Below are 54,755 nucleotides of genomic sequence, written 5' to 3'. Positions count from 1 at the left end.
GGCCGAGTTCGACGTTGCCGACGCAGTGGTCGACGGCCTGGAACGTCCGCCGCGCCGGCGGCGCGACCAGCGGCTCGGCGGCCACGTAGCCCGGCAGGTACGGGCCGTCGTAGCCGGTGCGCTCGACGAGGGTGTGGCGGGTCTGGCCGTAGGTCGCGATGGCGGCGAGCACCACGGTGCCGTACTCGTCCTTCAGCTCGTACGGCTCCTGAAGGCCGGTGGCGCCCTGGGCGACCGCGTGCGCGTAGGCGGCGCGCGCGTCGGGGACGGTCAGGGCGAGGTCGGTCACGCCGTCGCCGTGCTCGGCGACGTGCGCGTCGAGGAACCGGCCGTGTGCGGTGGCGGGCTTGACGACGGAGGTGAAGACGAAACGGGCGGAGCCGTTCTCCAGCACGTAACCGGCCGTCTCGCGGCTGCCGTTCTCCGGTCCGGAGTACGCGACCAGCTTCATGCCGAACGCCGTGGAGTAGTAGTGGGCGGCCTGTTTGGCGTTGCCGACCGCGAACACCACGGCGTCCATCCCCTGCACCGGGAAGGGGTCGTCCTGCCGGGTCTGCGGAGCGGGCTGATCAATGGTCTCGGTCATGCTCAAAAGGGTCTCTCCGCTTGGCAAGCTGTGCAATAGTTGCGAAAATCGCTGAACAGATTGCCCGGTGAAACGCGGTGTTGGCCGGGCTATCTGTGCAAGCTGACCAACGAGGGGGGCGGGAAATGATCGATCAGCTCGACGGCCGGCTGCTGGAGCTGCTCGCGAACGAGCCGCGCATAGGCGTGCTGGAGGCCAGCCGCCGCCTCGGCGTCGCCCGCGGCACCACCCAGGCCCGCCTCGACCGCCTCCGCTCCGGCGGCGTCATCCGCGGCTTCGGCCCCGACGTCGACCCGGCGGCCCTGGGCTACCCGGTCACGGCGTTCGCCACCCTGGAGATCAAGCAGGGCCAGGGCCCGGACGTACGCACCCACCTCACGCGGGTGCCGGAGGTGCTGGAACTGCACACGATCACGGGCCACGGCGACATGCTGTGCCGGCTCGTGGCCCGCTCGAACGCGGACCTGCAGCGGGTGATCGACCTCGTCGTGGGCTTCGACGGCATCGTACGGGCGTCGACGGCGATCGTGATGGAAAACCCGGTACCACTGCGGATCGTCCCACTGGTACGCCAGGCGGCGGGACTGCCCGGCGAGCCGGGCGGCGGGCCTACGGACCGGCCGGGGCGGTGACCTTCGTGACGTACCTGCCGTCCGGTTGTCGACCGATTGGGGGCTATCCCCGCGTCTGCGGGGAGCACACACCCTCGGGCAGGCTCGCCTCGAACACCCAGGGACCATCCCCGCGTCCGCGGGGAGCACGGACGGGAGGCCGACGTGAGGACCCCCCAGGAGGGACCATCCCCGCGTTCGCGGGGAGCACATGGCGTGTGCGCGGGACAGCTCGCACACGGAGGGACCATCCCCGCGTTCGCGGGGAGCACCCTCAGTGACCTGGTCATACTCCTTCCCGGGGTGGGCTTCTGAGCAACTACCGCCGACTCGGACATACACCCCATAGCGGTCGACTAGCCGAACTTGCGCCGCTTCGCTGCCTTGCTCCAGCCCGCGGGGCGACGCGAACCGTTTCCGTTCGCCGAGCGGCCAGAGGCAAGGGGCTGACGCTTTGGGCGAAGCAGAAGCTGCAGACCTTCCACATCGACGGGCTCCCAATGGTGCTCATGAGTGCGAAAGGCGTAACCCTGTTCGTTATTGGCGCTGTGGGCAAGCAAGGCGCGGCCTTTACCGGAGTATGTGCAGACTTCCTGCCACAGTTCGTCGCGTACGCGGGCCGAAGGGCTGCCGACGAAGACGCCCGCGGAGATTTCCAGCAGCCATCGAGTGAGATACCCACGGAGACCGACGGGACAGTTGGTGAGGACGATGACGGTCACCACATGTCTCCGCGGGCCACGTCGTAGTTGACGCCGGATGCGACTTGGCTGTTGCGGTCGGTGCGTAGGCGCACGACATCGGCTAGGCCGGACTCGTCGTAGTCGGTTAGCTGGGGCGCCAGCAACTGCTTGATGTCATCGACGATTCGGTCCATGAGCCGCGCCTCGGAGATCCGGTCGCGCAGTGCTCTGCGCGTACGCGTACCGACCTCCTCCGCCGACTGGGCGGCAACGTCGAAGGCCACAGGAATGCCGATCTCACTCTTGTACAGGTCGGCGATGTCCAGGACGAAGGACAGCTCGTGTCCGGAGTGGACGAAGCCGAGCGACGGCGAGCAGCCGAGGGCCATGGTGACGGCGTGGGCGATGCCGTACATGGCCTGGGCGGCAGCGGTAACAGCCTGATTCACCGGATCGGCCGAGGCGAAGTCGCCGGGTGTGTACCGACGCCCTTCCCAGAGCAGATCGACGCGCGCTGCGTGCTGTCTGTAGCAGTCCTTCATCCGCCGGCCTTCCCGGCCGAGGAGTTCTCGCCGGGACAGCCCTTCCGGGTCCTCGTCCGGGAAACGCATCCGGTACATGGCGCGGGCGACGTCCAGACGGGTGCGGGCATTGGCCCACGCGGTGGCTTGGGCCTCGGCAAGTGCGGAGGAACGGGACAGAGCCCGGCCCGCCGCGTAGTAGCGCACGCTCTGCTCACCGACCCAGACCACCGCGGCACCGCATTCCCCAAGGACGCTCATGGCCTGATGCGTGATGCGAGTCCCCGGGCCGAGCAGCAAGGTTCCGATGCTCGCCGACGGAATATGCCTGATTCCCTCGGCGTCCTCCGCGGTGATGGCGTTGCTGTCCCGGTGAATGGTGCACCGTTCCAGGTAGAGGAACGAGACTCGGTCACCGATACGGTTCAACTGGCGGGCACTGGAGGGGCGTTTCGCTGGACCCTCAGTCATGTTTGCGTCACCGGTGCCAGGGTCATCAGACCGCAGCCGTACGCCTTCGCTCTGCCGATGCCCTGGGTCAGGACGCGGCGGAGGGCGTCCGGGTCGGTGACTTCGAGGCGGCCCTCGTAGGTAACGGCGACGACCTTGACGCGGTTCGTCTTCTTGCCCTTGCTGAAGTCAAGGTTCCGCTGCTCGCGGATGACGGCGTGGAATTCGTCGCCGTACTCGGTGGTGCGCCGCTCAACGGGCTTCTCCAGGATCTGGAAGCCGCCGGACTCCTGCCGTTTGAGCAGCCAGGTGAGCTGGTGCTCGCGGGTGAGATGTGCGGTGCGCTTGGTCGGCGGCTTGGCAGTGCGGTGAGGCTCGCCGGCCTCCTCCGCCCGCACCCTCGCTTCTTCCTCCGCCTTTGCGGTGATGACGGAGTGCACCGGGTTGGCGGTGAGCCGGAACTGCCAGATGGATCCTCTGACCAGCTTGTCGAGGAAGCGCTGATAGTCGTAACTCTGCCAGCCGGGCTTGTCCGGGGCAGCCAGTGCGGGCCAGCCGGCCTGTTCGACGAGGTGAGTGAGGTCGGGGCGATCCGGGCTGGAGACGTATAACTGCACGTTGGCGGTGGCGGTCTGGTCCAGGCGCCACAGGACACGCGGTGTGTGAGGAGCGGGCGCACCGCCGGGGAGAAGGTCTGGGAATGCGCTCAGCACCGCGGCGTGCAGACGCTGGGGCGAGGACAGCAGACGGCGGGAGCCGGGGCGCGCGATGTTGAAGCGGAAGCGGGTCAGGTACATTACACAGGCTCCAGGGCACCGACTGGGTCGTGCGCGGCGGTGTCGTGCGCGACAGCGTAGGGGTTGGGCACGGTCACGGTGTGCTCGGCGACCGCACGGAGGCCGTACCGGCGATGTCGGGGATCGAAGCTGAGCGGCTGGTCGCGGAGGGTGTCCGCACCGGCTTCGGGGATGTCCTGGGTCTCGATAAGCATCGTCAGCCGTGCCTCGGATTCGTTGCGGTGGCTGAGCTGGAACCACTTCGAGGCTTGCCAGGGAGCGGAGCCCAGGACCTCTTCAAGAGAGGTGTCCTCCTCCAGCCCTTCGTTCAGGTCGACACGCTCCGACGGTGGGCAGGAGCGTCGTCCCAGGTACGGGAGGAAGGCCGGGGACCGCAGTGCCGTCTGAAGCTCGGCCAGCAGCCCGTGCGGGCCTTCCACCGCGGCGAGGAACGCCGCGTCGGCGATGTAGAAACGCTCGGAGACCGGCTGCGCCTCGCCGGTGACCTGGTGGTGCGCGGTCTGGAAGTCCCGGATGCGCACGCCTGGCTGATCGACCCGGACACCGAACCGCAGCGCCCCAAGCCGGGCAAGCCCTGCCCGATCATCGCGGGCCAGGCCCAGTGCAGAGCCCAGCAGGCCGAGGACCCCGCTCTTGGTGGGGGCGTTTTCCGTGGTGCGTCGGGCGAAGCGGGCCGAGGACCCCCAGGCTTGCAGGGGCCCGGTCAGCTTCAGCAGGAGCACACTGCTCATGCGCCCTGCCCCACTTTCTGTGCCACGGCCTGGGAGACGACGTCCGTGAGTTCGCCTAGCTTCTGGACCTCGGTGCCGAGGGATGCCAGCTTTTGCGTGCTGTGACCGACGCGGAGTACCCAGGTTTGCGTGGAGTCGTCGCCGTACGCGCGCTCAATCTCCGGAACGAACTCCACGAGTCGCTCGGCGGCTCCCCTCAGGTATCCGCTGCTGGTGTCGGCAACCACGGGACGCTCGAAGGCACTGACGAAGCTGATGGGTCGGGTGGTGCGGAGAGCGACGACGACGGCGTCAGGGAGGGTGTGATTGCCGAAAGCGTTGATCTTGCCGGTCGGCAGCGAAGCAACGAAGCCTTCGACGAAGGCCGCGACTGCCTTCCTTGTCGGCTCGGCAACCGCCTGCCCCTCGTCCAGGCCGACGCCGAGAGTCTTGCTCAGCTGCTGCACGTTGACGGCCGCGTAGCGGTACAGCGTGGCGGAGTTGAAGTCGATACTGCCGATCATTCCGGCGCCGGACTCATCCGCCCCGCTCTCGTCGTCAACGGCCGTGTAATAGTCGGACTCGGTGGCCGCTTCGTGTACGGACAGCGCATGGGCAACCTGGCAGGCCGCGTCCACGTTCACGTCGGCGGCGTCGGCGACCATCCGGCCGAAGAGTGCAATGTCGATGGAGTGTCGACTGTCCGCGAGCTGCTTGGCCTTCTTCTTGCCGGCCGGGTCCTTGAGGAAGCCCTTGATGTCGTCCACCGATTCGACGGCCAGTCCGGCGAGGGCGTCGAGCTGCTGCGCACTGAGGAACATCAGGTAGGAGGATTCCGGCGCCGGCGCTTCCTCCCCGGCCTTCTTCGCCTTGTCCGCCTTCCGCTTCGGTGTCTCGATCTTCGAGCCGGTGCCGGTGTACAGCACCTCCGCAGCGAGCTCCAAGGCCTGCTTCGTGTCGATGGACGGGGCCCGAGCCGTGATCCGCCTTGCCAGGACTTCAGCAACCTTCTTTGTTCGTACGCCCAGTTCGGAGGGGTCCAGGAGGCCGTCAAAGTACTTCCGCGTGGCGCGCTTCCACGCCTGGCTGGATACCCGGGCGCGAGTCACGCCACCGTAGATCGCGGTCTTCGGGGCGCCCGTGTCGTCGCGGTTGATGTTGCTCGGCGGGATGTTCTGCAGGGCGTGGATGTCCAGATAGAGACGAGTGGTCACGAGGCGTTTCCTCACTTCTCGGCGGGCGGGTCTGCGGAGTCGGCGGTTTCAGCGACCCGCCGGTGCTGGTGGTAGGAGCGACCCCATTGCTGGCGGACCCTGTCCCGCTGTCCTGGGAGCTGCCACTGGCAGAGCTGTTCGCCCAGCAGGGCGTAGTCAAGCGGGATGCCCTCGCGGCGCAGCAGCGTGGCGATCTCGCGGAGACGCACGGTGAGCTGCGCGAACGTCGTCGCGGAACCGAGTCGTCTGAAGCGGTCGAGAGTCGCTGTGTCTGCCTCGTTCGGCATCAGCCGGCGGACACCTTGGCCGAGTCCGTTGCCTCCGGGGACGTGCATGCCCTGGCTACGGGACTGCTGATGCACGGCGTAGAGAGCGAGAGCGGCAAAGACCGCGTTCTGCGCCTGCGACATGGCCTTCTCACCGTGGATGCCGTCCAGGTCGTAGAGGGCATCGATGTCGACCGCGCCCCACAGTTCCGGAGTGGCCAGCGGGTCTCGACCAGCGCCGCGCCGGAGCCGGGCCAGAGTCGCGGTCTCGGCCGACCAGGCTGCGAGGTGTCCGCGCTGGAGTCGTGCGGCTTCCCTTCCGACGAGGTCTCCGACGGAGCCGGGAGTCCAGCGTTGCCGGGTGGGTGCGGATGCACTCATGCAGCGGCCCCCTCGGCCTCTTCGGCCCCCTCGGCCTCTTCGGCCCCCTCGGCCCCCTCGGCCTCTTCGCCTGGTTCGAGGTCGTTCTCGGGAAGCGGCAGTTGCTTCCGCAGGGCCGTGAAGAACCAGCGCTCGGCAGAGGCGGCGTTGAGCCAGCGGTCGTCGACCACCCGGCCGTCCCATGCAGCCGGTCCGGCCGCCTTCACCAGCTCCCGGCCGATCCTGCGGACCACACCGACTGCCGTGCGGCGCCAGGCGATGCGCTGTTCTTCCGGGTCGGCTCCGGCCACCAGTCCTGCCAGCCAGGCGCGGTACGGTCCGTCGAGTTCGCCGTAGGCGCGGTCCCGGGCAGTGTCTCGCCGGGAGTCCGGTTCCGCGCCGACTGCTCGGGCGAGATCTCTGGCGAGACCGGCGAGGGCCAGGACGGCTCTGTCGGCTTCGGCCACCGCTCCCTCGGCTACCGGACGCAACTCGGAGGCCAGGACAACCAGCCGCATGGCAACGTCGTCGGAGACGACTTCGTCGATCACGGACTGCTGGGTGCCGTAGACGACCCCGTAGGTGCGCAGGCGGATCAAGGTGTCACGCGGCAGAACCTCGTTGTAGGTCAGATGGTTCATCCAGCCCACCACACCGGGCGATAAAGCCCCCAGCCCGTCTTTCGGGTCGGCTTCCCGGGGTGGTGTCGCGGCGATCAACGAGCCCAGGCCCCGCCAGGCCGCCCGCGCGGGCTGGTGCTCCCGTGGCATGTAGACCAGGGGTTGCTGCAGCTTCTTCTCTTGCGTCCCGCTCCGGCGCCAGGCGGTCATCGGCTCGACTCTCTGCCTGTTCTGCGGTGTCAACGGGTCTCCGTACGTCAGCACGACGCCCGTCACCGCGGTCTCGTCGTAGTGCAGACGTACGCGCCGGGACTGCCAGGTGTACAGGTCGCGCACACCGTACGGACGGGCGGCGACCTCCGGGTGCGAGCCGGGCCTGCTCACACCGATCCGCCACGCCGGGGCGTCTTCCTCGTCTGCTTCACCGGGTGTGCCGGCAGCGATGAGGTTCAGCAGCAGCGTCTCCCGCAGCGTCGTCCCTTCGACGCTGACCCCGCCGAGGTGACCGGCCCAGGCGACGCCCTGCGGATACGCCCTCCCGCCCTTGACCCGCGGATCGTCCACCACGCCGGTCTTGATGCCGGAGGTGTCGTACGCCTGCGCATGCACCAGCCATCGGGCGGCCTCGGCAAACCCCAGACTTTCGGTGCCCTGTGTCCGCATGCTGAAAAACGGTGCACCGTTCGGCACGTCCGCGACGATTCGGTCGAGCGAGGACACCTCGTTCTTCGCCGTGTGGAGCCCCGGCGTCTGGAAGAACGGGCGCTCCGGACTCAGCAGGTCGAACAGGGCACGGTGCTCGGCCAGATAATTCGGTACGGCGTCGAACGGCTCATGGCTCTCCCACCGTTCGAGCCAGCTCTCGTCGTCCTCCGGGCCGCCTTCCAGGGCGTCGTAGAGCAGCGCCAGCAGCAGCCGCAGCAACGCGAAGTCCTGCGTCGGAAGGTCCCCGGCCAGCCTGCGCACCTCAGCGGCCCGGGCGAAGACGTCACGCAGCGACAGCTCGACCTGGCTGCCATCCGTCAGCAATACGGGTATCCATGCCTGCTTGGTCAGATCGAAGGACAGGCGGCCGTCCGGAAGGCGTTCTGCCTGGGCCGGTTCGATCTGCGGGTCACCGCTCACGAGTCACCTCAAGTCCGTCTCGTTCGCTGTACATCAGGTGAAATCCTGCCAGCAGGGTCTGACAATCGCCTTGAACAGGGAGAATGAGCTCGCCAGCAAGCCAATGGCACTCCTTGGTCTGCCATGCCTCGACGTAGAACTCCTCCAACTCCCGTATCACCTTGTCGATGATCCCGGGATGGGTGAGTTCACGAGGCAGCCGGATCGCGGAGGCCGCGGCAGCGCGTGCCGCGCGGGCCGTGGGCACCGCACCGGTCGGCAGCTCCAAGCCCCCTTGTCCGTCGGGAAGCCAGGGAAGCGTCCTGAACATGCCGTCGCCCTGCTCCTGGACGAGGACGACTTCCAGGCTCTCCTCGGTGTCGCGGACCTGGGCGCGCCCTGCCTGCGTGTCGTCCGCATCGCCGGCCCCGGCGTCAATCCAGCCGTTGATCGACTTCCCGGCGCGGCCAGCGGGGGACAGCCGGAAGGTCCTTGCGCTCGTGCGCTTGGACTGCATCAACTGCTTATGTGCCAGCGCGGCCTCGCCGAGCGCGTCCTGCCAGCCATCGGGGCCGACGGGCATATCCCGGTAGGCATCCTGTACCAAGGAACTGATGTGCCCGGGCAGCTCTACGGGATCGCCGTCGAGATGCGGGAGCAGGACTGCCGCGGAGCGCAGCAGGGCGTACCGCCCGTAGACGGCGACCGAGCCTGAATCCGGCTCCGGCGGACCGTCCTTCGTCCACTCGACGCCGGTGACCAGGCACTGGGGTGCCGCCAGACGTGGAGGCCGGGCGCCTCGCTCGTGCCGGTGCAGGCGTCCCATCCGCTGCAGCACGAGGTCGACCGGGGCGAGGTCGGTGACCAGCAGGTCGAAGTCCACATCGAGCGACTGCTCAGCGACCTGGCTGGCCACCACGATGTGTGTGCCCGGACGGTCGCCGTCCTGGCTGAACAAGTCCACCAGCAGTTTGTCCCTGGCCTGCCGGTCCAGGTCACAGAAGCGGCTGTGTGCGACGGTCACGGCATCCTCTCCGAATGCCTCACGCAAGGTGGCCGCCGTCTCCTGGACCCGGCGCACCGTGTTCCGCACGATGAGGACGTTCCCTCCGGCCTCCAACTCTGTGCGCAGGCGCGGCACGAGCAGATCGTCCTTGAGGCGGCTCAAGTGCACTTTGCTGCAACGCCCGGACGCCGCCGGCCGCACAAGCTCCGGAGCCCTACCCGGCTTCACCACGGTGACCAGCGGATACGACTCCTCCGCACCCACAGGCCGATAGGTGTCGGTCCCGCGCTTCTTCTCCCCCGCATACGCCTCGGTCAGCTCCTGGCGCCGCTGTGCCGGCAGTGTTGCGGACAGCACGACGACGGGCACGCCATGCTGGCCCAGCCAGTGGAGCGCGCGGTCCAGATAGGAGTTCATGTACGCATCGAAGGCGTGCGCTTCGTCGATCACGACGACCTTGCCGGCCAGGGCCAGATGCCTCAGGACGAGGTGCCGGCTCTTGAGCGCGCCGAACAGCAACTGGTCGATGGTGCCGACCACAAACGACGCCAGCATCGCCTTCTTACGCCCCGCGAGCCACTGGTGTGCCACCAGTCCTGCCGGGGTGCGGCGCGAGGCGTGCTGAGACCGCGATACCTCTTTCTCGCCATCTGGCGATACGGCCCTGATCTCCTGCCACGATTGCCCGCGGAGCTGCCGCATATGGTCATTCAGCGCGGCCTTGGAGTGCACTAGCTGCACCGACAGGCTGCTGCCGTTCTGGTTCGGCAACCGGTTCAGCCACCGCAGCAGCCGGGGGAACATCGCGTTTCCGGTGGCCATGGTGGGCAGCGCGAAGAACACACCGCCGGCCCCGGAGCCGGCCGCCAGCACCTCCGCCGCAGCCAGCGCCGCCTCCGTCTTCCCCTCACCCATCGGGGCTTCGACGATCAGTAAGCCGGCACCGCCCAAACGGCGGGCAGCCTGCACGGTCGCCAACTGGACGGGGCGGGGCTCGGCTTCCTCGGGCAGGTCGAACCGTTGGGCGAACAACTCTCCGACATCGCGCGTCGGCATCTCCGGCTTCCACGGCTCCGGCAGTCCGAGCCCGGCCCATGCTTCGTCCAGCCGCTGCTGCGTGTCTTTCCGGGCTGCACCGTACGGGAAGAGATCCCGGTTGCTGGCTATCCAGTCCGCGACGATGACCAGCGCGGAGAGTACGACCTGGGCGGCCTGCGGCAGCTTCACGTCTTTCCAGGCCGGCAAACGGCTGCGTACACCGAAGTCGTCGATGCAGGCTTCCAGAATCTCCTGCTGGACACCAGCCCAGAGGTGCTCGCTCCCGCCGGGCGTACGGAAGAAATCGGGGTGCCTGTCGAAGATCTTTAACTGTTCGTCAGTGGGTGGCACGCCGTGGTGTCCGCCAAGGATTACCGCGAACTGCGCCGACTGCGGTACCGACCAGCCCAGATTCGCCTTCAGCCAGTCCTCCAGGATGCGCTGGCTGGCGAACTCGTGCCGTGCTGTGCTGCGCAGGTCGCCGTACATCCGCTGTGGCTTCATGTCGAGTCCGGCAGCGATCATCTTCCCCGCCGGCTTCTCGGCCTGGCAGGCGAAGGCGGGCGTGGCCTTGCCGACATCGTGGGTGCCGGCCAGCCAGACCGCGAGTGTTCGGGCGTCTTGATCGAGCAACGGAAGATGCGCGGACACCAACTGTCTCACCGAGGCGGGCATCCACCTGTCCCACAGCCGACCCGCGACGGCGGCGCTGTCAGCCATGTGCCGCCAGAGTGGCAGGGCGGCCTCGTCGTCGTGATCGTGCTTGGCCCACACACTGCGAGCAGCATCCGACAGCCTGGGGCTGAGCCGGGCTTCACCTTCCGGTAACGCCATCAACGTCCTCTGATTTCACGCGTGCCTGCGCCACGGCGGTGCAGGTCACAGGGGTTAGCGGCACCAAGTCGCTACGTTAGGTGCACTTGTGGATCGAAGGAGTGAGATTTGACAAATCCCTTCGCACGGGATCGGCGACGCTGGGAGCACCGCCGATGTTCAGGGTGAGCGTCAAGGTCGGCAATTAGGTAAAAATGAACCATTTGCACGGAATGCCGGAATCTCTAGAAGTGGTAAAACTGGCCCTCGCGCCGAGGTAGCGTCCCAGGTCATTGAGGGTGCTCCCCGCGGACGCGGGGATGGTCCCTGCCGGGTGGGCCGACCGGAGCCGGAGGTGTAGTGCTCCCCGCGGACGCGGGGATGGTCCCGTGGGCGTGGCGAATGCCCGCCGGCTCTACACGTGCTCCCCGCGGACGCGGGGATGGTCCCGCCACATGTGGCGAGAAGCACCGAGGGGAGGAGTGCTCCCCGCGTTCGCGGGGATGGTCCCGCCTTTCCCGACGGGGCCGCATGGCGACGGCTGTGCTCCTCGCAGACGCGGGCAACGCTGCAGCTCAGCGGCGTTGCTCGGTGACCTTCGTGATGAAGTCCTCCAGGTTTCCCCACATGCGCGCGACGCGTTCGGCCTCGGTCAGCGACTCCTCCTGCGGTACCGTCCGCAGCTTCGGCTGCCGCTTGCCGCGCAGGTAGAGCGAGCAGGCGAGGTCCGCGCACACGTACACCCCGACCGTGTTCCCCTGCCGCCCGCGCGCGCCCGCCAGCGGGGCCGCGAGCAGCCGGACGCCGGAGGAGGAGTGCGCGGTCAGGCAGAGCTGGCACATGCGCGAGCGCACGGCGCTGGCGCGGCCGGCCGCCGGCACGCGCAGAGTGATCCCGAGCGGCCCGTCCGGGCGGGGGGCGACGAGGTGGGCGCGGAGCGGGGCACCGGGGTCCACCCAGCCCAGGAAGTCCAGGTCCGCCCAGGGCAGCGCGGCGAAGTCGAGCGGCAGCTTGAGCCGGGCGGCGTCACCTTTGGTGCTGTTCACGAAGGATGTGCGGATCTGTTTCTCACTGAGCGGTTCCACGTCGGCCGACCTTACGGAGGTCGCGTACGGACCGCACGCGAATTCCGTCCCGGCCGTACGTGGTGGGAGGGGCAGGTCAGCAGCTCGGCACGTCGCCGCCGGCGCCCGACGCCAGCGCCTTCAGCGACGTCACCGCGTCCGACAGCTCCGCCACCGGCACCAGCCGCAGTCCCTCGGGCAGCTCCGACTCCGCGTCCGCGCACTCCGCCTCCGGCACCAGGAACACCGTCGCGCCGTCGCGCTTCGCCGCCTGCGTCTTCAGCGGCACGCCGCCGACCGGGCCGACGGTCCCGTCCCGCGCGATCGTGCCCGTACCGGCGATGGTCTCGCCGCCCGTCAGGTCGTCGGGGCCGAGCTTGGCGACGATCCCCAGGGCGAAGAACAGCCCGGCGCTGGGCCCGCCGACGTCGGTGAGGCGCAACTCGACGTCCACGCTGCCGGGGTCGCGGCCGAGGTGGTGCAGGGCGGCGGTGACGGCGGTGTTCTGGGACTCGCGCATCTGCTTCGCGTTGTACTCCCGGATCTCCTTGCGGGAGTCGCCGACGGGATACACCGAGTCCGTGGGCATCACGGCCTCGTCGGCGGCGAACCAGCCGGAGGCGATGTCCGCGATCCGCAGGGAGACTTCCGGTCCGGTCGCGGCGATCGTCGTCATCCGCAACTCGCCGTCGGTGTCGTGCTGCTCGGCCCCGGAGACGGAGATGACGGGGTCGCCGCGGTGGTCGCCGAGGACGTCGGCGGTCATGCCGGGCTGGGCGAGGGAGAAGGGCAGCGGGGCGAACGCGGCGGCGGCGAGCAGGCCGGCGACGGGCGCGGCGGCGATCGCGAGGGTGACACGGCGAGGGGGCACGCTCCCAATCTACGGGGCCCTGGCCGGGGTGGCTGTGGGGGATGGGGGGGATCCCCGTCCCCGCCCCTTCCCGAAACTCAGGGCTCCGCCCCGAGACCCCCCGCCGGGCTGCGCCCCCGGACCCCCGCGGGGCTGTGCCCCGGACCCCCGCGGGGCTGTGCCCCGGACCCCCGCGGGGCTGCGCCCCGGACCCCCGGGGGGGGCTGCACCCTAGCCCCCGTCGAGGTCGCGTCCCGGCCCTCTCGGGGCTGGGCCCCCGGCCCTCTCGGGGCACTGGCCCTCCGCCCTGGGCCCCCGCCCCGTCGGGCCGCTGGCCCTCCGCCCCAGGGCTCGGTCCCGAACCGCCCCGGCGGGGGCTCCGCGTCCCGCCCCGCTACCTCAGCGCCTGCGCGACCTCCCGCGCCGCCGAGACCACCCGCGGGCCCACCTCTCCCGGCACGATCTCGTGCAGCATCACCACGCCCACGCTGCCCTCTATCCCCGACACCCCCAGCAGCGGCGCCGCCGCCCCGCTCGCGCCCGCCTCCAGTTCGCCGTGTGTCAGGGCCAGCGCCAAGTCCGCGTCCGTCTCGCACGCGCCCGGGCCCAGGCCGCGGCCCTTGAGTATCGCCCGGCCCGCCGCGCCCTGGTCCAGGGCGTGCCGGAAGCCGGCGCGGTAGGCGACGTGGTAGTCCGTCCAGCTCGGTTCTACGACCGCGACGGCCAGTGCCTCGCTGCCGTCGACCAGCGTCAGGTGCGCCGTCGCGCCGACGTCCTCGGCGAGCGAGCGCAGCGCCGGCAGCGCCGCCTCCCGTACCAGCGGGTGCACCTGCCGGCCCAGCCGCAGCACCCCGAGCCCGACCCGCGCGCGGCCCCCGAGGTCGCGGCGGACCAGGGCGTGCTGTTCCAGGGTGGCGAGCAGGCGGTACACCACGGTGCGGTTGACGCCCAGTTTGTGCGACAACTCGGTGACGGTGAGGCCGTGGTCGGTGTCGGCGAGCAGTTTCAGCACGCGGAGTCCACGGTCGAGTGTCTGGGAGGTCTCTGCGGGCACGCCGCCTCCTCAAGTGATGTACGGCCCTTCCCGCGCCGGTGCACCTGTCCCTTGCAGCGCCGGCGCCTGGAGCCGCCGGCCGCAGGTGGCACCGGCTTGGGTCCGCGACGGCTCTGCCGCGGAACTCGGAGCCCCCGCCTCCGCCTCCTCGGCGGGGGTGAGCGGAAACCTAGCGAGAGGCACCGCTCAGCGGAAGACCCCGTCCAGAATCCGGTCAGGATCTTGCACGACCGTTGCTTTCCGTGATCGTTGCGGACAATGCAACGCCCGTAGAATGGCCGGATTAACAGCGAGTGAAAGAATCGCGCCATGACCGGATCCGCAGCGCATCCCCCCACCGGCCCGCACCGCGTCGCCGTCCTCGTCCGGGACGGCGTGATGCCCCTCGAACTCGGCCTCGTCCACCAGATGTTCGGCTCCGCCGAGTCCGCGGGGCGGCGGCTGTACGAGGTCGTCACCTGCGCGCTGCGGCCGGGGCCGGTGCGTACGGACGCGGACTTCCCGGTGCTCGTCGAGCACGGGCCGGAGGCGCTGGACGACGCCGCGACCGTTGTGGTGCCTGCGTCGCATGCCCAGGACGCGATCGAGAACGCCGCCGACGGCACCGGGCGCGGTGAGCCGTCGGACGAGCTGCGGGCGGCCCTCGGGCGTGTGCGGCCCGGCGCGCGCGTCGCGTCCGTCTGCACCGGCGCGTTCGTGCTCGCCGCCGTGGGCCTGCTCGACGGGCGCCGGGCCACGACGCACTGGAAGTCCGCCGAGCTGTTCCGCCGCCGCTTCCCCGCCGTACGGCTCCAGCCCGACGTGCTCTACACCGAGGACCGCGGCGTGTTCACCTCCGCGGGCGAGGCCGCCGGCATCGACCTGTGCCTGCACATGATCCGCGCCGACCACGGCGCCGCCGTCGCCAACGACGTCGCCCGCCGCACCGTCGTGCCGCCGCACCGCGACGGCGGGCAGGCGCAGTACGTGCCGCGGCCCGTGGCCGAGCCGGAGCTGTCCACCACCGGCCGCGCCCGCGCCTGGGCGCTGGCGCACCTCGACCGGCCCATCGCCCTGCGGGAGCTGGCCGCGCAGGAGTCGATGAGCGTACGGACCTTCGGCCGCCGGTTCCGCGAGGAGACCGGCGTGACGCCGCTGCAGTGGCTCACCCGGCAGCGCGTCGAGCGGGCGCGGCAACTGCTGGAGGAGACGGACCGCAGCATCGACCGGGTCGCGGCGGACGCCGGGTTCGGCACGGCGGCGTCGCTGCGGCAGCACATGCACGCGGCGCTCGGCGTCTCGCCGACCGCGTACCGGGGCACGTTCCGCGGCCCGGGGCAACTGCCGGCGGGGGCGGCGGCGTAGCGGGCGGTGGCGAGGGGCCGGGCCGGGCTGGGCGGCGGGCGCAGCGGCGCTCAGGTGTCGCCCGAGTCGTCCGACGGCCACGGGTCGCTCAGCCATAACTCGTCCCGCGGCTCGGGCCGCAGCAGCTCCACCAGCCCCGCCTCCAGACCGAGGTGCGCCCTCTCCGAACCCGGGGGCACGGCCCGCAGCGTGTGCTCCAGCCAGGTCGAGACCGCGGCGGCCGGGGCCTCGATCAGCGCCTTCCCGGCCGAGGACGTCAGCGCCATGCAGACGATGCACCCCGCCTCTGACTTCGCCGGCCACACCCGCACGTCCCCCTGGCCGCACGGCCGGAACACCCCCTCCACAAGCAGTTCCCGGGCGAACGACCAGCCCACCGGCGCCGCCGAGCCGATATGGAAGCTGATGTGAACGGCGTACGGGTCCCCCGGCCGGTACGTCAGCCTGGACGGAACCGGAACACTTCTTTCCGGCGACAGGACGAGCCGCAGCTCCAGTTCGCGCTCCACCACTGCCTGCATGAGGGCGGCACCTCTCTTCTCGGACGTCACGCAGGTCCGGCGGGCCTGCGTGAGGAGAGAGGGCCAACCCGCCGTGGTCTTACACGACTTCCGCAGACTTCCTCCGATGGTTTGACAAGTCTCTTAAGGCGGAACGGGGGTGAGGCGGACCCGGCTGTCCGCCGGTTCTGGTAGATGTGGACCCCATGAGCGCCCCGACACCACCCTCCGGCGGCGGGATCCCCGGCCCCGGTTACTACCCCGACCCCTCCATCCCGGGCTACGTCCGGTACTGGAACGGTGCGGCGTGGGTTCCCGGCACCAGCCGCCGTGCGCACGAGGGCGAGGAGGAGCCGGCCGCGACCGCCGACGGGCGGGAGACCGGGCCGGCGGAGCACGCGAGCGCGGGCGGCACGGAGAGCCCGGACAGTCCGGAGAGCCCCGTTGACGCCGCGCCGCCCGCCGCCGCGTCCCCCGCTGCGTCCGGTCCGTCCCCTAGCGAGACCGGCCCGGTGTTCCTCGACGAGGAGGAGCCGCAGGACGCGGTGCCCGCCCCCCGCGGGCGGCACGCGCGCGGCGACGACGCGGACGACGTACGGGACGCGGCCGAGGCGGCGGCGTCCGCCGACGAGCCCGACGCGCAGGGCGCGTGGCAGGCGGTCGACGTCGTGGACGTGGCGGAACGCTCCGGAAGCCGCGTCGCCTGGGGCGCGCAGGACCCGCCGGCGCTCACGGTGCCGGCCGAACTGGGCGGCAGCAGCGCGCCGGAGCCGGGCCGCGCCGAGGAGGAGCCCCGGCTGCCGGGCGCGCGGCAGGCGGCGGAGGCTGAGGCCGCGGGCGGTGGCGCCGGGCAGGAGGGCGGACAGGCCGCGCCCGGTGCGTACGAGCAGGATCGGCCGGGTGTGCCGCTCGGCCGCGACCCGCGTGCCGCCGGCGGCGGCTCGTGGGGCGAGCAGACGCGGCGGCTGGCGGGGCCCGCGCCCGTACCGGCGCCCGCGACGTCAGAGGAGGGGCGTGCGGGCGAGTCTGAGTCCGGGTCTGAGTCCGGGCCCGGGGCTGGGGCTGGCTCCGGGGTCGGGGCCGGCGCTGGGGCTGGTTCCGGGGCCGGGTCGGGGTTCGGGGCCGGGGCTGGTTCCGGGTTCGGGGCCGGGGCCGCGTCCGGGTTCGGGGCCGCGGATCCGCGGCAGGGTACGGATCCGCGGCAGGCCGCGGGTCCCTCCGTGCCGTCGCCGACCGCGCCCGACGTGCCGAACGCCCTCCCCGCGCCGCAGGCGCAGCCGGCGCCCACAGCGCCCGACGTACCGGTGCCCCCGCCGCCGTCCCCGCAGCCGCCGACGGCGCCCGGACTGCCCCACCCCCGCCCCGCGCAGCCGCAGCTCGCGCCGCAGGCCGGTCCCACCGCGCCGCCGCTGACCCCGGCCGCGCGCACGGCCCCGCCGCCCGCCGGGCAGCTCCCCGAGCGGGCCGCCGCCCGCGCCGAGCTGCCGCAGGGCTCCGGCGCCGGGGCCGGGACGTCGGAGCCGCCGGTCGTGCCGTGGCGCCCGCCGGTCAACGACCCCTTCCGCAGCGCCGCGCAGGCCACCGCCCCACCGGCCGGGCTCGGCCGCAGGCTCGGTGCCCGGCTCGTGGACGTGCTGCTGGTCGGCGGTGCCGTCGCCGCGCTCGCGGTGCCGCTGGTGAGCAAGTCCATCGACCACGTACAGGACAAGATCGACGCCGCCGAGGAGTCCGGCAAGACCGTCACGGTCTGGCTCATCGACGGCACCACGGGCCCCTATCTCGCCCTCGTCCTCGGCCTCTTCCTCGTTCTCGGCCTGATCGTGGAGGCGCTGCCGACCGCGAAGTGGGGACGTACGCCCGGCAAGCGGCTGTTCGGCGTGCGGGTGCTCGACATCGAGTCGCAGGACCCGCCGGCGACCGGCTCGGCGCTGCGGCGGTGGCTGACGTACGCGGTGTTCGTACTGCTGCCGCTGATCGGGCTGCTGAACGTCATCTGGTGCGCCTTCGACAAGCCGTGGCGGCAGTGCTGGCACGACAAGGCGGGGCGCACGTACGTGGCGCGCGGCTGAGCCGTTCGGCCGCGTCCGGGATGCGGGGCGGTGAGGTGCGGGGTCGACTCGGTGCATGAGTTCCGACCACGGCGAGGGCGCCGACCCGCACCGGAGCAAGCCCGCGCGCTCGCAGCAGGCGGCGCAGCCCGGCGCGCACTCCGACGGCACGCAGCAGCCGGAGGGGAAGCCGCCGCCGGGTGCCGAGCACGGGGCACCGGGGGCGCAGGGGTCGCACGGGACGCCTGCCGACGGCAGCGGTACGACGCGGCCCGTGGGCAACCCGGCGAGGTCGGAGGCGCCCGGCGCGCCTCCGCCTCCGCCCGCGGGCGGCCCTGCGCCCGGCACGGGCACGGGCACGGGCACGCCGTCCCACGGCGGCGGGGGCCCGTCGCCCGGCGACCTCCCGCCGTACGGCGGGCCCCTTGGCGGCGAGCAGCAGCAGCCCGGTGCCGCACCCCCGCCCCCGGGCTCCGGCGCCACCCCGCCGCCCGGCAGGGGCGCAGAACCCGGCTCGGGCTCCTCGGCTCCCGGCTCGGGCTCCCCGCCGCCCGGCTCGGGCCAACCCCCTGGCGCCGGCGCCCCGCCCCCAGGCTCGGGCCAACCTCCCGGTTCCGGCGCCCCACCCCCCGGCTCGGGCTCCCAACCCCCCGCCTCCGGCCACCCCCCCGGCTCCGGCCCTCCACCCCCCGCCTCCGGCTCCCCCTACGACCAGCCCCCCGGCGCCATGCCCCCGCCCCCGCCCCCGCACGGCGGCGGCTCCCCCTACGGCCCCGGCTACGGCGGCGCCGCCCACGGCGCGCCCGATCCGCGGCTCGCCGGGATGCCCCCGCTCGGCAGCCTCGGCCGCCGCCTGCTCGCCCGCATCCTCGACGGCCTGATCGTCTACATCCCGGTGTCCCTCTTCCTCGCCCTCATCGGCCGCATCGACGACTTCGGCGACGGCGACAACGCCGGCCCCCAGTACGGCTGGGGCCTCTTCGGCATCCTCGTCTACTTCGTGTACGAGGGCCTGATGCTCACCCACAGCGGCCAGACCGTCGGCAAGAAGCTCATGAGCATCCGCGTCGGCATGCTGGAGAACGGCGCCGTACCCGCCGGGAGTCCGGGCTGGATCCGGGCCGCCGTCTACTCGCTGCCGGGGATCGTGCCCTGCCTCGGCACCCTGTTCTGGCTCTTCAACGTGCTGTCGTGCACCTGGGACAAGCCGTACCGGCAGTGCGTGCACGACAAGGCCGCCAGGACCGTCGTGGTCTCGACCGAGGGCCAGCGCTTCACCCCGTGACCCGGGACACCGAAGCGGCCGGCGGCCAACTGGTCGCCGGCCGCCTCTGCTCGGTGCCTCGGCCGTCCCCCGTAGACGCCCTCGCGGGCGCCCCCGTGCCGTCTCAGTTGGGCGCGGACTGCGCGCCGACCGGCCGCCGGTCCGCCGCGGGTGCGGCGATCCCGTCCGGCCGCGCCACCACAACCGGCTGCTCCGCCCGGGAGGCGGGAGCGCGGCGGGAGCGCGACACGGGAGCGGTCAGTGCGACGAGCACTCCGAGCGCCAGGGCGATGACGCAGATCGCCACGAGGGCGATGGCTGCGCCGGCCTGCGAGAGCAGCAGCATGGCTGCGGCTGAGGCGATGACTGTGGCCGACCCGTACAGGAACTGGGAAAGAGTCGGACGCGGCATGGCGGGCCCCCCTGGTGGGCTCAGCAACGGTGCGGACGGGTGGACGTGCCGAAGGGCGGCCCCGTGCGTGCAGCCGCCCCCCATTACCCAAGGCGTTGCCCACCCCGGGACGCAAGTAAGCGTGACCTTACCCACCCGGGGGTGCACGAGGGGGCGCACGGTGTCATGCCGGGGTGGGCAACGATGTCACCAGAGCTTTCAGCTTCCGTAGCCCTCTGAAGTGTCCAAGTCAAGACTGTCTTTTCTCTGTTCACTCCGGTCGAATGCAGGCACACCTATTCGTGCGGCGACGCGGGAGGGACAGCGCAAACGTGAGAAGCAGGCAAAGAAAGTTGTCAAAAACTGCCGTCACCACGGTGGTTGCTGCCGCACTCGGCGCGGCTCTCCTGCCCCTGGGGCAGGCAGCCGCCGACAGCGACGGCGGAGCGGCCCAGTCGGAGCGCCGTGATCCGGCGCGGGCACCCAAGCACCAGGAGCACGACCTCGACGGCCCGTTCAGCAAGCAGCAGGACGCGCGGGAGAAGGCGGCGCTGGAGCAACTGCTGGCAGGCGAGGCGCAGCCGCGGACCAAGAAGGACGGCTCGACCGTCGTCAAGCTCGACGACGGCAAGTTCGCCGAGCTGGACCGGGGGACGAAGACCGACAAGATCTTCACCGTGCTGGTCGAGTTCGGCGACGACGTCGACGACGAGACCATGTACGACCCCGACGGCCCCGACGGCCCCGAGCCGCCCGTCGTGAAGTACGGCGGCGACCCCGGCCCCGCGCACAACCAGATAGCCGAGCCTGACCGGGAGGCGGACAACTCCACCGACTGGCAGGCCGACTTCGACCAGCAGCACTACCAGGACCTCTACTTCGCCACGGACGCCGACAAGCAGTCCGTGGCGAAGTACTACGAGAAGCAGTCCTCCGGGCAGTACACGGTGGACGGCGAGGTCAGCGACTGGGTCTCGGTCCAGTGGAACGAGGCCCGCTACGGCTCCAACTACTGCGGCGACTCCACCTGTTCCTCCGTCTGGGACCTGGTGCGCGACGCGACCGCCAAGTGGGCCGAGAACCAGAAGGCCGCCGGGAAGACCGACGCCGAGATCAAGGAGCAGCTCGCCCAGTACGACCTCTGGGACCGCTACGACTTCGACGGCGACGGCAACTTCGACGAGTCCGACGGCTACATCGACCACTTCCAGCTCGTGCACGCCGGCGAGGACGAGTCCGCCGGCGGCGGCGTCCAGGGCGAGGACGCCATCTGGGCGCACCGGTGGTACGCCTACGGCACCGACGCGGGCAGCACGGGCCCCGGCGAGAACAAGGCCGGCGGCGCCCAGATCGGCGACACCGGCATGTGGGTCGGCGACTACACCATCCAGCCGGAGAACGGCGGACTCGGCGTCTTCGCCCACGAGTACGGCCACGACCTCGGCCTGCCCGACCTGTACGACACCGCGGGCGGCGAGAACTCCACCGGCTTCTGGTCGCTGATGTCCTCCGGCTCGTGGCTCGGCCGCGGCGAGGACGCCATCGGCGACCTGCCCGGCGACATGACCGCGTGGGACAAGCTGCAACTCGGCTGGCTCGACTACGAGACGGCCAAGGCGGCGACGCCCTCGAAGCACACCCTCGGCCGCGCCGAGGAGCAGCAGGCCGGCAGGCCGCAGGCGCTCGTCGTCGAGCTGCCGGAGAAGTCCGTCACCACCACCATCACCAAGCCCGCCGAGGGCACCAAGCAGTGGTGGAGCGGCATGGGCGACGACCTGTCCCACACCCTGACCCGTACGGTCGACCTGACCGGCAAGTCCGCCGCGTCGCTTGACCTCGCGGGCTGGTGGGACATCGAGGAGAACTACGACTACCTCTACGCCGAGGTCTCCACGGACGGCGGCGCCAGCTTCACCCCGCTCGACGGCACCGCGAACGGCGCGCAGATCCCGCGCGACGGCGGCGACCGGCCGGCGCTGACCGGCACCTCCGGCGAGTACCGCGACCTGTCGTACCCGCTCGACGCCTACGCGGGCCAGGAGATCCAGCTCCGCTTCCGCTACCAGACCGACGGCGGGGTGGCGCAGAAGGGCTTCACCGCCGACGCGCTGACGATCACGGCGGACGGCGCGGAGGTCTTCGCGGACGGCGCCGAGGGCGACGACGCGGGCTGGACGAAGGACGGCTTCTCGCGCGTCGAGGAGTCCTTCACCGAGGACTACGCGCAGTACTACGTCGCCGAGAACCGGCAGTACGTGTCGTACGACACGACGCTGCAGACCGGCCCGTACAACTTCGGCTGGGTGACCGACAAGCCGGACTGGGTCGAGCACTTCCCGTACCAGAACGGCCTGGCCGTGTGGCTGTGGGACACCTCGCAGCTCGACAACAACACCAGCGTGCACCCCGGCGAGGGCCTGGTGCTGCCGGTCGACGCGCACCCGGCGCCGGAGACGTGGGCGGACGGCTCGGTGATGCGCAACCGCATCCAGGCGTACGACTCCACCTTCAGCACCCAGCGGACCGACGGCTTCACCCTGCACAAGGACGGGGTGGCGGCGGAGATCACGTCGAAGGAGGGCGTCTCGGTCTTCGACGACCACAACGGGACGTACTGGGATGAAGAGAACCCGGGCGGCAGCGTGAAGGTGCCCGACACCCACACGAAGATCTCCATCGTCAAGGAGCCCGGCAATGGCCGGACCATGACAATCCAGGTGGCGCCCGCGGAGTAGTGATTCCGTAAAATTGCAGGTCACAGCCGTATCGGCCGCTGCCCCTGGCGGGGCGGCGGCCGATCGCGTAAACATGGCGTGAGTAGTCTGACGGGGGGACGGCCACACGGGACGACCACGCGAGGAGCGCCATGGGCGGAGGATTCACCAGGCTGCCGGACGGCAGCGTGGTCGTCGCCGTCTCCGTGCCGGCCCCCGTGGAGTGCCGGCGCATACGTGTGCTCGTCCACGCCGCGAACCGCTCCAGGGCCCTGACGCGGCTGCGCAACCTCGGCCTGCGCTCCGTCTACCTCCGGGGCAACGCGCACCCGCCCACGCCCGACGAGGTGACCGCCGTGCTGTGCCATCCGGACGGGCTGGTCTGGCGCGGCTCGCTCGACGACGACACGGAGCCCTGGCACCCGATAGTGGCGCTGTTCCGGCTGGCTACGTAGCGCGCACAGCCCGCGCAGGCCCCGCAGCCCGCGCAGACCGTACGGGCAGACCCAGCAGCCCCCGCAGCCGCCCCCGACGGGCCCCGGGAGTCAGCCGACGACCGGCTTGCCCGCCAGCTCCACGCCCGCCTCCGCCAGCTCCCCCAGCGCCCGCTGCGTGGTGTCCTGCGCCACCCCCGCCGTCAGGTCCAGCAGCACCTGCGTGCGGAACCCCTCGGCCGCCGCGTCCAGCGCCGTCGCCTTCACGCAGTGGTCGGTGGCGATGCCCACGACGTCGACCTCGGTCACCTCCCGCGCGCGCAGCCAGTCCGCCAGCGGCACCCCGTTCTCGTCCGCCCCCTGGAAGCCGCTGTACGCCGCCGCGTACGCGCCCTTGTCGAAGACCGCCGAGATCGCCCCGGAGGCGACGGCCGGGGCGAAGTTCGGGTGGAAGCCGACGCCCTCCGTGCCGGCCACGCAGTGCCGCGGCCAGGAGTGGACGAAGTCCGGGTGCGCCGAGAAGTGGTCGCCCGGCTCGACGTGGTGGTCGCGGGTGGCGACGACGTGCTGGTAGCCGGCCGTGGACCGGCCGATCAGGTCGGTGATCGCGGCGGCGACGTCCGCGCCGCCGGTCACCCCCATGCTGCCGCCCTCGCAGAAGTCGTTCTGCACGTCAACGACGATCAGTGCACGATGCATGGTCGGATGCCTTCCGTGAGTCGGCGTCGGCAGGGATGGAGCGCTGGGGAACGAGCGCTGCGCGTCCCGGTTCTCTGCCCAGTGGACCGGGCGTCATCAGTTCTCCTTGGTGGATACCCCCCGGCTTCAGCCGGGGGAGGAAACAAAGCTCCCACGAGAGCGGGGCAGGGAAGGCCGAATCGCCGTCAGGGCGGTCCGGTGTCCACCCAGACTGCTGGTGAAGGGGCGCCATAGAGATCATTCGGCCAGGCTCCACCAGAAGGTCGCCCGGCAACGCCAGGACACCGCCCGCAAGTGGGCCAAGTCCGTGGTCCGCGACCACGACGCCATCGCCGTCGAGGACTTCCGCCCGAGGTTCCTGGCGAAGTCGGCCATGGCCCGTAAGGCTGCTGACGCGGCGGTCGGCGCCACCAAGGCGGCGCTGGTGGAGATGGGCCGCAAGCACGGCCGGGTGGTGCACCTGGTGAGCCCGGCGCACACCACCATGGACTGCGCGGACTGCGGAGCGAGAACCAAGCACGCGCTGCCTCTCTCGGAACGAACGTATACGTGCACCGCGTGTGGAGTGTCCCGGCCCCGGGACAAGAACTCCGCCCGCGTGATGCTCGTCCGGGCTGGTCTTCAACCCGGCTGGCGCTGACCGCGTAAGACCTGCACCCCCGCCGGGGAGGCAGGCGACGTGAGGAATCCCCCTCGGTCAGTGAACGAGGGGGAGGAGTCAAACGTACTCTGTCGGCAGGACCGGCTCGCCCCTGGAGAGCTGCGTGGCGGACAGCGGCAGCCCGTCCCTGACCCGTACATGCCGGGCCCTGGCCTCGTCCATCGGCTCCCGGCCCACGACCTTCCCGCCGCGGACCAGCGGCACCAGCAGCTCCTGCCCCGCCAGCTCGGCCGGCATCTCTCGAGCGCCGACGACCTCGGCCTCCGCCACCCCGTCCGCGTCCAGCCGCCGCGCCGCCCACTTCCGCCCGCCGATCGACGTCTTCCCGCCGGTCGACCGCTTCGCCACCGCCACCAGCGGCGCGTCCGGGGCGTCGGAGGCGGCGCGGGCCACGAGCTTGTAGACCATCGAGCACGTCGGGTGCCCACTGCCGGTGACCAGCCGGGTGCCCACCCCGTACGCGTCCACGGGGGCGGCGGCGAGCGAGGCGATGGCGTACTCGTCGAGGTCGCTGGTGACGATGATCCGGGTCTCGTGCGCGCCCAGCTCGTCGAGCTGCTGGCGCACCCGGTGCGCGACCAGCAACAGGTCGCCGGAGTCGATGCGCACCGCGCCCAGCGCGGGGCCCGCGACCTCCACGGCGGTACGGACCGCGGCGGCCACGTCGTACGTGTCGACCAGCAGGGTCGTCCCCACGCCCATGGACTCCACCTGCGCGGTGAACGCCTCCCGCTCGCTGTCGTGCAGCAGCGTGAAGGCGTGCGCGGAGGTGCCGACGGTGGGGATGGCGTAGCGGAAGCCGGCGGCCAGGTCGGAGGTGGAGCTGAAGCCGCCGACGTACGCGGCGCGGGCGGCGGCCACGGCGGACAGCTCGTGGGTGCGCCGGGCGCCCATCTCGACCAGCGGCCGGCCGCCGGCGGCGACGGCCATCCGGGAGGCGGCGGCGGCGATGGCGGAGTCGTGGTTGAGGATCGACAGCACCACGGTCTCCAGCAGCACGCACTCGGCGAAGCTGCCCTCGACGCGCAGCACGGGGGAGCCGGGGAAGTACACCTCGCCCTCGGGATAGCCCCAGATGTCGCCGGTGAACCGGAAGTCCGCGAGCCAGTCCAGGGTCGGGCCGTCGACCACGTCGTGGGCGCGCAGGAAGCTCAGCACCTCGGGCTCGAAGCGGAAGCTCTCCAGCGCGTCCAGGACGCGGCCGGTCCCGGCCACGACCCCGTAGCGGCGGCCCTCGGGCAGCCGGCGCGTGAAGGTCTCGAAGACCGAACGCCGGTGCGCGGTGCCGGCGTGCAACGCGGCCTGGACCATGGTCAACTCGTAGTGATCGGTGAAGAGGGCCGTCGAGGGGACGGTGACCGGCAGCTTCAGTTCCGACATGCCGTTGATCCTACGCCCATACTCGTCACATTGACGATTTCAGGTGTCCGAATGGCTGCGGCACCGCCTCGGGTGGCAGCATGGGGAGCGTCAGGGCTGCCGTCGCAGCCGGAGCTATCGAGGAGTTGCCGCCAACCGTGAGCGTCGCACCCACGGAGATCGAGCGCCCGGAGACCGTCGAGTCCCAGTCACCCGCGGCGGTGCCTGAACCGGACGTCCCCTGGGTGACGATCGTCCACAACGACCCGGTGAACCTCATGAGCTACGTGACGTACGTCTTCCAGGCGTACTTCGGATATCCCAGGGAGAAGGCACGCAAGCTCATGATGGACGTACACACCAAGGGGAGGGCCATCGTCTCCAGCGGCTCCCGCGAGGAGATGGAGCGGGACGTGCAGGCGATGCACGGCTACGGCCTGTGGGCCACTCTCCAGCAGGACCGCTGATGGCGGGGCACTTCGAAGCGGTCCCGGGCGGCGGCGCGGCCGTCGCGCTGGACGAGTTGGAGATCTCCATCCTGCGCACCCTGACCGTGCAGTTGCTGGAGCTGATCGGTCCCGGCGACGCCCCCGCGGACGCCGCGCCCCCCGCCGACCCGCTGGACGCGCTCTTCGCCGAGGGCCCCAGCAAACCGCCGTCCGACCCGGCGCTGGCGCGGCTCTTCCCCGACGCCTACAGCGAGCCCGGCAAGGGCCCGGACGAGGAAGAGCGGGCCCGCTCGGCGGAGTTCCGCCGCTACACCGAGCCGGAACTGCGGGAGAGTAAGCGGGAGAACGCCCTGGCGGTCGTCCGCGGGCTCGACCTGCTGACCGTGCAGGGCGAGGGCGGCGCGGTGCTCAAGGTCGGGCCGGAGGAGTCGCGGCAGTGGCTCGCGACGCTGAACGACCTGCGGCTGGCCATAGGCGCGCGGCTCGACATCCGGGACGACGACGACGGCGAGGCGCTGTTCCGGCTGCCGGACGAGGACGAGCGCAAGCCGATGGTGATGGCGTACCTGTGGCTCGGCGGGCTGCAGGAGACCCTGATCGAGACGCTGCTGCCGTAGGCCGCGGGCCCCTGTCCCCGGGTCCGTTCGGGTGAATACGCACATAATCACCCTTTTCCCGTGGTAAAGCTGCAGTCGGGGGACTGCACGGGAAAGGGCGCGACTCTCCATGACCACTGCGAAGGTCCCGGAGGACGGCCTCGCGGCCAGGGCCCCCGGCGAGGGCTGTGACGAGGGCTACGAGCGCGGGCTCGGCAGCCGCCAGATCCAGATGATCGCCATCGGCGGCGCCATCGGGGTGGGCCTCTTCCTGGGCGCCGGCAAGATCATCGAAAAGGCCGGCCCCAGCCTCATCTTCCTGTACGCGCTCGCCGGCGTCGTCATCTTCTTCATCATGCGGGCCCTCGGCGAACTGCTGCTCTACCGTCCGGTCTCGGGCAGCTTCGCCGAGTACGCGCGCGAATTCCTCGGCCCCTACTTCGGGTACGTCACGGGCTGGACGTACTGGCTGATGTGGGCCGTGACCGGCATGACCGAGCTGACCGCCGCCGCCATCTACATCAACTACTGGTGGCCCGCCGTCCCGCAGTGGGTCAGCGCGCTCGGCTTCCTCGTGCTCCTCTTCGGCGTCAACCTGATCTCGGTGAAGATCTTCGGCGAGCTGGAGTTCTGGTTCTCGATGGTCAAGGTCACCGCGATCATCGGCATGATCGTCATCGGCGTCGGCGTCCTCACCGTCGGCTTCTCCGACGCCGCGGCCACCGCCACCACCACGAACCTCTGGAGCCACGGCGGCTTCTTCCCCAACGGCGTCGGCGACAGCCTGATGACCCTCCAGGGCGTGATGTTCGCCTACCTCGCCGTCGAACTCGTCGGCGTCACCGCGGGCGAGAGCGCGAACCCCGAGAAGACCCTGCCCAAGGCGATCAACACGCTGCCCTGGCGGATCGCCACCTTCTACGTCGGCTCGCTGATCGTCATCCTGTCGGTGGTCCGGTGGACGGAGTTCAGCGCCGGCGTCAGCCCGTTCGTCGCCGCCTTCGGCAAGATCGGCATCCCCCTGGCCGCCGGCATCGTCAACTTCGTCGTGCTCACCGCCGCCCTGTCGTCGTGCAACTCCGGCATGTACTCCACCGGCCGCATGCTGCGCGACCTGGCCGCCAACTCCGAGGCGCCGAGGCTCTTCGGCAAGCTGAGCCCGCGCCGGGTGCCGGCCGCGGGCATCGCCGTGTCGGTCGTGGTCATGTCCGTCGGCGTGGTGCTCAACTACCTCGTGCCGGAGAAGGCGTTCGGCTACGTCATGTCCGTCGCCACCGCCGCGGCCATCTGGACCTGGTCGATGATCCTCCTCAGCCACATCCGCTACCGCCGCGCGGTCGCCGCCGGCCGGCTGCCCGCCTCGTCGTTCCCGGCACCGGGCGGGGTGGTGTGCAGTTGGCTCGCGCTGGCGTTCCTCGCGTTCGTCACCGTGCTCACCGCGCTGGACGCCGACGCCCGTGTCTCGCTGTACGTGGGCGCCGGCTGGGCGGTGCTGCTGTCGGGCGGCTGGGCGCTGAGCCGGCGGCGGGCCGCGGCCCGCGCGGAGGCGGCGCCGGGGTACGCGGCCGGGGCACAGTAGGCCGCGGCGGGCCGGTTTCCGCCGGCGCCGTGCCGGTGCCGGGTGCGCGCCCGGCGCGTACGCCGGCCGCGCGTACGCCCGCGGCGCGCGCTCGCGTTCGGCGCGTACGCCCGCGGGCTACGCCCAGAGCTGGCCGTGCAGCGCGGCGACGGCCTCTTCCGTGGTCTCGGCGGTGTAGATGCCCGTCGACAGGTACTTCCAGCCGCCGTCCGCGACGAGGAACGCGATGTCGGCGCTCTCGCCGGCCCGTACCGCCTTGCGGCCCACGCCGATCGCGGCGTGCAGCGAGGCGCCCGTGGAGATGCCGGCGAAGATGCCCTCCTCGCGCAGCAGTTCGCGGGTGCGGGTCACCGCGTCCTCGGAGCCGACGGAGTAGCGGGTGGTGAGCACCGACTCGTCGTACAGCTCGGGGACGAAGCCCTCGTCGAGGTTGCGCAGCCCGTAGACGAGGTCGTCGTAGCGCGGCTCGGCGGCCACGATCTGCACATCCGGGCGCTGCTCGCGCAGGAACCGGCCGGCGCCCATGAGGGTGCCCGTGGTGCCGAGGCCGGCGACGAAGTGGGTGATCGAGGGCAGGTCGGCGAGGATCTCGGGACCGGTGGTGGCGTAGTGCGCGCCGGCGTTGTCGGGGTTGCCGTACTGGTAGAGCATCACCCAGTCCGGGTGCTCCGCGGCCAGCTCCTTGGCGACCCGTACGGCGGTGTTGGAGCCGCCGGCCGCGGGGGAGGAGATGATCTCCGCGCCCCACATGGCGAGCAGTTGGCGGCGCTCCTCGCTGGTGTTCTCCGGCATCACGCAGACCATGCGGTAGCCCTTGAGCTTCGCCGCCATGGCCAGCGAGATGCCGGTGTTGCCCGAGGTGGGCTCCAGGATCGTGGCGCCCGGGGTGAGCCGGCCGTCCTTCTCCGCCTGCTCGACCATGAACAGCGCCGGGCGGTCCTTCACCGAGCCGGTGGGGTTGCGGTCCTCCAGCTTCGCCCAGATGCGCACCGCGGGGGCGGGGGAGAGGCGCGGCAGGTGGACCAGGGGCGTGTTGCCGACGGCCGCGAGGGGGCTGTCGTAGCGCATCAGCGGGAGCCGCCGGCGACGGCGGGCAGGATCGTCACGCTGTCGCCGTCGGCGACCTCGGTGGCCATGCCCTTGAGGAAGCGGACGTCCTCGTCGTTGAGGTACACGTTGACGAAGCGGCGCAGCTCGGCGCCCTCGACCAGCCGCTCGCGGATCCCGGTGTGCCGGGACTCCAGGTCGTCGATCAGCTCGGCCAGGGTGGTGCCGTCGCCCTGCACGGCCTTCTCGCCGTCGGTGTAGCTGCGGAGGATGGTCGGGATGCGGACCTCGATGGCCATTTCGGGGCTCCTGTGGGATGCGGGGAGTCGGGGGGCGGGCGCTTGCGGGCGCCCGCGGGCGGGGTGGGCCGCGCCGGGTTCTGCCGGGGACGTACGTGCCCGGCCGGGCTGCCGGACGCCGGAGTCGGGCGGCGGTCAGCCGCGGCCGGCCGCGGGGGGCGGCGGGGCCGGACAGACGGCGCTGGCGAGCCGGCAGAGGTCGACGTGCAGCCTGGCGACCAGCATGATCTGCCGGCCCGGGGGTTTCCGGGTCACGTCGTGGTCAACCATGACCTCATCGTATCGATTCCCTGTCCGCCTGCCGGATCGCGGTTTCATGATGCGGACGGGGGCTCAGCGCGCGGGGACGTTGTCGTACGAGGCGACCACGGTGACGTCCTCCTCGGTGATCACGCCGTCCACGATCCGGAACGAGCGGAAGGAGACAGGCCCTTCACCGTTGCCGGACTCGGCGGTGGAGACCAGGACGTAGTGCGCGCCGGGCTCGTTGGCGTAGGAGACATCGGTGCGGGAGGGGTACGCCTCGGTGGCGGTGTGCGAGTGGTAGATCACCACCGGCTCCTCGTCGCGGTCGTCCATCTCCCGGTAGAGCCGGAGCAGGTCCTGCGAGTCGAACTCGTAGAACGTGGGGGAGCGGGCGGCGTTGAGCATGGGGACGAAGCGCTGCGGCCGGCCGTCGGCGGGCGCCGGTGCCGGTCCTGCGACGACGCCGCACGCCTCGTCGGGGTGGTCCTTGCGGGCGTGGGCGGCGATCTGCTCGTACAGCTCCTCCGTGATGGTCAGCATGGCCGCAAGGATGACACGGGGGCGGAGCGCGCACCTCGTACGTTCCGAACACTGAGACGAATCCGCCCGGATGCCGGTTCGGTGGCCGGACGCGGGTGCCGGCCGGGCCGCTGCCGGACCGCGTCAGGTGTCGGCCAGGTGGCGCACCTGCTCCCACACCGCCTGATCCACCGGACCGGCCTTGCGGCGGAGGTCCCGGACGCCGGCCTCGTACAGCTCGTCCGTCTCCAGATACCCCGGGCGGTCCCGGCCGGCGCCGGGGGAGCCGGCCGGCAGCGTGACCACGCCGGGCCGCCCGCCGCCGGGCCGGGCGGTGATCCGGGCCACCGTCACCGTCTCGTCCGCGCACTTCAGCACCAGGCACAGCCGCTCCCGGCCGGCCTCCTTGCCGCCCTCCTCGCCGCCCGCCGAGTCCCCGTCCCCGTACGGGACGAGCGCCCACCACACCTCGCCCGGCAGCGCCTCGTCCGGCCGCCGGTGCGCGCGCCGCACCCGCCCGAAGCTGTCGACCAGCCCGGCGATCACGGCCAGCACCACCACGGCCACGAGCGCCGGCCACCACGAGCTGTCCATGGGCCCGATCGTAGGCGCGCTCCGCGGTCGCGGGCGACCCGGCGCAGGTGGACCCCCGGTCCGTACCCCGTCGCATCCTGGTGATTCCGCCCACAACCGGGATGGCCGGGGGACCGCTGCGGCCCGTCCCGGCTTACCCTCGGCAGACCGGCGGGGCATCGTCGCCCCGTCCCGACCGTGCCGGAGGTCCTGCCCCGATGAAGCTCACCGTCGTCGGTTGCTCGGGCTCGTTCCCGTCCGCGGACTCCGCGTGCTCGAGCTACCTGGTCGAGGCGGAGGGCTTCGCACTCCTGCTCGACATGGGCAACGGCGCGCTGGGGGCACTGCAGCAGCACTGCGGACTGTACGACCTCGACGCCGTCCTGCTGAGCCACCTGCACGCGGACCACTGCATCGACATGTGCGCCTACTTCGTCGCCCGCTACTACCGCCACGACGGCGGCCCCGCCGGCCTGCTCCCCGTCTACGGCCCCAAGGGCACGGAGCAGCGGCTGACCACGGCGTACGCGGACACCCCCTCGCAGACGTCGATGAGCGAGGTCTTCGACTTCCGGGCGCTGGAGCGCGGCGCGTTCGAGATCGGCCCCTTCACGGTGCACGCGGACCTGGTCAGCCACCCCGTCGAGGCGTACGCCTTCCGCATCGAGCACGGCGGGCGCAGCCTCGTCTACTCCGGCGACACCGGCCCCTGCGGGGCGCTGACCAAGCTGAGCGCGGACGCCGATCTGCTGTTGTGCGAGGCGGCGTTCACCCACGGCCGCGAGCAGATCCCGGACCTGCACCTCACCGGCCGCGAGGCGGGCGAGGCCGCCGCGGCGGCGGGGGTGGGGCGGCTGGTGCTCACCCACATCCCGCCGTGGACGGACCCGCAGGTGAACCTGCGGGACGCCAAGGAGGCGTACGAGGGCCCGGTGGAACTGGCGCGCGCGGGCGCCGTGTACGAGGTCTGAGCCCAGCCCGGGGCCACGGAGCCGCCGCAGGCGTACCTTGCCAAACAGTGCGCCGCCGCACCCGGAAACGGCGGATCCAGTGACGCCTACGCCTCCGGTGGCCTGCTGTAGCTGTCGATGACGGCCCTGGACGTCGAAGCGTTCTGAAAGACCAGTTCCCACGGCCCGGTGTTGACGTCCATCTCCTTGCCGAAGCCGACCCACTTGCCCGCCATACGGCGGCCGGTGGGCTCGACGAGCAGTTGCAGCGCGCCGTGATAGCGGGCGCCCCGGTAATAGCCGTCCGGGGCGGTCTGCTCTGTCCACGTGCCGGTGACGACGCTGCCGTCTACCGTGAGGTCCAGCGTCAGCGGCGACTCGGGATTCAGCGAGGCGTTCGGCAGGCTGCGTCCGTTGAGGACGTTGCCGTGCTGGACGAGCACCACGAAGTGACCGCCGGTGAACGACTCCCCGCGGCCGGAGGAGAAGAACTCGTACCGGCTCAGCCAGATACCGGCATAGCTCGTCGCCGGGGCCGTTCGCGGCGCAGTGGCCCCGCTCCCGGCTGGGGTTCCGGTGGGTGAGTCTTCGAGGTCGTGACCACCGTGGCCGTCGTCGGCAACGCGGGCCTGGGGGACGGTGAAGCCGAGCGCGGCCACTGGCAGGCCCGTCACGGCTTCCAGTGCGCGGGCGTAGGCCGGGTGGGGGGCGGTGACGGTGCCCGCCTCCCAGCGCTGGATCAGGCGTTTGTTCGCGCTGTTGGGCCGGCCGATGTGGTCGCCGGCCGCGCGTATGGCACGGGCCAAGTCGTCCTGTGACATCTGCAGCGACAGCCGGGCGGCCTGTAGCGCGCTGTTGGGTGTAGCCATACCGATCACCGTAGCCATGGTCTCGCGGGAACGACACCTAAACGACGCCGCCCGTGTCGTCGGAATGTCGCCTGCAACGACGCCGCGGGAGGCGACGTTTCGGCGTCATCCTGTCTGGGTGACAGAACGTACCAGCACCCGGCTGACCCCGCAGCCTGATTCACCTCGGCTCACGCTCCGCGTATCCCGCGACAGTGGCAGGACTTGGGAGCCAGAGAAGCGGTTCTACTCCCGCGACTGCGAGCCCCCTCTGCTCAACGGCGTCTACCCGCCGTGTGAGTGCCCCCGCTGTGGCGGAAGGGGGTGACCAGGAGCGCCGGGACGCGCGCAACCGCGGCGACCACTCGGCCGCCTCGGACTTCTCCGTCCGCATTCGCCGGCACTCCTACCACTGAACTCCGCTCCCTGGCCGCCGTCTCGTCGAACGGCCGGGGGCGGCCCGCGGCTAGCCGCTGGTGCTCACGGCCAGCCGCAGAAGGCGCCCCGCCTGCCTGTCGCCGGCGCGCACCACCGCCCCGGGCGGTCCGGGGCGGCCCCCGAGAGGAGCCATCGATGAACCCCAGAACCCCCCGGGCGCACACCATAGCTGGCCGCCGCGAAGCCGCCACCGCGGCCACGACCGTGTTCCTCGTGCTGTCCGTCTTCGCCACCCTGGCGCTCCTCGTCGCGTATGAGACGGGGGCCGCGTGATGGGTTCCCCGCCGCTGAAGTTCGCCGCGTTAGAGATCACAGGACGCTGCCAAGAGAATTGCGCGTTCTGCTACGCCGAGAGCAGCCCGCAGGGCACGCACGGCACGATGAAACTCCCTGACTGGGAACGCATCCTCGACGAGCTTCGCGAGTTGGGCACGAGAACCGTGCAGTTCATCGGCGGGGAGCCGACTTTGCACCCCTACCTCGGCCGGCTCATCGCTTGCGCCCGCGACGCCGGCCTCGACGTGGAGGTCTTCTCCAACCTCGTCCACGTCCGTGACGAGCTGTGGGATGTCTTCCGTACCTGCGGCGTGCGCCTCGCGACCACGTACCTGAGCGACGACCCGCGCCAGCACGACGTGATCACGCGCCTGCCCGGCTCCCACCGGCGCACCCGGGCGAACATCCAACGCGCGACCGAGATGGGCATCCCGCTGCGCGCGGGCGTCATCGGAGTGCACGAGAGCCAGCGCGTTCAGAACGCGGCCGGCGACCTGCGCGCGCTGGGTGTGGCCCAGGTCAAGACCGACCGGGTTCGGTCACTCGGACGTGCGAACAGAGGGCCCGGGAAGACGATCGACGCTCTGTGCGGGCAGTGCGCTCACGAGCAGTGCGCGATCGGCCCGGACGGGTACGTGTGGCCGTGCGCCATGGGCCGCTTCCTGTTCGCGGGGAACGTGCTGCGCACTCCGCTCGCGGACATCTGGCAGGGCGCGCGCATGGCCGAGGTTGCCGCCGCCATACGAGACGTGCACGGCCTGCCGGCGGCGCAGTCGTGTACGCCGCCGCAGTGCCTTCCATGGTGCGGCCCCTGCCAGCCGTGCGCCCCGCAGGCGGGCAGACACCTGGATAGCATCGACGGGCCCGACTGACGCAGGGGAGCGCGCGCATGGACGACCACGGGGACGACTTCGGTATCTGGACCGACGTCGACGCCAACGGAGCAGTGCAGCGGACCGAAGAGCAGTGGTCGCTCATCGCCGGCTACGTCCGGCACGCCGCGAACAAGCTTGGCGGCCCTCTGCCATTGTGCCTCCCCGGGGAGCCGCGAGAGTGCGGTCGGCCCGCGCGACAGCACGTGATCGCGTGGGCCGCCGAGCTGAAGGCGCGGGCGCACCACCTGATCGAAACGTCCGCGCCGACAGAGGAGCGCGGGGCGCATGCCGCCGGCCCGCTGTACCGCCGGCGCCTGGAGGAGTTGCGCGAGCGACCCTGACCGCGGGCGCAGGACGGCCCTGGTTGCGTGTCCCGCTCCCTGGCTTGATCAAGAAGGACAAGGACCAGGTGCCCTCTGTCAAAAGCGAATGCGCCCGGGCGTCCAACCGATCCCCGTGCAGGAATATCGCGGCAAGGGCTGGCGGTGGACCTATGGCACTTAGTGCACTTCCGACATTCGACCGTGCCGCACGGCAGGGCCCCCGGCCCGGGCCGGGGACGGCGGTTGGGCTCCGTGCGGGGCGGATAGGGTCGGGGCATGGCTACCTCTGAGACCTCCGGCGGCTTCGGCCGTATCGACGGACGTACCCCCGCCGACCTGCGTCCCGTGTCGCTGGAACGGGGCTGGAGCATGCACGCCGAGGGGTCCGTGCTGGTGTCCTTCGGCGATACCCGCGTGCTGTGCACCGCCAGCTTCACCGAGGGGGTGCCGCGCTGGCGCAAGGGCAGCGGCGAGGGGTGGGTCACCGCGGAGTACGCGATGCTGCCGCGGTCCACGAACACTCGCGGCGACCGGGAGTCCGTACGCGGCAAGATCGGCGGGCGGACGCACGAGATCTCCCGGCTCATCGGGCGGTCGCTGCGCGCCGTCATCGACTTCAAGGCCCTCGGCGAGAACACCGTCGTCCTCGACTGCGACGTCCTCCAGGCCGACGGCGGCACCCGTACCGCCGCCATCACCGGAGCGTACGTGGCCCTCGCCGACGCTGTCGCGTGGGGCCGGCGGAACAAGCTGGTCAAGTCCAAGTCGACGCCGCTGACCGGCACCGTGGCCGCCGTCAGCGTCGGCATCGTCGGCTCCGTGCCGCTGCTCGACCTCTGCTACGAGGAGGACGTGCGGGCGGAGACGGACATGAACGTCGTCTGCACCGGGGACGGGCGCTTCGTCGAGGTGCAGGGCACGGCCGAGGGCGAGCCGTTCGCCCGCGCCGAACTCGACGCGCTGCTCGACCTCGCGGTCGGCGGCTGCGCGCAGCTCGACGTGCTGCAGCGTGCGGCACTGGAGGGAGACCTGTGAAGGGGACGAAGCTCTGGGCGCGCGCGGGCGTCGCGCTCGCGGCGGGGGCCGCCGCGGTGACGCTCACCGGCGCCTGTGACGCGGTGAACAAGGCCATAGACTGCGGCCAGCTCGGTGTCGAGGTCGCGGCCGACGTCGACCGGCTGCAGAAGGCCGTCTCCGGCGCGGGCGAGGACCCGCAGGCCGCCGCCGAGGCGCTCGACGACGTCGAGCAGACCCTCGACGGCTTCGGCGACAAGACCGACAACGCCGACGTCGGCAAGGCCGTCGACGACCTCCAGCAGGCCGTCGACAACGCCCAGCAGGCCGCCGACCGCGGAGACGTGCCCGACTTCCGGCCGGTCGGCGACGCCGCCGGCGAACTGACGAACGTGTGCACCCCGTGACCGCGCGCCGCCTCGTCCTCGCGACCCGCAACGCGGGCAAGGTCACCGAGCTGCGCGCCATCCTCGGCGAGGCGGGCGTCGACGCAGAACTCCTCGGCGCCGACGCCTTCCCCGACGCCCCCGAGGTGCCCGAGAGCGGCGTCACCTTCACCGAGAACGCCCTGCTGAAGGCGCACGCGCTGGCGCAGGCCACCGGGCTGCCGGCGGTCGCCGACGACTCCGGGCTGTGCGTGGACGTCCTCGGCGGCGCGCCCGGCATCTTCTCCGCCCGCTGGGCCGGCCGCCCCGGCGCCGCCGACCAGGACGCGGCGAACCTCGCCCTCCTCCTCGCCCAGCTCGCCGACGTCGGCCCCGAGCACCGCGGCGCGTACTTCGCCTGCGCCGCGGCGCTCGCGCTGCCGGACGGCACCGAGCGCGTCGCGGAGGGGCGGCTGGAGGGCACGCTGCGGTACGAGCCGGCGGGCACCGGCGGCTTCGGGTACGACCCGATCCTCCAGCCGCTCGGCGAGGACCGTACCTGCGCGGAGCTGACGCCTCAGGAGAAGAACGCCATCAGCCACCGCGGCCGGGCCTTCCGCGCGCTCGCCCCGGCGGTACGGGAGTTGCTCAAGGACTGACTCAAGGACTGACTCAAGGACTGACTCAAGGACTGAGGGGCACGGCCTCGCGTACGGGCCGCGTCACGTCCCCCGTACACGCAGGAAGGCGCCGCCGGATTCCTCCGGCGGCGCCCTCGCGCTGTCCTTCCCCCTACGCTCCCTTGAACTCCTGGCGCTGCCGGCCGAGCCCGTCGACCTCCAGCTCCACCACGTCCCCGGCCCGCAGGTACGGCTTCGGGTCCGCCATCCCCAGCGCGACGCCCGCAGGGGTGCCGGTGTTGATGACATCGCCCGGGTAGAGCGTCATGAACTGGCTCAGATACCGCACCACATGGGCCACCGGGAAGATCTGGTCCGCCGTCGTCCCGTCCTGGCGCTTCTCGCCGTTCACCCACAGCCGCAGCCCCAGGGCCTGCGGGTCGGGCACCTCGTCGGCCGTCACCAGCCACGGGCCCAGCGGGTTGAACGTCTCGCAGTTCTTGCCCTTGTCCCACTGCCCGCCGCGCTCGATCTGGAACTCCCGCTCGGAGACGTCGTGGGCAACGGCGTAGCCGGCGACGGCGGCCAGCGCGTCCGCGTCGGACTCCAGGTAGCGGGCCGTACGGCCGATGACCACCGCCAGCTCCACCTCCCAGTCCGTCTTCTCGCTGCCGCGCGGCACGAGGACGGTGTCCTCGGGGCCCACCACCGTGTCGGGGGCCTTCATGAAGAGGATCGGCTCCGCCGGGATGGCCGCGCCGGTCTCGGCCGCGTGGTCGTGGTAGTTCAGCCCGATGCACACGATCTTGCCGATCCGGGCCACCGGCGGCCCGGTGCGCAGGCCCTCGGCGTCGAGCGCCGGCAGCGCGCCGGCCGCGGCGGCGTCGCGTACGCGGGCGAGCGCCGCGTCGTCGGACAGCAGCGCTCCGTCCACGTCGGACACGATGCCGGAGAGGTCCCGCAGGGTCCCTCCGTCGTCCAGCAGGGCCGGGCGCTCGCTCCCCGACGGTCCGACACGCAGCAGCTTCATGGTGTGACTCCCCTCTCCGCGGTCGATCGATCATCCGCTGACCTTGTTCACTCCGCAAGACCTTGTTCAGCCCGTGGACCCGGGCGGCGGTGGAGGAGGGTGCGCTCGGCGGCCGTCCAGGCGGTCGTGGTCGCCAGGTAGAGACCCGCGGCGAGCGGCACGATCGCGGCCGTGACCAGGGTGCCGAAGGAGAGCAGGGGCAGCCAGCGGGTCAGCCCCGCGGCGGGGCCCGGGAGTTCCGGCAGCGGCGCGGCCTCCGCCTGCTTTCCCTTCTTCGCCGGCTGTCCCTTCCCCCCGTTCTTCTTCCTTCCGTTCTTCGGTGTGGCCGCCGCCTTGCGTGCGGCTTCCGCTTCCGCCTTGCGCTCGGCCATCATCCGGCGGCTGCGCCAGAACGTGTACGCCGCCACCCCCGCGATCACCGCGAAGAGCCCCGCGTACACCATCCCGTGCGCTCCGAACACCCCGCCGTCCGCGAGCGCGTCGGACCACCGCCCGCCCAGCGGGGCGCCGAGCAGGGTGTGGGTGAGCAGGTCGTCGTCGTGGCCGGTGAAGAGCCGGTACATCACCATGAACACGGGGATCTGGAGCACCATCGGCCCGCAGCCCGCCAGCGGCGAGGCGCCGGCGTCCGCGTACGCCTCGGTGAGCGCGCGGCGCAGCCGCTCGGGGTCGTTGCGGTGCTTGCGCTGGATCTCCGCCACCTGCGGCGCGAGGTCCTGGCGCACCCGCTCGCCGCGGGCGGCGGCCCGTGCCATGGGGTGCAGGGCCAGGCGTACGCACAGGGTGAAGACGATGATCGCGACGGCGGTGGCGGAGGCGCCGAAGAGGGGGTCGAGGGTGTCAGCAAGCGTGGACAGGAGGGCGGAGAGCGCGCCGAATACGGACATGGAAGGGCTCCACAGGTCTCGTCGTGCCGGACGTCGTGCCGGATGAAGGGGCGGCGTGACGAGCCGTGCGGGGCGCCCTGCGTGCGGCGCCGCGGGGGCAGCGGGCAGCGGGAGGGCCGGGGGGCGGCCGGGTACGTCTGCGAACGGCCGGGGCCGGCCGGGAGCGGGCTGCGGGCTGCGGGCGGGCTGCGCCGGGGGCGCCTACACGGCCGTCGGCAGGCGACGGCCGGGCGCCCGGGGCCGTGGACGGCCCGCGGCGGCGGGGTCCCGCTGAGGGAGGAAGGCGGTGCGCAGGGCGCGTTCGCGCAGGGCGGTACGGATCTGCGCGTGCGACGGCGGCGGTACCGCGGCGGCGACGCAGGCCAGCGCGGCGAGCAGCGTCAGCGCGGCGGAGGCCGCGGCACCGGCGAGGCCGGTGGCGATGCCCGTCTCGTCGAGCACGACGTCGGCGGCGAGGAGGAGCAGGGCGACGGCGACCATGCGCCAGCGCGTGGCGGCACCGAGGATGCGGAGCATCGGGGCCGTCCTCCCTTCGGCTCACCGTCCGGTACGCGGCGTACGTGACGTCTGCGCGCATCCTAACGCGGCACCGGCGCCCCCGGCCCGCCGGGCGACCGCCCGTCCCGGACGCGTGGCGCGATCCCGGCCCCGGCCCGGTCCGGGGCGCCGGCTCAGCCCGCGATCGCCCGGTACACCGTGTAGATGACCAGCCCCGCGAGCGCGCCCACCACCGTGCCGTTGATCCGGATGAACTGCAGATCCCGCCCGATGTGCGCCTCGATCTTGCGCGACGTGTGGCCGGCGTCCCAGCCCGCCACCGTGTCCGAGATCAGCGACGTGATCTGGTGCTGGTACGTCGTCACCACATGCGTGGCGACGTCCTCCGCCCAGCCGTCGACCTTCGCCTGCAGCCGCTCGTCCGCCGCCATCCGCTGCCCGAACGACAGCAGCGCGGCCCGCGCCCGCAGCCGCAGCTCGCTGCGCTCGTCGTCCGCCGCGCCGACGATCATGCCGCGCAGCGACGTCCACGCCGAGGCGATGAAGTCCTGCACCTCGTCGCGGTCCAGGATCTCGCCCTTGAGCCGTTCGACGCGCGCCCGGGTCGCGGTGTCGCCCTGGAGGTCGGCGGCGAAGTCGGAGAGGAACCGGTCGAGCGCGCCGCGCGCCGGGTGCTCCGGGGAGTCGCGCATCTCGCCGATGAACCGCAGGAGTTCCTTGTAGACCCGCTCGCCGACGCGGCGGTCGACGAACTTCGGGGTCCAGCCGGGCGCGCCCCCGGCGACGGCGCCGACGACCGAGGGGCCGTTGAGGATCAGCCAGGACTCGGCGCNCTCGCAGACCAGGTCGACGACGCGGCGGTGGCCGCCGTCCGCGACGACCTTCTCCAGCAGCTTGCCGAGCCCGGGACCGACCTCCAGGGCGGCGGCGCGGCGGTTGATGGCCTCGCCGACGACGGCCTGGACATCGTGGTCCCGCAGGACGGCCAGCGCCCCGCGCAGCACGGTCGACGCCTCGGCGGTGACGCGGTCGGCGTTGTCGGGCTCGGCGAGCCAGCCGCCGACGCGGCTGCCGAGGCCGAGCGCGTGCAGCCGGTTGCGTACGACATCGGCGGAGAGGAAGTTCTCGCCGACGAAGTCGCCGAGGCTCTGGCCGAGCTGGTCCTTCTTGGTGGGGATGATCGCGGTGTGCGGGATGGGCAGCCCGAGGGGCCGCTTGAACAGGGCCGTGACCGCGAACCAGTCGGCCAGCGCGCCGACCATGCCCGCCTCCGCCGCCGCGGCGACGTACGCGGACCAGGTGCCGGCGCCGCTGTGCTGTGCCCAGCGGGCGAGCGTGAAGACCACGGCGGCCAGCAGCAGCAGGCCGGTGGCGATGGTCTTCATACGGCGCACGCCGCGCCGCTTCTCCGCGTCGGCATCCGTGTAGGCGAAACCGTCCGGCCCGCCCGCTGCCCGCAGATCCATCGCGCTCCGTCCGCTCACGCCGTTCCCTGACGGCCATTGTCCCCGGGGCCGTCACCATCTCTCACTTCAGGAACGCACCGCGGGTTCCCGGCGTCCCGGGCGGGGGCGCGGCGGGGGCGCGGGCCGGAGACAGTAACTTCACCTTCTGGATGGTAAAGTTACTGGCATGCGACCCAGCTCCCGTACCCAGATCCTCGAAGCGGCCGTCCGCGTGGTCGAACGGGCGGGGATCACCGCCCTGACGCTCGACGCCGCCGCGGCCGAGGCCGGGCTCACCAAGCCCGGGCTGATGTACCACTTCCGCAACCGCGACGCGCTGCTGCTGGCCATCCAGCGGCACCTGACCGAGAGCCTGGAGGCTCAGCTCCGCGCCGAGCTGGGCAAGCCGTTCGAGGAGGCCACCGCCCGCGAGCGGGCCGCCGCCTACGTGCGGTCCTGCGGGCAGGGCGGCGGGAAGGCGGACTTCGCCTTCATGGTCGCGTCGGCGACCCGGCCCGAGCTGGCGCGGATCTGGGACGAGTTCGCGGACCGCTGGGCGCCCGAGCCGCCCGGCCCCGACCCGGATCCCGAGGCAGTCGACCTGTTCCTGGCCCGGGTGGCGGCGGACGGGCTGTGGCTCTTCCACACCACCGCGCAGTCCACGCTCGCCCCCGAGGTGGAGGAGGCGGTGCGCCGGCGGCTCGTCGAGCTGACCGGCCCGGCCTCCTGAGGCCCGCCGCGACCTCCGGCCCGGGCCCCGGCCCGGGGGCCGCGGCCCGCCGCGTACACACGCAGAAAGCAAAGGTGCTTCATGATCAAGGCACGACGCTGGTGGGTGCTCGCGACCGTCTCGGCGGGGCTGCTGCTCATCTCGCTCGACGTGACGATCCTCTACACGGCGCTGCCCACCCTCACCGCCGACCTGCACGCCGATGCGTCCTCCAAACTCTGGATCATCAACGCCTACCCGCTCGTGATGGCCGGGCTGCTGCTGGGCGCCGGCACGCTGGGCGACCGCGTGGGCCACAAGCGGATGTTCCTGACCGGGCTCGTCCTCTTCGGCACCGCGTCCACGGTCGCCGCGTTCGCGCCCTCGGCCGCGGTGCTGATCGGTGCCCGCGCGTTCCTCGCGGTCGGCGCGGCGGCGATGATGCCCGCGACGCTGGCGCTGATCCGGCTCACCTTCGACGACGAGCGCGAGCGCGGCATCGCGATCGGCATCTGGGGCACGATCGCCGTCGTCGGCGCGGCGCTCGGGCCCGTCGCGGGCGGGGTGCTGCTCGCCCACTTCTGGTGGGGCTCGGTCTTCCTCGTCAACGTCCCCGTCGTGCTCGCGGCGCTCGCCGCGACCGCGGTGCTCGCGCCCGGCAGCTCCGGCAGCAGGGACCGGCCGTGGGATCCGGTGGCCTCCGCGCAGGTCATGGCCGGGCTCGTCGGCGTGGTGTACGCGATCAAGGAAGGCGCGCGGCCGGAGCCCGACCCGCTGCACATCGTGCCGGCGCTGCTGGTCTCCGCCGCCGGGTTCACGGTCTTCGTACGCCGCCAGCGCACCCGGACGTACCCGCTGATCGACTTCGCGCTCTTCCGCAACCGGCAGTTGCTCGCCGGTGTCCTCGGCGCCGGGCTTGCGATGTTCGCCACCGCCGGCATCGAGCTGATCCTCGCCCAGCGCCTCCAGCTCGTGCTCGGCCTCAGCCCGCTGCGCGCCGGGCTGGTGCTCGCCACCTCCGCCCTCGGCGCGCTCCCGGCCAGCATCGTCGTCGGCGGCCTGGTCTACCGCGTGCCCGCGCGGCACCTCATCGGCGGCGGCCTGCTCGCCGGCGCCCTCGGCGTCACGCTGACCCTGCTGCTCACCCCGGGCGCCGGTCCGCTGCTGGGCGCCGGACACGCCGCGGGCTGGGTCGTCCCCGGCCTGCTCATCGCCGGCCTCGGGTTCGGCACGGTCATGACCGCGGCCTCCGCCGCGATCATCGGCGGCGCCCCGCCGCACCGGGCCGGCATGGCGTCGTCCGTCGAAGAGGTCTCGTACGAACTCGGCGGCCTCAGTGGCGTCGCCGTCCTGGGCTCCGTCATGACCGCCGTCTACACCGCCACCGCCGACCTGCCCGCCGGCACCCCCGCGGCGGCCTCCGACAGCATCGACGAGGCCCACGCCGCCGCGGCCGGACTCCCGCCGGGCGGCTCGCGGTCGCTGCTGCGGACCGCCGCCGCGGCCTTCGACAACGGCTACGCGCTCACCCTCGTCATCACCACCGCCCTGCTGGCCGCCGGCGGCGTCGCCGCCCGCCGCCTCCTCGGCCACCGCACCGCCGCCGCGGCGCCGGAGGAGGAGGCTGAAGGCAACTCCGGGGCTGTGACCGGAACGCACCCCTCCCATCGCTAGGATGGCGGACCGCCGAAGACGGCGCGCAGGGACGAATCCGCGGGGGAGCAGGCCGACGTGACGACCAGGACGGGGTACGCCGTGCTCGCCGCCCTGGTGGCGTTCGTCGCGCTGCTCGCCGCCGGCGTCTACGCCGTCACCGACCACCCCGCCGCACCCGCGCCGCCCCCCGGCGCCGGCGGCGGCGCGGACTCCGCCGCCCCCGCCTCGGTCGGCGGCTGGGCCGGCACCTGGGCCGCCGCGCAGGCCGCGGCGGAGCCGGGCACGCGGGACGGCTTCGCGGGGATGTCCATACGCAACGTCGTGCACACCTCCGTCGGCGGCGCCAAGGCCCGGATACAACTGTCCAACGAGTACGGCGACACCCCGCTGACCCTCACCCGCGCCAGCGTCGCCCTCGCCGCCGGGGCCGGCGCCCCGGCGGCGCAGCCGGAGACGATGCGGCCCCTGACCTTCGCCGGCGCCGACGCGGTGACGATCCCCGCGGGCCGGACGGTGACCAGCGACCCCGTGCGGCTGCGGGTGCCGGCCGCCACGGACCTGCTGGTGACGACGTACGCGCCGGCGCCGGCCGGCCCGGTCACGTACCACCCGCACGCACTGCAGACCTCCTACCTGGCCGCCGGCGACCACACCCGCGACACCGAAGGGGCGGTGTACGGCCGGGAGTTCGACTCCTGGCGCTACGTCACCGCCGTCGACGTCTGGAGCGAGCAGTCCGCCGGCGCCGTCGCCGTCCTCGGCGACTCGCTCACCGACGGCACCGCCTCCACCCCCGGCGCCAACCGCCGCTGGACCGACTACCTCGCCGTGCGCCTGCGCGAGGAGCCCGGCGCCCCGCGCTACGGGGTGCTCAACCTCGGCCTCAGCGGCAACCGCGCGCTCACCGACGGCGGCACCGAGTTCCCCGCCAACGGCCCCTCCGGGCAGGCCCGTCTGGAGCGCGACGTGCTCTCCCGCACCGGCGTCAAGGCCGTCGTCGTGGAGCTGGGCATCAACGACATCCTCAAGTCCCCGAAGACCGCCGACGCGGACGCCATCGTCGCCGGGCTGCGGGAGATGGCCCGGCAGTCCCGCGACCGGGGCCTGAAGGTGCTGGGCGCGACGCTGATGCCGTTCCGCGGGCACCCGGCGTACACGCCGCGGGCGGAGCGCGTACGGCAGGAGGTCAACGAGCGGATACGCGCGGGCGACGTCTTCGACGCGGTCCTCGACTTCGACGCGGCCGTGCGCGACCCGGACCGCCTCGCGCGCCTGCACCCCGCGTACGACTCGGGCGACCACCTGCACCTGACGGACCTGGGCTACCAGGAGATGGCCATGACCCTGGACCTCGCCGACCTCAAGCCCCGCGCCCAGGCCGTGCTCTGAGCCCGTACCCCGGGCACCTCACCCCGGGCGCCTCCTCCCCCCGGGCACCTCCCGTGCTACTCCAGGCGCTTGCGGCGCTCCTCGCGCGCCAGCCGCCGCTCCTCCCGGGCCAGCCGCCGCTCCTCCCGGGCCGCCTCCGCCTCCGCGCGCCGGGCCGCCTTCGTCTTCTTCCGGCTGGTGCCCACGCCGCCCCAGAAGGCGAAGCCGGTGAGGGTGACGCGCGGGGCGCCGGGGGTGTGCGGGATGCCGGTGTGGGAGTGGTCGAAGCCGCCCATGATGCCGATGCCGCGGACCTCCAGCGCCATGTCCGGCGGCAGGATGACGTGCGCGCCGCCCATGATGGAGATGCAGCGGATCTCCACCTCCGCGGCCTCGAAGTCCGCCTCGCGCAGGTCGAGTTCCCCGCCGCCCCAGAACGAGAACATGGTGAAGCGCCGCGGCACGGTCCAGTGCCCCTTGCGCTGGAAGCCGCTCATGATCGCGATGCCCCGGTGCGTCGTGGCCTCGCCGCCGACGCGGCCGGCCCAGCCGGACGCCGGCCGGGGCGCCGGGGCCGCCTCGCGGGGAACGGGCGCGGCGGCGCCGGCGGCGGGCAGATCGCGGGTGAGGGGTTCGAGCTGGGCGTAGGTCTTCGACCGGTACGTCTCCTCCAGCCGCTCCTCGAACTCGTCCATGGCGAGGCGGCCTTCCGCCAGCGCGTCGCGCAGGATGCCGGCGACCCGCTCCCGGTCGGCGTCCGAGGCACGCAGCTCCGGCAGGTGCTCATCGCTCGTCATGACGTCGAGCTTATGCGTACATGCGGGCGATGACGGCCTCGATGTCGGGTTCCCGTACGGAGAGGTCCACCAGCGGCCACCGCTCGGCCACCTCCGCGACGAGCGGCGCCGCGCTGGCCCCCGCGGGGAACGCGAGCCACTGCCGCGGGCCCTCCACCTTCACGGTGCGGCAGCCGGCGATGTCGATGGGCGGCAGCTCGCGCTCCAGGTCGACGACGAGCATCCGCTCGCTCTCGCCGGCCGCGTGCAGCCCGTCGAGGTCGCCGTCGTACATGAGCCGGCCGTGGTCGATGACCATGACCCGCCGGCAGAGCTGCTCGATGTCGGACAGGTCGTGCGTGGTGAGCAGCACCGTCGTGCCGCGCTCCGCGTTCAGCTCGCGCAGGAACTGACGCACCTTCGCCTTGCTCAGCACGTCGAGACCGATCGTCGGCTCGTCCAGGTACAGCACCTCGGGGTCGTGCAGCAGGGCCGCCGCGATGTCGCCGCGCATCCGCTGGCCCAGCGAGAGCTGACGCACCGGCACCTGGAGCAGGTCGGCGAGGTCCAGCAGTTCGGTGCAGCGCTCCAGGTTCGCGCGGTAACGGTCGTCGGGTATGCGGTACATGCGGTGCATCAGCCGGTACGAGTCGAGCAGCGGCAGGTCCCACCACAGGGTGGTGCGCTGGCCGAAGACGACGCCGATGCGCCGGGCCAGCCTCGTCCGCTCCGCGGCCGGGTCGATGCCGGCGACGCGCAGCCGGCCGCCGCTGGGGGTGAGGATGCCGGTCAGCATCTTGATGGTGGTGGACTTGCCCGCGCCGTTGGGGCCGATGTAGCCGACCATCTCGCCGCGCGGCACGGAGAAGCTGATGCCGTCGACGGCGCGCACCTCGTGGCGCGTACGGCGCAGCCGGCCCGCCCGGCGGCGTACGACGAAGACCTTCTGCAGGTCCTCGACCTCGATCACGTGTTCCTCCCCTTCCTTCTGCTCCTCCTGGCGCCTGCACCGGCCATGTCAGCTTCCCGTGCTGCGGTACCCGCGCAGCCCCGCGCGCCACGCAAGACCGGCCAGCGCGCAGCAGGCGGCGGCGACCAGCGGCGAGGCGAAGTCCACCCAGCCGGGCAGGCCCAGCGGGTCGTCCCGGCCGAGGATGTGCAGGGCCGGCAGCCAGTTCACGAACGCCAGCGGCACGACGAACGTGACGCCGCGCAGCAGCTCCTTGCCGAAGATCGTGGGCGGGTACTGCAGCAGCATGTTGCCGCCGTACGTGAAGGAGTTCTGCACCTCGGCGGCGTCGGTCGCCCAGAACTGGAACGCGGCGCCGCCGGCGAACACGGCGCCGTAGATCGCCGACCCTGCGAGCACCATGACCGGCATCAGCAGTAGCCGGTCCGCGGTCCAGTCCACCTCGTCGAGCTGCGTCAGCGACCAGCCGAGCACCGCCAGCCCCTGGACGATCCGCCCCAGCCGGCGCAGCGCGAAGCGGTCCGCGGCGATCTGCACGAAGACGGGGACGGGGCGGACCAGCAGCGTGTCCATCGTGCCGTCGCGGATGCGGGAGCCGACCCGCTCCACGTTGCCCAGCAGCAGGTCGGTGAGGCCGAAGGAGGTGGACGTGGTGCCGTACAGCAGCGCCACCTCGGCGAGGGTGAAACCGCCGAGCGCGTCGACGTGCGCGAACATGATCGCGATGGCGACGAAGTCGAGCACGCTGCCCAGCAGGTTCCCCAGGGTCGTCATCGCGAACGAGGCGCGGTACGCCATCGTCGTACGCACCCACATCGCCACGATCAGCCCGTAGCCTCGCGCCCCGGCGGCCAGGTCAGCCACCCTGCACCACCACCTTGCGGGTGGCCGCCGACTGCAGCGCCCGCCCGGCGGCCAGCAGCACCGCCGCCCAGCCCGCCTGGAACGCCAGCGCCCCGGCGAGGCCCGCACCCGTGTGCCGGCCGAGCAGCACGTCGGCCGGCACCTGCATCATCGCCGCCCACGGCAGCACCCGGGCCACGTCACCGAGCACGCCGGGGAAGAGGGTGAGCGGCAGCAGGAAGCCGGAGAAGAACATCGTCACCAGCGAACTGACCATGTTGATGCCCTGGCCGTCGAGCAGCCAGAAGGCGGCGAGGGCGACGAGATACCGGATCGCGAAGCTGACGAGACAGCCCAGGACCACCGAGCACAGGAAGAGCAGCCAGGTGTGCGCCGCGGTGGGCAGCGCCAGCTCGAAGGCGAGCGCACCCACCGCCAGCGGCACGACGCCGCGGCCGAGCAACTGGAAGCCGGCCCGGCCGAGGTCCTGGGCGCACCACCAGAACTGGAGGTCCACGGGGCGGTAGAGGTCCACGGCTACGTCCCCGGTGCGGATGCGCTCCTGCAGCTCCTCGGGGAAGCTGCCGCCGCCCAGCAGCGCGGCGGCGGCGATCAGCCCCTGGCCGACCCAGACGAAGGTGAGCGCCTGCGCCTGGTCGTAGCCGCCGAGCTGGGGGCGCTCGTGCCACAGCGCGATGAAGGTGTACGCCAGGATGAAGCCGAAGACGGTGTTGGTGAAGACACCGGCGGCGGTGGCCGCGCGGTACGTCGCGAACCGGCGGAAGCCGCCGGCGGCCACCAGCCCGTACAGCCGCAGCGCCTGCACGGCCGGCGCGTCCCGCAGGGCCCCCGAGCCGCGCATGCCCGCCCTCCCCGCTCTCTCCAGCCCGCTCTCCACGGGGCTTCGCCGGTGCCGCCCCCGCGCACAAACGGACCGACTCTAGTCCAGTCGGGTTGAGCCCCGCGACCGGATATCCACGCTCCCGAATATCTGCATTCTTAATGACAAACTGCTCACAGGCGGACCATTACCTGACATGACGACCTCACGGACGGCAGATGAGCCACACGGAGACGCGACAGGGCATCCGGAGCTTCGGCCCCGAGGAGGACCCGGAGGACGGCGACGGCGCGGACGCCGGACCCCCGCCCGGCCCGCCCGCGGCGGCCCGCCGGCGGCGGCGGGGGTACCGCAGGACCTGGTGGAAGGTGCTGCTGGGCGCCGCGATGCTCACGGTGGCGCTGGCCTCCGGGGCGTTCGCCGTCGGCTACCTGTCCGTCGACATCCCCCGGCCCAACGAGATGGCGACCGCCCAGAGCAACCACTACTTCTACGCCGACGGCACCAAGCTCGCCGACAAGGGCGAGGTCGACCGCGAGAGCGTGCAGTTGGAGCGCGTCCCCGACCACGTGCGCATGGCCGTACTGGCCGCCGAGGACCGCAAGTTCTACTCCGACTCGGCCGTCAACCCGCTGGCGATGGTCCGGGCCGGCTTCAACACCCTGGCCGGCAAGGGCACCCAGTCCGGCTCGACCATCACCCAGCAGTACGTGAAGAACTACTACCTCGACCAGGAGCAGACGATCAGCCGCAAGCTCCGCGAGGCGTTCATCGCGATCAAGCTGGACCGCGAGGTCACCAAGGACGACGTCCTGGAGGGCTACCTCAACACCAGCTACTTCGGCCGCAACGCCTACGGCGTGCAGGCCGCCGCCCAGGCGTACTACGACAAGGACGTCGAGAAGCTGACCGTCGCCGAGGGCGCGTTCCTCGCGACGCTGCTCCAGGCCCCGAGCACGTACGACGTGGCCGTGCACCCCGACAACCGGCCCGCCGCCGAGGCGCGCTGGAACTACGTGCTGGACGGCATGGTCAAGGAGGGCTGGCTCGCCCCCGGCAGCCGCGGCAGCCTGAAGTTCCCCGTGCCCGAGCCGTCCCGGCTCGACCCCGGCCTGTCCGGGCAGCGCGGCTACCTCGTCGAAGCCATCAACAGCTACCTCGTCGAGCACCGCATCATCGACGAGAAGACCCTCGCCGCCGGCGGCTTCCGCATCGTCACGACCCTGCAGCCCGACAAGCAGGACGCGTTCGTGAACGCGGTCGACGAGGAGCTGACCTACCACCTCGACCCGGAGTCCAACCCCGCCGACGCCAACGTGCGCGTCGGCGGCGCCTCCATCGACGTCGAAAGCGGCAAGGTCGTGGCGCTCTACGGCGGCACGGACTACACCCAGCAGTACGTCAGCAACGCCACCCGCCGCGACTACCAGGCCGGCTCCACCTTCAAGCCGTTCGTCTTCGCCGCCGCCGTGCAGGAGAAGGCGAAGAACTGGGAGGGCAGGCGGATCACGCCGCGGACGATGTACGACGGCGACACCGACCGCAAGGTGATCGGCGCGAAGGGCAAGGCCCTGCGCTACGCGCCGAGCAACCAGGACGACGTCTCCTACGGCCGCATCAACGTCGCCGACGCCACCAACGACTCGGTCAACTCCGTCTACGCGCAGATGGCCCAGGACGTCGGCCCCAAGAAGGTCCGCGGCACCGCCGTCCGCCTCGGGCTGCCGGCCGCCACCCCCGAGCTGAAGGACCACCCCTCCATCGGCCTCGGCACCGCCACCCCCAGCGCGCTCGACCTCGCGCAGGCGTACGCCACGCTCGCCGCCCACGGCGACCACGGCGGCTACCGCCTCGTGGACAAGCTCAGCCGCAACGGCGAGATCTTCCAGCTCCCGCCCCAGCGCCCGCACTCCGTGGTCTCCCGCACGGCGGCGGACGCGACGACCGCGATGCTGCAGAACGTCGTCGAGAACGGCTCCGGCGAGGAGGCGCAGAGCGCCGAGCGCCCCGCGGCCGGCAAGACGGGCACCGGGGAGCACGACCGCTCGGCGTGGTTCGCGGGCTACACCCCGGAGCTGGCGACGGTGGTCGGGCTGATGGGGCAGGACCCCGAGACGGGCGTGCAGAAGTCGCTGCACGGGGTGCTCGGGGAGGACCGGATCAGCGGCGGCGGGGTGCCGGCGCGGATCTGGGGCGCGTACACGAGGGACGCGCTGTGGGACGTGCCGGCGAGCGACTTCGACCTGGAGGTCAGCCGGAAGCAGCGGATGCCGTACACGCCGCCTCCCGCACCCCCGGCGCCCGTACCCGCGCCGCTTCCGCCCCCGGCCCCCGCGCCGGCCCCCGCCCCCGCGGCGGCCCCGGCCCCGGCTCCTGCCCCCGCCCCGCCCCCTGCGCCGGTGCCGGCCCCCGCCCCGGCCCCTGCGCCGGCGTCGGCCCCACCCCCGCCGGCGGCACCGGCGGGCGCGGCACCGCCGGTGCCGCAGTAGGGGGCAGCAAAGGCGGCAAGCCGTCGCGGACGACAGCCTGGGCGCGGGATCCCGGGCGGGCGCGGCCCGTTACCGGCAGCCGTCCGTTACAAATACAGGCCCGTGGAGTCCTGTGAGCCCTCCAGCCGCTCCGAGGCGACCGCGTGCAGGTCGCGCTCGCGCAGCAGCACGTAGCCCACGCCCCGCACCTCGACCTCGCCGCGGTCCTCCGGGTCGAAGAGCACCCGGTCGCCGGGCTCGACCGTCCGCACGTTCTGCCCGGTGGCCACCACCTCCGCCCAGGTCAGCCGGCGGCCCACGGCCGCGGTCGCGGGGATGACGATGCCGCCGCTGGACCGGCGTTCCCCCTCCGCGGCGTCGGTGCGGACGAGGACCCGGTCGTGGAGCATCCGGATGGGCAGCTTGTCGTGGGACGTATTCACGGACTCGACGGTACCCGCGTCGCTAGCGCCGCCGCCGCCTGGCCCGGCTCTTCCCCGGCCGGCGCGACCCCGCCGCCAGCAGCCCGGCGACGGCCACGACGGCGAGCGCGACCGGCACGATGCGCTCCAGCCGGGGGGCGCCGTCGGGCGAGACGAGCACGCCGCGGGCGCTGTCGACCGCGCGGTTCGCGACCACGAACGCCTGGCCCGCGGTGCGGTCCACCGCGCCCTTCGTCCGCGCCTTCGCCTCGTCCACCAGGTTCTTGGGGCTCACCCGCAGCGAGATCTCGTCGAGCGTCGCGGCGAGAGCCTGCCGCCGGCGGGCGATGTCCGCCTCGATCTGCGCGGGAGTCCTGCCGTCCGACACCGCGGTGCCTCCGTCCTCGCCGTCCGTCTGCTGGTCGCCAGTCTGTCAGCCGTTACCCTCGGGTGCGACATCCGCCCCGCACCGAGGAGTAGGGAAAAGCACATGAGCGAGCGACTCCAGCCCGGCGACACGGCCCCCGGCTTCACCCTGCCCGACGCGGATGGCAAGGACGTGTCCCTCGCCGACCACCGGGGCCGCAAGGTCATCGTCTACTTCTACCCGGCCGCGCTCACCCCGGGCTGCACCAAGCAGGCGTGCGACTTCACCGACAACCTCGACCTGCTCGCCGGCGCCGGCTACGACGTCATCGGCGTCTCGCCCGACAAGCCGGCGAAGCTGGCGAAGTTCCGGGAGAAGGAGTCGCTGCGGGTGACGCTCGTGGGCGACCCCGACAAGGCGGTGCTGGAGGCGTACGGCGCGTACGGCGAGAAGAAGCTCTACGGAAAGACGGTGACCGGCGTCATCCGCTCCACCGTCGTCGTGGGCGAGGACGGCAAGGTGGCGCGGGCGCTGTACAACGTCAAGGCCACCGGTCATGTCGCGAAGCTCCTCAAGGATCTCGACGTCACGCAGTCCGCGTGAGGTAGCCGGAGACCACCAGGTTGCCGGTGTAGCCCCGGGCTTTCGACTCGTACGCGCCGCCGCAGGTGAGCAGGCGGATCTCGGCCCGGCCGGGCCGGTGCTGCCCGTAGACGCGGCGGGCGTCGAAGTCGTCCTTGGCGACGGTCTCCACCCGCTCCACGGTGAACACCGCCGTCCGCCCGTCCGCGCGCGTGACCGTGACCTCCTCGCCGGGGCGCACGTCGCCCAGGCGGTAGAACACCGCCGGCTTGGCGCGGGTGTCCATGTGCCCGACGAAGACCGCGACGCCCGCCGCGCCGGGCTGCGCGCCGCCGCGGTACCAGCCGATCTCGTCCGCGTTGCCGAACGGCGGCGCCGCCACCGCGCCGTCCCCGTCGAGACCCTGGCCGGTCACCGGGCCCTGGACCCCCACCGACGGCACCGCGACCCCCGCGGGCACGGCGCCCGGCAGCGGACGGGCCGTCGGCGGCCCGTGGCGCAGCACCTGCGCGGCCGAGGCGCCGTCGGGGAGCGCGTCGCTCTCGTCGCCGCCCAGGTCGCGGCCCCAGAGCCCCAGGCCCAGCAGGAGCACGGCCCAGGCGGCTGCGGTGATCAGGCTGGGGCGGCGGCCGGTGCGCTCAGCGGCCATCGGGAGGGCCGGCCGCGGTTGTGGTGCCGGTGCGGCGGCGCAGGGCGGTGAGGGCGAGGACGGCTGCGCCGCCGCCGACGAGGGCGAGGGGCAGCGCGGGCACGGAGCTTTTCTCCGCCTGCTGCCCCTGCTGCGCTTGCGCGGGCTGCGTCCCCTTCGGCGCCCGTGCCTTCTTCGCCGTACCGCCGCCGCCCGCGGTCACCGGCGACCAGGGCTGACGGTGCCAACTGTTCTTCCAGTGGTCCGGACGGTGGTGCGGCTCCTCCACCACCACCCGGCCGCGCGCCACCCGCCGGCCGGGGTCGCAGTCGACCCGCACCGCGTACGTGCCGGGCCGCGCGGACCACTTGATCTTCCCCCGCCCGGTGAGCCCGCCGTAGTTCTCCGGCCGCATCTTCACCGGCGCCTCGAACACCTTGGAGTGCGCCGAGGCGAAGTCGCCCCGGCAGGCGCCGGTGCTCACCTGGACCGGATCGCCGCGCTGCACGCGGTACGGGGTCACGGTCACCTCGCCGTGCGCGTACGCGTCGGGGGCGCAGGAGGAGGCGGCGGCGCCGCCCGTCAGCAGGAGAACGGCGGCGAGGCAGACACGGACCGGGCGCATGGAACCTCCGGGAGCTCTCACTCCCAGGGTCGCGACGCGGCGCGCCCCCGCATCCGTACGGCGGCGGCACTGCGCCGATCCGGTTGCCGCCCACCCGAACGGCGGGCGGCGCGGCTCGGCTCAGATCAGCTCGGCTCAGATCAGCTCGACGAGGTCGGCGATCGAGTCGACGATGTGCGAGGGCCGGTACGGGAAGCGCTCCACCTGGTCCGCCCGGGTGAGCCCGGTCAGCACCAGATACGTCTCCATGCCCGCCTCGAGACCGGCCAGCACGTCGGTGTCCATCCGGTCGCCGATCATCGCGGTCGACTCGGAGTGGGCGCCGATCTGGTTGAGCCCGGCGCGCATCATCAGCGGGTTGGGCTTGCCGACGAAGTACGGCTCCTTGCCGGTCGCCTTGGTGATGAGCGCGGCGACGGCACCGGTCGCGGGCAGCGGACCCTCGGTCGACGGGCCGGTCTGGTCCGGGTTGGTGGCGATGAAGCGGGCGCCGTTCTCGATGAGCCGGATGGCCTTCGTCAGCGCCTCGAAGCTGTACGTGCGGGTCTCGCCGAGGACGACGTAGTCGGGGCGGTGGTCGCTGAGGACGTAGCCCTGGTCGTGCAGGGCGGTGGTGAGCCCGGCCTCGCCGATGACGTACGCGGTGCCGCCGGGGCGCTGGTCGTCGAGGAACTTGGCGGTGGCGAGGGCGGAGGTCCAGATGTTCTGCACCGGCACGTTGAGCCCGATGCGGGAGAGCCGGGCGTGCAGGTCGCCGGGGGTGTACATGGAGTTGTTGGTGAGCACGAGGAAGGGCTTGCCGGAGTCGCGCAGCCCCTTGATGAAGGCGTCGGCGCCGCGGATCGGGATGCCTTCGTGCATGAGCACCCCGTCCATGTCCGTCAGCCAGGACTCGACCGGCCTGCGCTCCGCCATCTGCTCTCTCCAACCGGTGCCTCGGGGACCTGGCCACCAGCCTAGACGCAGGAGCGGCGGGGCGGTCGGGGGCGGTGGGAGAAGGGGGAGGGACGGGTGGGTGGAGGGCGGATGGGTGGCCTGTGCGGGTGGGTCAGGGGGGGAGCCCGATGGGGGTACGGGGGCGCAGCCTCCGGCTGGGGTCAGGGGCGGGGCCGGGTGGGGGTGCGGGGGCGGAGCCCCCGGGCGGGGTCTTGGGGGCGGAGCCCCCAAGTTTCGGGAAGGGGCGGGACTGGGGCATCCCTCCCTCACCCCGGACCCGGGCCGGCACACGACCGGGAGGCCCTGCGCACGTCGCGCGGCGCGGCCGGGTGGTCCCGTCGCGTGGGTGCGGGGCGCGGGGTGTGGCGGTGGGTGGTTGCGGGGTCAGTGGTTGGACGGGGTGCGGCGGAGGCGGCGGCTGGTCAGGAGGAGGGCGGTGCCGAGGAGGAGCGAGCCGGCCGCCCCGGCCGCCGCCGCGGGGGTTGCCCGCGAGCCCGTCGCCGCGAGGCTCTCCGGCATCGGGGCGGTGCCGGGGAGCCGGGGCGGGGCCTGCGGGACGTCGTCGGGCCACTGCGGTACGGCGCTGTCCTTCGGCGCCGGTGGTGTGCCGGGCGCTTCCGGCGGCACAGGTGTGCCCGGCGTCTCCGGTGTCTCCGGCTCCTTCGGCCCCACTGTCCCCTCTAGCCCTTCCAGCCCCTCCGGCTCCTCCGGTGTCTCCGGCGCCTCCCGTGCCGGCGGGGTGGCCGGCGTTCCCGGGGTTGCCCGGCTGCCCGGCGACTCCGACGCCCCCGGTGCTCCCGGCGTACTGCTCTCCGCCGGGGTGTCCGGCGTCGCCGGACCTCCGCTCTCCCCGGCGCCGGGCGGCTCCGCCGGCCGCCGCCCCGGGCGTTCCGGCGCCGTTCTCTCCCGCGGCTGCGTCTCTCGCGGCCGCGTCTCCCGCGGCTGTGCGGGGCGCTCCGTCGCGTCCTCCCGCTCCTCCCGCTCCCGCTCCTCCCGCTCCCGCTCCTCCCGCTCCCGCTCCTCCCGCTCCCGCTCCTCCCGCTCCCGCTCCTCCTCCCGCGTCCCGCCGCAGCACCGCCGCCCCCGCTCGACGCCGATCTCGTAGTCCTTCGACTGCCCCACCCACTCCCCGTCGTCCCCGCGCCGCTGCACCGTGGTCACGTTCACGGTCACCCGCCCCTGCGGGGCGCCCTTCGCGAAGCCGACCCGTACCGGCACCTCCCGGCTCTCTCCCGCCGCCAGCCCGAAGCCGCGGAAGCCGCCCGCGAACACCCCGGCGCTCTCGCCCGCGCCGGTCCGCTCGAAGGCCACCGACCGCCAGCGCCGCGCCGCCGCGTCGTAGAACTCCAGCCGGATGTCGCCCGGCCGGAGCCGCCCGCCGGCCTCGTGACCGAGTACGGCCACGGGGTGCACGTCGCGGCAGCGCCCGTCCGAGGCGTTGTGCAACCGCAGTGTCAGGGCGCCCCGGGCGCCGCCCGCCCGGAGTGCGCCGCCGTCGCCGTGCAGCTCCGTCCGCACGGGGAAGC

The 54,755-nt window shown here is 72.5% G+C and carries 57 protein-coding genes and 1 pseudogene (2 of these 58 only partly in view); 22 read left to right on the top strand and 36 right to left on the bottom strand.

The features are described from left to right. Positions 1 to 586: the 5' portion of a 4-hydroxyphenylpyruvate dioxygenase gene (hppD, locus tag B124_RS02575; protein WP_496500943.1), read on the bottom strand. 560 nt of this gene lie to the left of the window's left edge; the window shows 586 of its 1,146 coding nt (coding positions 1-586); its start codon is at positions 584 to 586; its stop codon lies off the left edge, out of view. Between the two features lie 125 nt (positions 587 to 711). On the opposite strand from hppD, the gene B124_RS02570 reads away from it, so the two are divergent. After that, positions 712 to 1,218 carry an Lrp/AsnC family transcriptional regulator gene (locus B124_RS02570; RefSeq protein ID WP_496500942.1) on the top strand — a complete coding sequence of 169 codons (507 nt, stop codon included), beginning with the start codon at positions 712 to 714 and terminating at the stop codon, positions 1,216 to 1,218. Positions 1,219 to 1,553: 335 nt separating this feature from the next. Here B124_RS02570 and cas2e read toward each other — a convergent pair whose 3' ends face one another. The 11 genes from cas2e to B124_RS02515 all read right to left on the bottom strand — a co-directional run bounded on the left by cas2e (position 1,554) and on the right by B124_RS02515 (position 13,747). Then, complete coding sequence (gene cas2e, locus B124_RS02565; protein WP_496500941.1) at positions 1,554 to 1,919, bottom strand: type I-E CRISPR-associated endoribonuclease Cas2e; 366 nt, start codon at positions 1,917 to 1,919, stop codon at positions 1,554 to 1,556. Continuing rightward, positions 1,916 to 2,872: a type I-E CRISPR-associated endonuclease Cas1e gene (cas1e, locus tag B124_RS02560; protein WP_496500940.1), complete on the bottom strand. Its 957-nt coding sequence runs from the start codon at positions 2,870 to 2,872 to the stop codon at positions 1,916 to 1,918. Before cas1e ends, cas2e begins: the two co-directional genes overlap by 4 nt. After that, positions 2,869 to 3,648, bottom strand: a complete 780-nt coding sequence (cas6e, locus tag B124_RS02555) for a type I-E CRISPR-associated protein Cas6/Cse3/CasE (RefSeq protein ID WP_496500939.1) — start codon at positions 3,646 to 3,648, stop codon at positions 2,869 to 2,871. Before cas6e ends, cas1e begins: the two co-directional genes overlap by 4 nt. Continuing rightward, positions 3,648 to 4,379 carry a type I-E CRISPR-associated protein Cas5/CasD gene (gene cas5e, locus B124_RS02550; RefSeq protein ID WP_496500938.1) on the bottom strand — a complete coding sequence of 244 codons (732 nt, stop codon included), beginning with the start codon at positions 4,377 to 4,379 and terminating at the stop codon, positions 3,648 to 3,650. The genes cas6e and cas5e overlap by 1 nt, the downstream gene beginning before the upstream one ends. Continuing rightward, positions 4,376 to 5,572 (bottom strand): type I-E CRISPR-associated protein Cas7/Cse4/CasC, encoded by a 1,197-nt coding sequence (gene cas7e, locus B124_RS02545; RefSeq protein WP_496500937.1) that lies wholly within the window; start codon positions 5,570 to 5,572, stop codon positions 4,376 to 4,378. The genes cas5e and cas7e overlap by 4 nt, the downstream gene beginning before the upstream one ends. A gap of 11 nt (positions 5,573 to 5,583) precedes the next feature. Further along, positions 5,584 to 6,219, bottom strand: coding sequence for a type I-E CRISPR-associated protein Cse2/CasB (casB, locus tag B124_RS02540; RefSeq protein ID WP_496500936.1), 636 nt, complete (start codon positions 6,217 to 6,219; stop codon positions 5,584 to 5,586). Continuing rightward, entirely contained in the window at positions 6,216 to 7,943 is a 1,728-nt protein-coding gene (gene casA / locus B124_RS02535; RefSeq protein ID WP_496500935.1) for a type I-E CRISPR-associated protein Cse1/CasA, read from the bottom strand. The genes casB and casA overlap by 4 nt, the downstream gene beginning before the upstream one ends. After that, complete coding sequence (gene cas3 / locus B124_RS02530; protein WP_496500934.1) at positions 7,933 to 10,800, bottom strand: CRISPR-associated helicase Cas3'; 2,868 nt, start codon at positions 10,798 to 10,800, stop codon at positions 7,933 to 7,935. The genes casA and cas3 overlap by 11 nt, the downstream gene beginning before the upstream one ends. 554 nt (positions 10,801 to 11,354) lie before the next feature. Further along, positions 11,355 to 11,864 (bottom strand): FBP domain-containing protein, encoded by a 510-nt coding sequence (locus B124_RS02525; protein ID WP_496500933.1) that lies wholly within the window; start codon positions 11,862 to 11,864, stop codon positions 11,355 to 11,357. Positions 11,865 to 11,940: 76 nt separating this feature from the next. Continuing rightward, entirely contained in the window at positions 11,941 to 12,714 is a 774-nt protein-coding gene (locus B124_RS02520) for a S16 family serine protease (protein WP_496500932.1), read from the bottom strand. 373 nt (positions 12,715 to 13,087) lie between these two features. Next, positions 13,088 to 13,747, bottom strand: coding sequence for an IclR family transcriptional regulator (locus B124_RS02515; protein WP_496500931.1), 660 nt, complete (start codon positions 13,745 to 13,747; stop codon positions 13,088 to 13,090). A 309-nt stretch (positions 13,748 to 14,056) separates the two neighbouring features. Between B124_RS02515 and B124_RS02510 the strand changes: the two genes are divergently transcribed. After that, entirely contained in the window at positions 14,057 to 15,091 is a 1,035-nt protein-coding gene (locus B124_RS02510) for a GlxA family transcriptional regulator (protein WP_496500930.1), read from the top strand. Positions 15,092 to 15,141: 50 nt separating this feature from the next. Here B124_RS02510 and B124_RS02505 read toward each other — a convergent pair whose 3' ends face one another. Further along, entirely contained in the window at positions 15,142 to 15,612 is a 471-nt protein-coding gene (locus tag B124_RS02505) for an SsgA family sporulation/cell division regulator (RefSeq protein WP_496500929.1), read from the bottom strand. Positions 15,613 to 15,797: 185 nt separating this feature from the next. On the opposite strand from B124_RS02505, the gene B124_RS02500 reads away from it, so the two are divergent. Both B124_RS02500 and B124_RS02495 read left to right on the top strand, forming a co-directional pair. Beyond that, a complete protein-coding gene (locus B124_RS02500) occupies positions 15,798 to 17,660 on the top strand; it encodes an RDD family protein (protein ID WP_496500928.1) in 1,863 nt (620 codons plus the stop codon). A 55-nt stretch (positions 17,661 to 17,715) separates the two neighbouring features. Continuing rightward, positions 17,716 to 18,924, top strand: a complete 1,209-nt coding sequence (locus B124_RS02495) for an RDD family protein (protein WP_496500927.1) — start codon at positions 17,716 to 17,718, stop codon at positions 18,922 to 18,924. Between the two features lie 103 nt (positions 18,925 to 19,027). Here the strand turns inward: B124_RS02495 and B124_RS02490 are convergent, their stop codons facing one another. Next, the gene (locus B124_RS02490) at positions 19,028 to 19,315 is read right to left on the bottom strand and encodes a hypothetical protein (RefSeq protein WP_496500926.1); all 288 of its coding nucleotides are present in this window, start codon (positions 19,313 to 19,315) and stop codon (positions 19,028 to 19,030) included. A 539-nt stretch (positions 19,316 to 19,854) separates the two neighbouring features. Here B124_RS02490 and B124_RS02485 point away from each other — a divergent pair. Further along, a complete protein-coding gene (locus B124_RS02485) occupies positions 19,855 to 22,029 on the top strand; it encodes an immune inhibitor A domain-containing protein (RefSeq protein WP_496501033.1) in 2,175 nt (724 codons plus the stop codon). 131 nt (positions 22,030 to 22,160) lie between these two features. Then, positions 22,161 to 22,463, top strand: coding sequence for a hypothetical protein (locus B124_RS02480; protein WP_496500925.1), 303 nt, complete (start codon positions 22,161 to 22,163; stop codon positions 22,461 to 22,463). A gap of 90 nt (positions 22,464 to 22,553) precedes the next feature. Here the strand turns inward: B124_RS02480 and B124_RS02475 are convergent, their stop codons facing one another. Next, positions 22,554 to 23,141 (bottom strand): isochorismatase family protein, encoded by a 588-nt coding sequence (locus B124_RS02475; protein ID WP_496500924.1) that lies wholly within the window; start codon positions 23,139 to 23,141, stop codon positions 22,554 to 22,556. Between the two features lie 244 nt (positions 23,142 to 23,385). On the opposite strand from B124_RS02475, the pseudogene B124_RS02470 reads away from it, so the two are divergent. Next, positions 23,386 to 23,824 (top strand): annotated as a pseudogene (locus tag B124_RS02470) (RNA-guided endonuclease TnpB family protein); the annotation flags it as partial. A gap of 35 nt (positions 23,825 to 23,859) precedes the next feature. Here B124_RS02470 and B124_RS02465 read toward each other — a convergent pair. Continuing rightward, positions 23,860 to 25,182, bottom strand: coding sequence for a nicotinate phosphoribosyltransferase (locus B124_RS02465; RefSeq protein WP_496500923.1), 1,323 nt, complete (start codon positions 25,180 to 25,182; stop codon positions 23,860 to 23,862). Positions 25,183 to 25,319: 137 nt separating this feature from the next. Here B124_RS02465 and clpS point away from each other — a divergent pair, with 137 nt between their 5' ends. The 3 genes from clpS (at position 25,320) to B124_RS02450 (ending at position 27,785) form a co-directional block, all read left to right on the top strand. Further along, complete coding sequence (gene clpS, locus B124_RS02460) at positions 25,320 to 25,628, top strand: ATP-dependent Clp protease adapter ClpS (protein WP_018834043.1); 309 nt, start codon at positions 25,320 to 25,322, stop codon at positions 25,626 to 25,628. Beyond that, a complete protein-coding gene (locus B124_RS02455; RefSeq protein WP_496500922.1) occupies positions 25,628 to 26,227 on the top strand; it encodes a DUF2017 domain-containing protein in 600 nt (199 codons plus the stop codon). The genes clpS and B124_RS02455 overlap by 1 nt, the downstream gene beginning before the upstream one ends. A gap of 109 nt (positions 26,228 to 26,336) precedes the next feature. Further along, positions 26,337 to 27,785 carry an amino acid permease gene (locus B124_RS02450; RefSeq protein WP_496500921.1) on the top strand — a complete coding sequence of 483 codons (1,449 nt, stop codon included), beginning with the start codon at positions 26,337 to 26,339 and terminating at the stop codon, positions 27,783 to 27,785. Between the two features lie 117 nt (positions 27,786 to 27,902). Here the strand turns inward: B124_RS02450 and B124_RS02445 are convergent, their stop codons facing one another. The 5 genes from B124_RS02445 to B124_RS02425 all read right to left on the bottom strand — a co-directional run bounded on the left by B124_RS02445 (position 27,903) and on the right by B124_RS02425 (position 30,490). Beyond that, on the bottom strand, positions 27,903 to 28,853 hold the full coding sequence (locus B124_RS02445; RefSeq protein ID WP_496500920.1) for a PLP-dependent cysteine synthase family protein: 951 nt from the start codon (positions 28,851 to 28,853) through the stop codon (positions 27,903 to 27,905). After that, on the bottom strand, positions 28,853 to 29,131 hold the full coding sequence (locus B124_RS02440) for a MoaD/ThiS family protein (protein WP_496500919.1): 279 nt from the start codon (positions 29,129 to 29,131) through the stop codon (positions 28,853 to 28,855). Before B124_RS02440 ends, B124_RS02445 begins: the two co-directional genes overlap by 1 nt. A 135-nt stretch (positions 29,132 to 29,266) precedes the next feature. After that, positions 29,267 to 29,401 (bottom strand): putative leader peptide, encoded by a 135-nt coding sequence (locus B124_RS02435; protein WP_496500918.1) that lies wholly within the window; start codon positions 29,399 to 29,401, stop codon positions 29,267 to 29,269. A gap of 63 nt (positions 29,402 to 29,464) precedes the next feature. Next, positions 29,465 to 29,917, bottom strand: a complete 453-nt coding sequence (locus B124_RS02430) for a M67 family metallopeptidase (protein ID WP_496500917.1) — start codon at positions 29,915 to 29,917, stop codon at positions 29,465 to 29,467. 123 nt (positions 29,918 to 30,040) lie between these two features. After that, positions 30,041 to 30,490 carry a type II toxin-antitoxin system PemK/MazF family toxin gene (locus B124_RS02425; protein ID WP_496500916.1) on the bottom strand — a complete coding sequence of 150 codons (450 nt, stop codon included), beginning with the start codon at positions 30,488 to 30,490 and terminating at the stop codon, positions 30,041 to 30,043. A 197-nt stretch (positions 30,491 to 30,687) separates the two neighbouring features. Between B124_RS02425 and B124_RS02420 the strand changes: the two genes are divergently transcribed. Then, positions 30,688 to 31,440 (top strand): MBL fold metallo-hydrolase, encoded by a 753-nt coding sequence (locus tag B124_RS02420; RefSeq protein ID WP_496500915.1) that lies wholly within the window; start codon positions 30,688 to 30,690, stop codon positions 31,438 to 31,440. A gap of 86 nt (positions 31,441 to 31,526) precedes the next feature. Here B124_RS02420 and B124_RS02415 read toward each other — a convergent pair whose 3' ends face one another. After that, a complete protein-coding gene (locus B124_RS02415; protein WP_496500914.1) occupies positions 31,527 to 32,288 on the bottom strand; it encodes a helix-turn-helix domain-containing protein in 762 nt (253 codons plus the stop codon). 552 nt (positions 32,289 to 32,840) lie between these two features. Between B124_RS02415 and B124_RS02410 the strand changes: the two genes are divergently transcribed. The 6 genes from B124_RS02410 (at position 32,841) to rdgB (ending at position 36,217) form a co-directional block, all read left to right on the top strand. Continuing rightward, entirely contained in the window at positions 32,841 to 32,978 is a 138-nt protein-coding gene (locus tag B124_RS02410) for a hypothetical protein (RefSeq protein WP_496500913.1), read from the top strand. After that, positions 32,978 to 33,853, top strand: a complete 876-nt coding sequence (locus B124_RS02405; protein WP_496500912.1) for a radical SAM/SPASM domain-containing protein — start codon at positions 32,978 to 32,980, stop codon at positions 33,851 to 33,853. Before B124_RS02410 ends, B124_RS02405 begins: the two co-directional genes overlap by 1 nt. A 17-nt stretch (positions 33,854 to 33,870) precedes the next feature. Next, positions 33,871 to 34,197, top strand: coding sequence for a hypothetical protein (locus B124_RS02400; protein WP_496500911.1), 327 nt, complete (start codon positions 33,871 to 33,873; stop codon positions 34,195 to 34,197). A 258-nt stretch (positions 34,198 to 34,455) separates the two neighbouring features. Further along, the gene (rph, locus tag B124_RS02395) at positions 34,456 to 35,214 is read left to right on the top strand and encodes a ribonuclease PH (protein WP_496500910.1); all 759 of its coding nucleotides are present in this window, start codon (positions 34,456 to 34,458) and stop codon (positions 35,212 to 35,214) included. Next, on the top strand, positions 35,211 to 35,600 hold the full coding sequence (locus B124_RS02390; RefSeq protein ID WP_496500909.1) for a hypothetical protein: 390 nt from the start codon (positions 35,211 to 35,213) through the stop codon (positions 35,598 to 35,600). The genes rph and B124_RS02390 overlap by 4 nt, the downstream gene beginning before the upstream one ends. Continuing rightward, positions 35,597 to 36,217, top strand: coding sequence for an RdgB/HAM1 family non-canonical purine NTP pyrophosphatase (gene rdgB, locus B124_RS02385; protein ID WP_496500908.1), 621 nt, complete (start codon positions 35,597 to 35,599; stop codon positions 36,215 to 36,217). Before B124_RS02390 ends, rdgB begins: the two co-directional genes overlap by 4 nt. A gap of 133 nt (positions 36,218 to 36,350) precedes the next feature. On the opposite strand, the gene B124_RS02380 is transcribed toward rdgB, so the two are convergent. The 4 genes from B124_RS02380 to B124_RS02365 form a co-directional block, all read right to left on the bottom strand. Further along, positions 36,351 to 37,208, bottom strand: a complete 858-nt coding sequence (locus B124_RS02380) for a fumarylacetoacetate hydrolase family protein (protein WP_496500907.1) — start codon at positions 37,206 to 37,208, stop codon at positions 36,351 to 36,353. Between the two features lie 47 nt (positions 37,209 to 37,255). Next, a complete protein-coding gene (locus tag B124_RS02375) occupies positions 37,256 to 38,095 on the bottom strand; it encodes a YidC/Oxa1 family membrane protein insertase (RefSeq protein ID WP_496500906.1) in 840 nt (279 codons plus the stop codon). Positions 38,096 to 38,296: 201 nt separating this feature from the next. Beyond that, positions 38,297 to 38,611, bottom strand: a complete 315-nt coding sequence (locus B124_RS02370; RefSeq protein WP_496500905.1) for a DUF6412 domain-containing protein — start codon at positions 38,609 to 38,611, stop codon at positions 38,297 to 38,299. Between the two features lie 155 nt (positions 38,612 to 38,766). Next, positions 38,767 to 40,059 (bottom strand): DUF445 domain-containing protein, encoded by a 1,293-nt coding sequence (locus B124_RS02365; RefSeq protein WP_496500904.1) that lies wholly within the window; start codon positions 40,057 to 40,059, stop codon positions 38,767 to 38,769. A 166-nt stretch (positions 40,060 to 40,225) separates the two neighbouring features. On the opposite strand from B124_RS02365, the gene B124_RS02360 reads away from it, so the two are divergent. The 3 genes from B124_RS02360 to B124_RS02350 all read left to right on the top strand — a co-directional run bounded on the left by B124_RS02360 (position 40,226) and on the right by B124_RS02350 (position 43,792). Beyond that, positions 40,226 to 40,768, top strand: coding sequence for a TetR/AcrR family transcriptional regulator (locus tag B124_RS02360; protein ID WP_496500903.1), 543 nt, complete (start codon positions 40,226 to 40,228; stop codon positions 40,766 to 40,768). 81 nt (positions 40,769 to 40,849) lie between these two features. Then, positions 40,850 to 42,421, top strand: a complete 1,572-nt coding sequence (locus tag B124_RS02355; RefSeq protein ID WP_496500902.1) for an MFS transporter — start codon at positions 40,850 to 40,852, stop codon at positions 42,419 to 42,421. A gap of 57 nt (positions 42,422 to 42,478) precedes the next feature. Next, a complete protein-coding gene (locus tag B124_RS02350; protein ID WP_496500901.1) occupies positions 42,479 to 43,792 on the top strand; it encodes an SGNH/GDSL hydrolase family protein in 1,314 nt (437 codons plus the stop codon). 56 nt (positions 43,793 to 43,848) lie between these two features. Here the strand turns inward: B124_RS02350 and B124_RS02345 are convergent, their stop codons facing one another. The 4 genes from B124_RS02345 to B124_RS02330 are packed head-to-tail and all read right to left on the bottom strand — an operon-like array spanning position 43,849 to position 47,222. Beyond that, a complete protein-coding gene (locus tag B124_RS02345) occupies positions 43,849 to 44,568 on the bottom strand; it encodes a DUF1707 SHOCT-like domain-containing protein (protein WP_496500900.1) in 720 nt (239 codons plus the stop codon). A gap of 10 nt (positions 44,569 to 44,578) precedes the next feature. Beyond that, entirely contained in the window at positions 44,579 to 45,517 is a 939-nt protein-coding gene (locus B124_RS02340) for an ABC transporter ATP-binding protein (protein ID WP_496500899.1), read from the bottom strand. 48 nt (positions 45,518 to 45,565) lie between these two features. Continuing rightward, positions 45,566 to 46,381, bottom strand: a complete 816-nt coding sequence (locus tag B124_RS02335; RefSeq protein WP_496500898.1) for an ABC transporter permease — start codon at positions 46,379 to 46,381, stop codon at positions 45,566 to 45,568. Next, positions 46,374 to 47,222 (bottom strand): ABC transporter permease, encoded by an 849-nt coding sequence (locus B124_RS02330; protein ID WP_496500897.1) that lies wholly within the window; start codon positions 47,220 to 47,222, stop codon positions 46,374 to 46,376. The genes B124_RS02335 and B124_RS02330 overlap by 8 nt, the downstream gene beginning before the upstream one ends. A gap of 197 nt (positions 47,223 to 47,419) precedes the next feature. Here B124_RS02330 and B124_RS02325 point away from each other — a divergent pair, with 197 nt between their 5' ends. Continuing rightward, complete coding sequence (locus B124_RS02325; protein ID WP_496500896.1) at positions 47,420 to 49,690, top strand: transglycosylase domain-containing protein; 2,271 nt, start codon at positions 47,420 to 47,422, stop codon at positions 49,688 to 49,690. An 86-nt stretch (positions 49,691 to 49,776) separates the two neighbouring features. Here B124_RS02325 and B124_RS02320 read toward each other — a convergent pair whose 3' ends face one another. Then, entirely contained in the window at positions 49,777 to 50,079 is a 303-nt protein-coding gene (locus B124_RS02320) for a GroES family chaperonin (protein WP_496501032.1), read from the bottom strand. A 55-nt stretch (positions 50,080 to 50,134) separates the two neighbouring features. After that, complete coding sequence (locus B124_RS02315) at positions 50,135 to 50,479, bottom strand: DUF3618 domain-containing protein (RefSeq protein ID WP_496500895.1); 345 nt, start codon at positions 50,477 to 50,479, stop codon at positions 50,135 to 50,137. Between the two features lie 102 nt (positions 50,480 to 50,581). On the opposite strand from B124_RS02315, the gene bcp reads away from it, so the two are divergent. Next, a complete protein-coding gene (gene bcp, locus B124_RS02310; RefSeq protein ID WP_496500894.1) occupies positions 50,582 to 51,061 on the top strand; it encodes a thioredoxin-dependent thiol peroxidase in 480 nt (159 codons plus the stop codon). Here the strand turns inward: bcp and B124_RS02305 are convergent. From B124_RS02305 to B124_RS02290, 4 genes are all read right to left on the bottom strand, one after another. Beyond that, positions 51,045 to 51,689, bottom strand: coding sequence for a class F sortase (locus tag B124_RS02305; protein WP_496500893.1), 645 nt, complete (start codon positions 51,687 to 51,689; stop codon positions 51,045 to 51,047). The two genes, bcp and B124_RS02305, sit on opposite strands and share 17 nt — an antisense overlap. Then, positions 51,679 to 52,293, bottom strand: a complete 615-nt coding sequence (locus tag B124_RS02300; RefSeq protein ID WP_496500892.1) for a hypothetical protein — start codon at positions 52,291 to 52,293, stop codon at positions 51,679 to 51,681. The genes B124_RS02305 and B124_RS02300 overlap by 11 nt, the downstream gene beginning before the upstream one ends. 135 nt (positions 52,294 to 52,428) lie before the next feature. Further along, positions 52,429 to 53,208: an HAD-IIA family hydrolase gene (locus B124_RS02295; RefSeq protein WP_496500891.1), complete on the bottom strand. Its 780-nt coding sequence runs from the start codon at positions 53,206 to 53,208 to the stop codon at positions 52,429 to 52,431. Positions 53,209 to 53,613: 405 nt separating this feature from the next. Then, on the bottom strand, positions 53,614 to 54,755 hold the 3' portion of the coding sequence (locus tag B124_RS02290) for a hypothetical protein (protein WP_496500890.1). It continues 184 nt past the right edge of the window; the window shows 1,142 of its 1,326 coding nt (coding positions 185-1,326); its start codon lies off the right edge, out of view; it ends in the stop codon at positions 53,614 to 53,616.

The organism is Streptomyces sp. CNP082, from assembly GCF_059570535.1.
This window is presented reverse-complemented; position numbering and strand designations above follow the sequence as displayed.

Coding starts and splice junctions, on each gene's coding strand:
- B124_RS02570 (WP_496500942.1), top strand. CDS start 712: ATGATCGATCAGCTCGACGGCCGGCTGCTGGAGCTGCTCGCGAACGAG.
- cas1e (WP_496500940.1), bottom strand. CDS start 2,872: ATGACTGAGGGTCCAGCGAAACGCCCCTCCAGTGCCCGCCAGTTGAAC.
- cas6e (WP_496500939.1), bottom strand. CDS start 3,648: ATGTACCTGACCCGCTTCCGCTTCAACATCGCGCGCCCCGGCTCCCGC.
- cas5e (WP_496500938.1), bottom strand. CDS start 4,379: ATGAGCAGTGTGCTCCTGCTGAAGCTGACCGGGCCCCTGCAAGCCTGG.
- casB (WP_496500936.1), bottom strand. CDS start 6,219: ATGAGTGCATCCGCACCCACCCGGCAACGCTGGACTCCCGGCTCCGTC.
- cas3 (WP_496500934.1), bottom strand. CDS start 10,800: ATGGCGTTACCGGAAGGTGAAGCCCGGCTCAGCCCCAGGCTGTCGGAT.
- B124_RS02510 (WP_496500930.1), top strand. CDS start 14,057: ATGACCGGATCCGCAGCGCATCCCCCCACCGGCCCGCACCGCGTCGCC.
- B124_RS02505 (WP_496500929.1), bottom strand. CDS start 15,612: ATGCAGGCAGTGGTGGAGCGCGAACTGGAGCTGCGGCTCGTCCTGTCG.
- B124_RS02500 (WP_496500928.1), top strand. CDS start 15,798: ATGAGCGCCCCGACACCACCCTCCGGCGGCGGGATCCCCGGCCCCGGT.
- B124_RS02495 (WP_496500927.1), top strand. CDS start 17,716: ATGAGTTCCGACCACGGCGAGGGCGCCGACCCGCACCGGAGCAAGCCC.
- B124_RS02490 (WP_496500926.1), bottom strand. CDS start 19,315: ATGCCGCGTCCGACTCTTTCCCAGTTCCTGTACGGGTCGGCCACAGTC.
- B124_RS02480 (WP_496500925.1), top strand. CDS start 22,161: ATGGGCGGAGGATTCACCAGGCTGCCGGACGGCAGCGTGGTCGTCGCC.
- B124_RS02475 (WP_496500924.1), bottom strand. CDS start 23,141: ATGCATCGTGCACTGATCGTCGTTGACGTGCAGAACGACTTCTGCGAG.
- B124_RS02465 (WP_496500923.1), bottom strand. CDS start 25,182: ATGTCGGAACTGAAGCTGCCGGTCACCGTCCCCTCGACGGCCCTCTTC.
- B124_RS02455 (WP_496500922.1), top strand. CDS start 25,628: ATGGCGGGGCACTTCGAAGCGGTCCCGGGCGGCGGCGCGGCCGTCGCG.
- B124_RS02450 (WP_496500921.1), top strand. CDS start 26,337: ATGACCACTGCGAAGGTCCCGGAGGACGGCCTCGCGGCCAGGGCCCCC.
- B124_RS02445 (WP_496500920.1), bottom strand. CDS start 28,853: ATGCGCTACGACAGCCCCCTCGCGGCCGTCGGCAACACGCCCCTGGTC.
- B124_RS02440 (WP_496500919.1), bottom strand. CDS start 29,131: ATGGCCATCGAGGTCCGCATCCCGACCATCCTCCGCAGCTACACCGAC.
- B124_RS02435 (WP_496500918.1), bottom strand. CDS start 29,401: ATGGTTGACCACGACGTGACCCGGAAACCCCCGGGCCGGCAGATCATG.
- B124_RS02430 (WP_496500917.1), bottom strand. CDS start 29,917: ATGCTGACCATCACGGAGGAGCTGTACGAGCAGATCGCCGCCCACGCC.
- B124_RS02425 (WP_496500916.1), bottom strand. CDS start 30,490: ATGGACAGCTCGTGGTGGCCGGCGCTCGTGGCCGTGGTGGTGCTGGCC.
- B124_RS02420 (WP_496500915.1), top strand. CDS start 30,688: ATGAAGCTCACCGTCGTCGGTTGCTCGGGCTCGTTCCCGTCCGCGGAC.
- B124_RS02415 (WP_496500914.1), bottom strand. CDS start 32,288: ATGGCTACACCCAACAGCGCGCTACAGGCCGCCCGGCTGTCGCTGCAG.
- B124_RS02410 (WP_496500913.1), top strand. CDS start 32,841: ATGAACCCCAGAACCCCCCGGGCGCACACCATAGCTGGCCGCCGCGAA.
- B124_RS02405 (WP_496500912.1), top strand. CDS start 32,978: ATGGGTTCCCCGCCGCTGAAGTTCGCCGCGTTAGAGATCACAGGACGC.
- B124_RS02400 (WP_496500911.1), top strand. CDS start 33,871: ATGGACGACCACGGGGACGACTTCGGTATCTGGACCGACGTCGACGCC.
- rph (WP_496500910.1), top strand. CDS start 34,456: ATGGCTACCTCTGAGACCTCCGGCGGCTTCGGCCGTATCGACGGACGT.
- B124_RS02380 (WP_496500907.1), bottom strand. CDS start 37,208: ATGAAGCTGCTGCGTGTCGGACCGTCGGGGAGCGAGCGCCCGGCCCTG.
- B124_RS02375 (WP_496500906.1), bottom strand. CDS start 38,095: ATGTCCGTATTCGGCGCGCTCTCCGCCCTCCTGTCCACGCTTGCTGAC.
- B124_RS02370 (WP_496500905.1), bottom strand. CDS start 38,611: ATGCTCCGCATCCTCGGTGCCGCCACGCGCTGGCGCATGGTCGCCGTC.
- B124_RS02360 (WP_496500903.1), top strand. CDS start 40,226: ATGCGACCCAGCTCCCGTACCCAGATCCTCGAAGCGGCCGTCCGCGTG.
- B124_RS02355 (WP_496500902.1), top strand. CDS start 40,850: ATGATCAAGGCACGACGCTGGTGGGTGCTCGCGACCGTCTCGGCGGGG.
- B124_RS02345 (WP_496500900.1), bottom strand. CDS start 44,568: ATGACGAGCGATGAGCACCTGCCGGAGCTGCGTGCCTCGGACGCCGAC.
- B124_RS02330 (WP_496500897.1), bottom strand. CDS start 47,222: ATGCGCGGCTCGGGGGCCCTGCGGGACGCGCCGGCCGTGCAGGCGCTG.
- B124_RS02325 (WP_496500896.1), top strand. CDS start 47,420: ATGAGCCACACGGAGACGCGACAGGGCATCCGGAGCTTCGGCCCCGAG.
- B124_RS02320 (WP_496501032.1), bottom strand. CDS start 50,079: ATGCTCCACGACCGGGTCCTCGTCCGCACCGACGCCGCGGAGGGGGAA.
- bcp (WP_496500894.1), top strand. CDS start 50,582: ATGAGCGAGCGACTCCAGCCCGGCGACACGGCCCCCGGCTTCACCCTG.
- B124_RS02305 (WP_496500893.1), bottom strand. CDS start 51,689: ATGGCCGCTGAGCGCACCGGCCGCCGCCCCAGCCTGATCACCGCAGCC.
- B124_RS02300 (WP_496500892.1), bottom strand. CDS start 52,293: ATGCGCCCGGTCCGTGTCTGCCTCGCCGCCGTTCTCCTGCTGACGGGC.
- B124_RS02295 (WP_496500891.1), bottom strand. CDS start 53,208: ATGGCGGAGCGCAGGCCGGTCGAGTCCTGGCTGACGGACATGGACGGG.